Below are 57,671 nucleotides of genomic sequence, written 5' to 3' on the forward strand. Positions count from 1 at the left end.
AGGACGAACGGCGGGTGGCCGGTGCCGACGAGGGAACGGCGCGAGCCGTCAGGAGCGCCACCACGGCGGCGATCTCCTCCGGCGTCGCCTCACCGCGGATCAGCTGCAGCCGAGGCTGACTCGCCCGCCTGTCATCGTCCTGAACCACGTTTTTCTCCTCGGTACCTCGAGTAGCTGGTGCGTCGTACGTATGCCGTCCGTGGGCCCGCGGCCCGGGAGATCTCCGCCGCGGGCGGATTCCCCTTCCGGCGAGCCGGCGACGGCAGATCCCGCCTATAGCGGGATGTTGCCGTGCTTCTTCGGTGGCAGGGATTCACGCTTGGTACGCAGCAGACGCAGTGCTCGAATGAGCTCGCGCCGCGTTTCCGACGGGCTGATGACCGCGTCGAGATAGCCCCGTTCCGCCGCGATGTAAGGGGTCGCGAAGTGATCGGTGTAGTCTTGGATCAGCTCGGCCCGACGAGTCTCCGGTGACTCGGACCTGGCTAGATCCCGTCGATAGATGATGTTGACGGCACCCCGGGCGCCCATCACCGCGATCTCGGCGGTTGGCCAGGCAAGGTTGATGTCCGCCCGCAGGTGCTTGGACCCCATGACGTCGTAGGCACCGCCGTAGGCCTTCCGAGTGATCACCGTCACTTTCGGTACGGTGGCCTCTGCGTAGGCGTAGATCAGCTTGGCGCCACGGCGAATGATGCCGTTCCACTCCTGGGAGGTGCCGGGAAGGAAGCCGGGGACGTCGACCAGAGTCAGCACCGGGATGTTGAATGCGTCGCAGGTCCGGACGAACCGGGCGGCCTTCTCGCTGGCGTCGATGTCGAGGGTGCCGGCGAACTGCATCGGCTGGTTGGCGACCACCCCGATAGAACGTCCATCCACCCGGCCGAATCCGACGATCATGTTCTGGGCGAACTGAGCGTGGACCTCGAGAAAGTCACCCTCGTCGAGGACCCGCTCGATGATCTGGTGCATGTCGTACGGAGTGTTCGGGGAGTCGGGGATGAACGTGTCGAGATCCGGGTCGATCTCGGCGTCCAGATCGTCCACGGCGTCGTAGCTCGGGGCGTCGTCGAGATTGTTCGACGGAAGGAACGACAGCAGCGCACGGGCGAGTTCGAGGCACTCCGTCTCGTCGGCCGACTGGAAGTGCGCGACACCGCTGCGGGAGTTGTGGGTGTGTGCGCCACCCAGTTCCTCCATGCCCACGTCCTCGCCGGTGACCTCCTTGATCACGTCGGGGCCGGTGATGAACATGTGGCTGGTCTGGTCGACCATCAGGGTAAAGTCGGTGATCGCCGGAGAGTACACGGCGCCACCGGCGCATGGCCCCATGATCAGTGAGAGCTGTGGGACGACGCCGGAGGCCATCACGTTGCGGTAGAAGATTTCGCCGTACAGACCGAGGGAGACGACACCCTCCTGGATACGCGCTCCGCCGGAGTCGTTGATGCCCACGACGGGGCAGCCCGTCTTCAACGCAAGATCCATGATTTTGACGATCTTCTCACCGAAGACCTCACCCAGGCTGCCACCGAAAACGGTGAAGTCCTGGCTGAACACGCAGACCTGCCGGCCGTCGACAGTCCCGTACCCGGTCACCACGCCGTCGCCGTACGGCCGGTTGGCCTGGACGCCGAAGTCGTGCGCGCGATGGCGGGCGAAGGCGTCGGTCTCGACGAACGACCCGGGGTCGAGGAAGGCCTCGACCCGTTCGCGGGCTGTCATCTTGCCCTTGGCATGCTGCGCGTCGACCGCTCGCTGGGACCCGGCGTGGACGGCATCATCGTTCACGCGCCGCAGGTGGGCGAGTCGGCCTGCGGTGGTGTGCGGGTCGGGAGCGGAATCCTCTGCGGACGCGGGAAGAGCCATAACCGGCAGCGTACGACCCCCGTGGGTCCACGCGTGTGATTGATGTGCAGCGGATCTCACCGGATAGGCGAGATTCGTGGGCCTCCGGCGAGTTGACCGTATCCCGGATCAGCTCGCCGATCGTCCGCCGATCGTCCGCCGATCGTCCGCCGATCGTCCGAGTCGCCGACGGGTGACCGGACGGTCTGGCAGGGTGGACCGGTGCCACCCTCGAAGGAGCCCGCACCCGCGGGACCCTCTCCCGAGCAGCCCGCGTCCGGCAAGCTCCCGTCCGGCAAGCCCTCGCCGGCGTCCCCTCGGGCCCGCCCTGCCGGAGAGGGGCGATTCTCGTCCGTCGGAACACGTGAACCGCTGGACGCCGCACGCCTCGCGGCCCGTGCCGCCGCGGTCGGTCTCGACCTGACGGTGGTAGAGGAGACCGACTCGACCAACGCCGCGCTGGCGCGCATCGCCCGGGGCGAAGACACCGCCCGGGGCGAAGACACCGCCCGCGGCCGGGGACGGGTTCTCGTCGCCGAACGGCAGACGGCGGGTCGTGGTCGGCTCGACCGATCATGGGAGTCTCGCCCTGGTGCCGGGTTGACGGTCTCGCTGCTGCTGCAACCCCGGCTACCGATGTCACTGTTCGGCTGGCTGCCCATGGTGGTCGGAACCTCGCTTCTGGCGACGCTACGCGAGGTGGCGGCGGTTCCCGCAGTCCTGAAATGGCCCAATGACGTTCTCGTTGACGATGCGAAGCTCGCCGGCATCCTGGTCGAGGTCGTCCAGGTCCCACTATCGTCACCCTCGGTGATTATCGGTTTTGGGTTGAATGTCATGGCGGAGCGTGACGAGCTCCCGGAGCGGTCGACAAGCCTGCTGCTCAGCGGCGCGCTTCCGGCGGCTCTGGACCGGACCGAGCTGCTCGGGGTGGTACTCGCGGATCTCGTCGGGGCGATCACTGGCTGGGAGGCCGACCCGCAAGCGGCTCGCGCGGAGTACCTACGGGTGTGCGCGACGATCGGCAGGCGGGTGCGCGTCGAGCTGCCGGACGGTTCGGCGGTGCTCGGGACCGCCACCGACGTTGACCCCGACGGCCGGCTCGTCGTCAACGGGCGACCCTACAGCGCCGCCGACATCGTTCACCTGCGGTGACGAGGGACCCGGCAGTGATCTGTCCGCCCGAGATGCGACGATCGTTGCCGTGGCGTTTCCCGACGATATCCTCACCCAGGACGAAGAGGTTGTCCTTCATGTGCACCCGCACTGGGTCAGCCTGGTAGTCCCGGCGTTCTGGACGGTTGCCGCCCTCCTTTTCGCCGTGCTGGGGGTTTTCTTCGCACCCGGAGGGGTGTTGCAGAAGCCCATCCAGTATCTCGTGCTTCTGGTCGCCTTCGGTGCGATCGGTTACCTGAGTGTGATGCCATGGTTACGTCGGATGACGACCCATTACGTCGTGACGAACCATCGACTGGTGATCCGCGAAGGGGTCGTCACGCGGGTCGGGCGTGACGTCCCGCTCGCCTGGTTGGTTGGCGCGACGGTGCAGCAGAACGTCATCGACCGGCTTCTGGGCTCGGGTGAGCTGATCATTGAGGCGGTGGGGCAGCGGGGCCGGGTCAGCCTGTCGTGTATGCCGCACGCCGAGCGGGTGCAGGAAACCCTCGCCGATCTCTCCGCGCCCTACCAGTCACGGGGCTATCCGGGGGCCTGACGCCGGGACGGCCGGAGGCGGTAAGCACGGCAGATCCGTCACACCGGATCGAACTCCCGCCACCATGCGAGCAATTTGTCGGCCTGCGGATCCTCCGTGGCGAAGCCGAGACGCTCGTCGTCAACCGTCCAGAACACCGAGAACCGGCCGGGTCTTGCATCGCACAGGAAGGTGCCACGGCGTCGGGAGCCGCGTGCCCAGCGTTCGATGCCGGTCTGTCCCTGATAACAGTCGCCGACGTCGGCGAGGGCTGCGGACCGGCGGGCGATGTCGCGGGTCAGGGCCGAGGCGTCCCGGTAACGCAGGACGAGGATTCGAGCGGGGGCTGGAGCGTCGGTCGCCACCCCGGGGACGCAGCTGAGGGCCGCCTCCACGCCATCGGGTACCGCCTGTCCCTCGCTGGGCGGCGCACTCGTGCACTCGTCGACCGCGAACGGCTTGAGCGAGGACCGCAGCCGGGCCTCGGCGGCGTCGAGCGTCGGGCCCGGCGACGGTCCGACGCCGGGCCCTCCGGAGGCCACGGTGCCTGCGGTGCCCGTCGTGCCGGACGCCGACGGGTGGCGACCGGCGGGGCTGTCGCTCGGATCGTGGGTCACGGCGAGTCCGATGGTGATGCCACTCGCGATCAGAGCCGCGATGATCAGGACGATCGCGGTGAGGGGTCCACGACGCCACCACGAGCCGGTTCCACCGGATGGATCCTCGTCACCGTCGGCCGGATTCCGCGGGAATCCGTCTTCGGAACCGTTCACAGGTATCCGGCCTCCCGAGGAAGGTCAGCTCAATGGCGGAGTGGATCGAACGACTTCCACCATCTGTTGAGGTTACCCGGATCTTGATCATCCGCGGAGAACGCGATTCGATAGTCGTCGTAGGTCCAGAACTCGTAGAAACGCTTCGCGAAGAAGTAGCACAGCCGGGTGCCACCGGTCGACTCGGCCGGCGAGCTCCACTGCTCCGAGCTCTGCTGGCCATCGTCGCAGTTCCCCTCGTCATAGTAGTACGTTTCACGGGCGCCGATCTGCCGGTCCATGGCGGACTGACTCGGGAAGTGGAAGGCGGTGACCTCGATGCCGCTGGAATCCTTGCAGACGAGGGCGGCGTCGGCGTAGGCGCTGTCACGGTGTGCGGGGACGGCGCATCCCGTCATGACGACCGGGTTCAGTAGTGAGCGGAGGATCTCCTGTGGATTGCCGGCCGGCTGTCCACCGCTCCCCGACGCTTCGATGGTCGATGTTCTGGCGACGGATTGTCCGCTCGTCGTGTCGGCGCCGTCCCCGCCGGTGAAGACGACGACTCCGAGCAGGATCACCAGGGTCAGGAGGAGACCGCCGCCCGCGAACAGCAGGCGTCGATCCACGCTGACCTCGTGCCGGGAGGCCGTGCCGCGCTTGGCCATGGGGGCCAGGGGGGCCACGGCGCGCTCGGTGAGCCCGGGTCCGGCCGCGCCGGCGGGGATTCCCGTCGGGTGGACGGGCGGCTCCGGCGGAAGTCCCGGCAACAGCCCCGGTAACGACGAGGGCCGTCTGGAATCCGCAGGCGCGCCGAGCCGCACGGCGGTGGCCGTGTCGACCGAGGGGGCGGACGTGCCGAGGAGATTGACGGGCGCCGACGCTGGAAAGCCGCCGGTCGGGACAGGCGTCCCGCCCGTCAACGGGTGGTCGGCGGGTGATACGGGAAGCGGAGATGCGCCGGATGTGACCGGAGTTCCGCTCACCGAAGGGAATCCGTTCGGCGGGTTGACACCGATTGTCGCTCCGGGAGTTGGCGCCGGATAACCGATGGGCGGTGCGGACGGCTCGGCCTGCGCGTCAACGCCGTTCGTGGACCTGCCCCGGGCCTCGAAGGCTCCGAGGAAGGCCGTGTCACCGTTCGTGCCGAGCCCGGTGCCGGTTTCGGCCGCGAGGGTTCCGGGCTGGTTCGCGAGGGTTCCGGGCTGGTTAGGGTCGCCGCCCTGGATGCCGGGCCGTCCGGTGGGCGGGGTCAGGCGATAGGTGAGGTCGCCGTCGTCCGGCCACGGTGACGATGGGGTGTGGTGTGGGGACATCGACACTCCGGAGGACGTCTGAGGTCCCGAAGGCAGGGGGGGGCCGAAGGCCACCGGGGAGTCAGAGCTGCCGGATCTGGTTGGCGAGCCGTAGTAGAGCGGACCGGGCGGGCCGGCCATGCCTGTGGGTGGCCCGGGGGGGCCCGGGGGGCCGGGAGGTCCCTGCGTCCCCGACCGAGCCGGCAGGCCAGGCGGTCCCTGCCCGCCCGGACCAGGCTGGTCCGCCCGGGCGGACCAGGCGGGGGGGCCGGTGGGCGGGGCGGAGCCGGGCGGGGCGAGAGATTCGGGTGGCCCGGGGGGAGCGGGAGGCCATGACGGAGTGGAGGGCGCGGGCGGCCCCGGCAGGCCACCCGGACCGGGCAGTCCCCCGAAGCGGGGGGGAACCGTGGGAACCGCGGGAACCGGCGGGCCCGGTGGCAGAACCGGGCCTTGCGGTATGGAACCCGGCGGCGGTCCCGAGCCCAGGGCCGACGGCGGTGGGACCGGATTCGTGTATGGCGGAGGCGACAAGGCATGCCCCGGCTCCACCCCTGGTCCCCGGTGCAGTGGATACAGGATGGTCCGGTCAGGCCCGTCCGGGTCTGCATCGGGGCCGCTCCCTGGCCGCGGCAAGTCCGGCGGTGGCTCGGACACCTGCGACGCTTCGTTGTCGCCTTGGCCGGGGCTGGGCACGGTTCCTCCCGAGATGGGTGACAGGTGCGACCCCAGCGTAGGCCCCTCACCACCCGGATATGGGCGATGTCAGGCTACTGCGTCACAAATACTGCTCTATCACCACCCGCCCGGCCGAAGGCAAGCAGGCAAGATCGAATTCACAGCAAACGGCGCCCCGCCGTGTGGACGTGGCCGCGTCCCGGCGGCGTCCACCGCGACGTCAGGCCTTGGGCACCGGATCGAAATTACTCCACCATTCGTACAGGGCCGCCCCGTCGGGGCCGGTCGCCATGAAGGAGACCAACGTGGAGTTGTAGGACCAGAAGATGAAATGATCACCGTCACGTACGTTGCAGACGGCCGTGCCCTGGGTCGCACCCTCGTGGAAGTTCCAGGTAAAGACCTCGTCGCCGCCCTGCTCGCATTTGCCTCCGGTGGTGGTGACCAGGGACTTGCGCACCTCGACGTCGCTGTTCAGATCACTGGTGGTCGCGTAGGAGTAGGCGGCTACCACCTTCCCATCATCCGAGTTGCAGAACAACGACGCCTTGATGTGGCCGCCCTCGGCTTCGCTGTTGGGCTCGCAGTCCATCATCACGGACGAGTCGAGCTTGGCCAGCAGGGCGTGCTGCGCCGAGGTGAACTGCGCCGAGGGACTCACACTCGGACTCACACTCGGACTCGGACTCGGACTTGGCGAGGGCGATGACGATGGGCTTGTCGAGGTCGGCGAGGCGCTGGGGCTTTCGGACGCGGCCACCGTGCCCGGGTTGTCGGAACCTCCGGAGAGGAGCGCAACCGAAACAACGATCAGGAGGAGTGTCGCCGCCACCGCGGCAGCGATGATGGTGTTACGCCGACGTTGAGAGCCGCCGGGCCGGGGGGGCGCCCCCGGCGGCGGATAGCCTCCGTAACCGTCCGCCGCGGGGTAGCCCTGCTGCTGATAGCCCTGTTGGTAACCCGGCTGATAGTTCTGCTGATATGCCTGTTGCGGATAACTCTCCGTGGGATAGCCGCCGACGGGATAATCCTGGCCGTAGCCCTCGCCGGGTGGGTAGCCCCCACTGGGTGGGTGGACCGCCGTCGGGGGGTACTGATCGGTGCCGCGGTACGGATTCTGTGCGTACTGGTGCTGGGGGTGCTGGTGCTGGTGCTGGTGCTGGGGGTGCTGGTGCTGGGGGTGCTGGTGCTGGGGGTGCTGGTGCTGTGCGTACGGATTCTGTGCGTACTGGTGCTGGGGGTTCTGGTGCTGGGAGTACTGTGCCGTGGGCGGGTAGCCGCCGGGCTGGTTGACGCCGGGTGCGCTGTCGCCGATCAGGTGGGTCTCGTCTTCGTCGCCGAACGGTGCCGAGCCCGCGGAGTACGGCGAGGCGGAATAGGAACCACCAGCGTTGCCGTCAACCCCTTGGGTCTGGGCGTCCGGGTCCTGGGGGCCTGGGCCCGGTGACTGCATGACGTCCTCCTGCGCTGCGCGAAGAGCGGCCCCTGCCCGCACTCGTGATCTTGCTGATCCCGCCGTGGTGCCGGGCGGTTCTCGCAACCGTCCATCTGTGTTAGAGCGGGACGGATCGCCCCGTTCGGCCCAGGTCGGGCTCGATGCTCGATGTTAGGAGCTTTGTGTTCGGAGGGGGATCCCGGGTCGTCTTGGAGACAAGGTGTCGGATCAGGCCGCGTAACGGATCACGATGTCGTCGACGATCATCTCCAGGAACGTCTGATCGACCGGGTCTCCGGTCAGCAGCACCCGTTGGAGGATGACGGCGGTTCCGAGTTCTATGAGTACCGTGCGGTCGACGTCCGGGCGGACCTCGCCGCGGGCGATCCCGCGTTCGATGATGGCTTCCGAGCTCGCCTGGCGTTGCATCCAGAGGCCGCGGCGCAGGGCGTCGCGCAGACCGGGATTGCGCGGCATCTCCGAGATCAGTTCCGCGAGGATCCGTCCCCGATCGCCGCGGATCGCGTCATGGAACGAGGTCAGGAACTCAAGGATGTCCAGGCGGAGGGAGCCGTTGTCGGGTGCCGGCATCCGCTGCTCGGTGAAGGCGTTGACCGCGTCCATCACCAGGGCGAGCTTTGACGGCCAGCGCCGGTAGATGGTGGCCTTGCCGGCTCGCGCCCGGGTGGCCACCCGGTCCATCGTCACACCGTCGTATCCGACCTCGGCCAGAAGGTCCAGGGTGGCGGTGCGGATCGCCTGGTCCCGGCTCTCGTCGCGAGGTCGGCCGCCGGGGTGCGACGACGCGAGCGAGAACGGGGTCACGACACACCCTCCAGGTTGCTGCGGACTGGACGGCGCTCCACGCGGCGTTCCCGGTAGCCGATGTGTCTCGCTGGATGGAGGGCTGTGGGCGCGCGGCGCCAGCCTGGCCCGCCGAGCGTAGCCCACCGGCGAAGGTTCGGGAACCGTTCGGTATCGGAACTGGGTTGTTCCCGACTTGTCCGCCGGGGACGGTGAGAGGGCGGAACGTCCTGTTCCGCTGTCGTGCCGTGTCGGCGGGCGTGTTGGGCGTCCGGGGTGGCGGCGATGCGCGGTGCGCCTGAAACGGCCGGTCCGGTGCCGGAGCAGGTGGCGGAATGCGCGCCGGGCCGGGGTGTCGGGCCGGTGGCCGCTGGTGCGGTCAGATCCGGCCCGCATGCTCCGGGATGTGCCGACGACCGTCCTGACGGGCTCCGCAGCTCGTGGCGGCCTTGGGGTGGTCCGGGTGGAGGAAGACCCACTTCTTGTAGGCCCAGAACCGGAATACGGTGCCCAGCCCGGTGCCGATGATGTTACCGAACAGGTTGAACGCAAGTACGCCCTTGAGATCGAGTACATAGCGTGCGAACCCGAGGCAGCCGAGCGCGATCAGCAACCCGACCGTATTCAGGATCACGAAGAGTGTGTACTCGCGACGTAGACCGGTTCGGGCGCGATGGTTGAACGACCATTGCCGGTTCCCGATGTAGGAAAAGGTGGCGGCGACCACCGTGGAGACGGTCTTCGCGCTGAGCGGACCCATTCCGAGAAGCGTGTGGCACAGGTTGGAGACGAGAAAGTCGATGGCGTAACACGCACCGCCGACCAGCCCGAACTTGCCCATCTCGTGGACGAGTACCTGCACCGGTGAGCGGGTCTGTCGGTGTCTCACCACGGGCGACCCCGATCGATATTTACCACCCAGAGAGAGTACCGGCTGCTCCCGGCCGCCCACCGTGCCACCCCCGTCGACGGTGGCGTGGTGGACATCCGCGGCGAGGCCGGCTCACCGGACATGATGCCGGACGTAGCGGTGAACGCGCCGGCGCGTGGTGGAGTCACCGGGTAGCTGTTCCCATCTCTACGCTAGGTGATGCCACCAATCCGGTGCGGCAGGCAACGTGAGTGGCACAACTTCGGCAAAAACTCGGGAACGTTGGCGAAGCTGGGCCCATGGACGGTATCCTGGCAGTTGGAGAGTGGGGACCATTGATCGGAAGGACGCATCATCATGATCCGCTCGAGTCGTTGGCCGAGCCGTTGATGCCGACGTCAAGGACCGATGACCACGTGGACACCGATGACCACACCGCTGTCGACCCCGTTGCCGATGTCCATGCAGACGATGTCCATGCGGACACCGTGCGCCCCGCGGATACGGTGAGCCCGGTGAGCGGCGCTGCCACGGCGACCGAACTCCTGCTGAGCTACGCTGCAGGTCACCCCGCCCGGCGGCGGGAGGCCGGGCTACCTGCCCTGCCCGGCGCGCGGCCGCGCCTGGGCGTCGCGGTGGTTGCGTGTATGGACGTGCGGATCCAGGTGGAGGCCTTGCTCGGTCTTGTCGAAGGTGACGCCCACATCCTGCGCAACGCCGGTGGTGTCATCACCCCGGATGTGGTCCGCTCGCTCGCCGTGAGCCAGCACGTGCTGGGAACGACGGAGATCATTCTTTTGCATCACACCGGGTGTGGTCTCGAAAGGATCACCGACGACGGGTTCCGGGACCAGTTGGAGTGCAAGACGGGCGTTCGTCCCGAATGGGCCGTGTATTCCTTTCCCGATGTCGAGGAGGACGTGCGCAAGTCCGTCAGGGTGCTGCGTTCGTCGCCGTTCCTGCAGTCCACCACCTCGGTACGCGGGTTCGTCTACCAGGTGGAGACCGGGGCACTGGTCGAGGTTCTGCCGTAGAGCGGTCCACGGCGGCGTGGGGATAGGCCGCATTGTCGGATCGTCGTCGGACCAAGCTTGCTCGGTCCGGTCGGTGGGTCACGCGAGTGGCCGTCCGAGCGCGTGGTAGATCCAGCCGGCATCCCGCCAGACCGCGGGATCCAGGACGTGCCGTCCGTCGATGACGATGGGTCTGCTGACGTGCGGCCGTAGGGCGGCCGGGTCGATCTCGCGGAACTCACTCCATTCCGTCAGGACCAGGACGATCTCCGCGCCTGCCACGGCCCGTATCACCGAGTCGGTGTAGTGCAGGTACGGATAGTGAATGCGGGCGTTCGGGATCGCCGCGGGGTCGTAGACGGACACGTGGCCGCCGGCGCGGTGCAGCGCGGTGGCCACGTCGAGGGCGGGCGAGTCGCGGATGTCATCGGAATTCGGTTTGAAGGCGGCACCGAGGACCGCCACCATCCGGCCCGTCGGCGAGCCCCCCAGCGCCTTGGTGGCCAGCGCCACCGTCCGCGTCCGGGCCCGCGTGTTGACGGCGTCGACCTCGGTGAGGAAGGCCAGCGCGGAGCCGACTCCCAGCTCGTCCGCACGGGCCTGGAAGGCACGGATGTCCTTGGGTAGGCAGCCGCCGCCGAAGCCGATGCCGGCCTGGAGGAACCGGGGCCCGATCCTGGGGTCGTGGGCCAGGGCGGCGGCGAGTTCGGTCACGTCCCCCCCGGTCATGTCGCAGATCTCGGCCATCGCGTTGATGAAGGAGATTTTCGTCGCGAGGAAGGCGTTCGCGGCGACCTTCACGATTTCGGCCGTGACGAAGTCGGTGACGATGACGGGTGTGCCTTCTTTGATCGTTCTGGCGTAGACCGTCCGCAGCCGTGCCTCGGCGGTGCCACCCGGGACGACCCCGAAGACCAGGCGGTCCGGCCGCAGGGTGTCGTCGACGGCGGACCCCTCCCGGAGGAACTCGGGATTCCACGCAAGTTCCGCGCCCGGGGCGCCGGCGGCAAGTCGTCCGGCCAGCCGGGCCGCGGTGCCCGTGGGAACCGTCGACTTGCCCACCACCAGCGTCCCGGGCCGCAGCCCGGCCGCGATCAGACCATTCGTCGCCGCCTCGACGTGGCGCAGGTCCGTCGCGCCGGAATCGGGCCGTTGCGGTGTTCCCACGCAGATGAAATGCACCTCGGCCCGGTCAACCGCCTCGGCGAGCGAACTCGAGAAGGTCAGCCGTCCCGCCTCCAGGTTCTTGCGGAGTAGCCCTTCCAGACCGGGCTCGAAGAAGGGCACCTCACCCGCGGCGAGCCGCTGCGTCCTGGTCGCGTCGATATCGACACCGATGACCTCGAAACCCAGTTCCGCCATGCACACGGCATGTGTCGCGCCCAGATAGCCGGTGCCGATGACGCTGAGGTGAAGAACCGGTGACGTGCTCACGTCTGAGTGACCTCCGCTGCACGTGGTAAAGACGGCCGCCGCGCTGCCCCAATTCTCGTTGGCCGTCGCGCCGTTCGATGGTCACGCCGTCTGTGAGCCGCCCGGATGTCGGGTATGGTCATTCCCCGGCCGCGGCCCGATACGGGGGTCGTACGGGTTTCACCCGAGGCGGGGGAGCGGCAGCGACCGGACCCCCGCGGGCAGTGGGCTGGGCGCGTGCCGCAGGACTGACCGGCCGACGGCGGTGATTTTCTCCGTCTCGATGCGCCGCGGGAGCGCGGCGCTGTCGAGATGCCGGCACAGCACGATCGACGAGCCTGCGACCAGGGGAGCAAGCAGCGAACCGACCAGGCCCTCGGTCGTGGCGAGCGGCGCGGTGAACAGCACCCGGTCCGCGGGTCCCAGGCCCCACGCCCCCGCGATCGCGGTACCCGCGCGCAGCAGCGCGGCCTGCCCAGGCGGCGCTGCCGGGGCGGCGAACCGATCGCCGTGCGGGGGCACCTCCGCGGCGTAGTCGAGAACCCCGGCGACGGGCCTGCGCATCCGACCACCCAGCGGGCGCAGTGACAGGGCCACGATCTCGTCCACCATCAGGCCGAATGCCTCGTCGAGCCGGTCCTCGGCCACGAACAGCGCGTCGAGGGGGGTCGCGACCGGGAGCTCCCCGCCGGCCTTCTCGGCGTCCCCGCCGTCCTGCTCGCCGGCTGCGTCCCGGACGAGGACCGCGTCCATCCCGGCCGACCAGGTGGCGAGCAGGATGACCGAACTGAGCCAGTGCGTCGGCAGGTGGACGCCGACCCGGTCACCGATGCCGAGGCCGAGCGTGTCGACCAGCATGTTCGCGGTCTTCGCCACCCAGTTGTCGAAGGTGGTCGCCGAGAATTCCACGCGTTCGCCGGTCGCGTCGTCGTAGAAGGTGACCAGCGGGCGGGCGGGATCGGTGGCCAGCCGGTGCGCGAGGACGGACGCGATGCCGCGAACCCCCGCCGCGGGTGCGGCGTCGGCGTCCGCGGCCGGGCCAAGCAGCGTCCGTGCGGCGACCAGCCGCGGCACGGAGGCGCTCATGGCGTGCACGAGGGGTCGGAGGGAACGGGACCGACCGGAGCGGCCGCGGTGCCTGTGGTGCCGCCGACGCCGGCCCCGCCGGCCGCCGGGGTCGGCGTCGCGGTGCCGCCGATCGTGGTCGCCCGGGTGTCACCACCGGCGGCGGTCGAGGTCGTCGAGATCCTCGTGCCGACGGTTGCCGCCGCGCCCGGCAGCCCACCGCTGGGCAGGCCGGAGCTGGGCAGGCCGGTGAAGGTGGATCCGAGGACGAGGACGAGGCCGGCCCCGGAGCGGCCGGCGTCCGCGACGATCCGGCTGCCGGGGATCGTCGCCGCCAGGGTGCGTGCCGCAGCCTCCTGGCCCGGGGGATGGCGTACCTCGGTCAGAGTCTGGCGGGTCGATGTCGCGGCGGTCATCGGCCCAGTGAAGCCGCGTGCCCGCAGTCCGTCGACCGTGCCGGTGGCGAGTCCGGCACGTCCCGAGGCGTTGCGGACGGCGGCGATCGAGACCTGGGCGGGGTCGAGAGTTCGCTGTGCGGGAGGCTTGGTGCCCGCGGGCAGCAGCGGAGCGAGGACCTGGTCGAGGCCGGCCTGATCGACGATGAGTACGGCCCCGTGCGGGGGAATCGAACCCAGGTCGTCAACCGCGCCATCGGAGCGCAGCGCGATGTGCGTAGGGACTGTCACGAAGTGAATTCTTCCCGGACCCAGCTCGCTGACCCGCTTCGCGAGCTTGAGCATCGCGGTCTGGTCGAGACCCTGGTCGATCCGCAGCGCGCTGCCGACCGCACCGATCAGTGAAGTGATCTTGGCTGGGTTGGTGAGCACTCCGCTGCTGGTCGCTGTCGCCAGCAGCTTGGAGAGGAACTGCTGCTGGCGCAGAATGCGAAGGCGTTCGTCCCCGAGCGCGTAACGGGTCCGGACGAAGGCCAGCGCCTGATCACCGTTGAGACGGTTCTCGCCGAGCCGTCCGCTCCATCCCGACATCGAGTCGTGCAGGTTGCGGGTGCTGCCGTTCGGTAGGGGCGTCACGCACACGCTCACGCCTCCCACCGCGTCGGTCATCGTCTTGAAACCGGCGAGATTGATCGAGATGGTATGGTCGATCTTCAGGCCGGTCAGGGACTCCAGCGTGGTGACGAGACCGGGGACGTCCGCCAGCCCGAGCACCTCGGTGAGCTTCGACCGGCCGTCGTGGGCGGTGGCCTTCTCCCGCGGCACCACCGGGACGAGCATGTCCCGGGGGAAGGACAGTAACGTGGCCGAGCCGTCCTTGCCGAAGTGGGCGATGATGGTGGTGTCGGACCGGACGCCGTCCACCACGCCGTACTCACCCCCGGTGCCCTCCCGGCTGTCGTCGCCGAGCAGCAGGACGTTCTCCTCGCCGTCCGCGCTCGCCGGGCGGGCACCCTCGATGTCCCAGTCGACGCGCGTGACGGCCTTGTCGAACTGTCGGTAGGCGGCCCACCCGATGGTGCTCAGACCGAGAACCAGCACGGACAGCAGAGCGACGGCTCCAACGGACAGCCGTCGCAGCGGGGAGCGGTGGCGACGGGGCCCACGTGGGTCCAACGCGGACGGCAGGGCCGGCGGGCGCATGGTATCGGGGCTCACCTGAGTCGAAAGCCCTCCTCGTTCAGGCGGCCGGGGCGGGAGAACCCCCGCCGGAACGCATGCCGCGGCCGTCGTGGTCGTGATGTGGCAGCCGTGTCCGTCTAACTGGACGTTCCGGACGGCCAAGACGTTGCCATGACAAGCACGGATGTTCGCGGCGGGGTTGATCTCGTCTCCGGCCGTAGTGCGGACGGCGCGGAATGTGATCGGACGGTCGGGTGAACGATCAGTCAGCCGGCGGTGAGTCAGACGGCGAGCGGTTAGTACGTGCACCCCGAGGTGAGATCCGCGGCCGTTGACGGTGAGGCGGGAGGCGGGTCCGCCGTAGCGGACCCGCCGGTCGCCCCGGCGGCTGTGCCGGTACCACCGGTCGATCCGGCGCCCCCGGCCGCTGGACTCGGGTTCACCCCGTTGTAGGACGTGCCCAGGACGAGGGCGATGTGGCCGGCGGGGACGGAGGCGTCCGCGCGCAACCGGCTGCCGGGCACGTCGGCCTGCACGGCATGGGCGGCGGCCTGTTCGCTTGGGCGGTAGCGCACCTGCGTCGTCTCCACCACGCCGGCCTGCCACGTCTGCGGCGGGCCGACCCGGAAACCGGCCTGCCGCAGCGCCCCGGCGGCCTTGGCGGCGAGGCCCCCCACTCCGGCGCCGTTGTAGACGTCGATCAGCACCTGCGCCGGGTCGACCGTCGGAGTCGGTGCCGGGGTAACGGAGGACTCCCGCGTGTCACGGGCCCGCCCGCGCAGCGGAGCGAGGAACTTCTCCAGCGTCTCGGGGTCGTAAAGCTGCACGGAGCCGAACCTCGGCAGCTCCCCCACGGCGTTGCCGCCCTCGGCCGGCGTCGGGGTGTGTACGGGGATCGTCTCGAACCGGATCTGATCGGCGGACATCCCGCGCAGCCGTGTCGCGAGCGCGCGCATGTCGTTCATGCTGGTGCCGTCATCGACGGTGAGCGCCCTGGTCGCGGCCTGGAGCAGGTTCTCCAGCCTGACCGGGTTGGCGAGCACCCCGGTCGTGGTTGCCTGGGTGAAGACGGCGCCGATGAACTGCTGCTGACGGCGGATGCGATCAAAATCGTTGTCGGGTAGGCCGTGGCGTTGGCGGACGAAGGCGAGTGCCTGCTCTCCGTTGAGATAATTCTTGCCTACCGTGCCCCGCCACTGTGACCACGGATCGTACAGATTGGACTTTCCGCCGTTTGGTAGCGGTTTTACGCAGACGGTGACACCGCCGATGGCGTCGGTCATCTCCTTGAAACCGGCCAGATCGACCGAGACGTAGTGGTCGATCTTGATGTCGGTGAGATTCTCGATCGTTCTGATCAGGAGACTGGGACCGCCGAGGGTGATCGCCGAGTTCAGCTTGCCGAGGCCGTGCCCCGGAATGCGCACGAGGGTGTCCCTCGGAAAGGAGACCATCGTCGTGGTCCCGTCCACGTCGAGGTGGGCCAGCATCGTCGTGTCCGACCGTTCGTCGGTCACCGCTCCCTGGCTCTCGTACTCGCCGCCGGTGCCCGCCCTGCTGTCCGATCCGACCAGCAGGAAGTTCCGGGTGCCCTCCGCGGCCTCCGCCGGCCGGTCCCCGCCGAGCCCGAGGCGGATCCGGTTGATCTGGGCGTCAAAATACTCGTAGGCGGTCCAGCCGCCCACCGCGGCAAGGAGTACCACGGCGGCGAGCATCGCTGCGACTACCGTGAGCAGGCGGGACGTCAGAGACCGCTCCCGGCGAGTGTCGTGTTCGTCGTCGCGTGCCTGGTGGTCGTCGCGTGCCTGGTGGTCGTCGCGTGCCTGGTGGTCGTCGCGTGCCTGGTGGTCGTCGCGTGCCTGGTGGTCGTCGCGTGCCTGGTGGTCGTCGCGTGCCTGGTGGTCGTCCCGGGTCGGAGACGGGCCTCGATACGCACGGGCGGTCGGATTCAGACGATTTCGTCGCCGCGGGGGCGGGCCCTGGGACCCCGCGGACAGACGCGGCGGCGCGTCGGTCACCGTGTCCCCCTCCCAGGCGGCCCGAGATGTCTGCTGAGTCTGGAACGATCAGATGCGCGGTAAGGTTTCCCGCCGACTGGCCGCCCCGAACCCTGCGACTACCCAACGTACCCGTATTGGGCGGGGTGTGCCTGTCGCCGGCCCGGTGCGCCTGGAAATACCCGTTGCACATGTGGGTGTTCACGGTGACGGGCGGGCAAAGATGGATCGAGCCGTCATGTGATAGGAATCACATCGGCGGTTACTTTCTGTCAGCTCAAAGCGGCACGATAGGGTTTCGGATCATGAAGGCCCTCGTCCTTGCTGGTGGTTCGGGAACCCGTCTGCGGCCGATCACCCACACCTCGGCCAAACAGCTTGTTCCAGTGGCGAACAAGCCGGTGCTTTTCTACGGCCTGGAGGCCATCCGTGACGCCGGTATCACCGATGTCGGGATCATCGTGGGGGAGACGGCCGGCGAGATCCAGGCGGCGGTAGGTGACGGCTCGGCATTCGGGATCCAGGTCACCTACATCCGCCAGGACGCGCCGCTCGGACTGGCACATGCCGTGCTCATCGCCCGCGACTTCCTCGTCGATGAACCGTTCGTCATGTACCTCGGCGACAACCTGATTATCGGTGGGATCTCCAGCCTGGTCGAGGAATTCCGACGGACCACTCCGGACGCCCTGATCCTGCTGACCAGGGTCGACAACCCCTCCGCCTTCGGTGTCGCCGAGCTCGGTGCGGATCGGCAGATCATTCGACTGGTCGAGAAGCCGCTCGTTCCGCCGAGTGACCTGGCGCTCGTCGGCGTCTACATGTTCGGCACCCCCATCCACGACGCCGTGGGGGCGATCAAACCGTCGGCCCGCGGCGAGCTGGAGATCACCGAGGCGATCCAGTGGCTCGTCGACGGCGGATACGAGGTCGCCTCCCACCTGGTCGAGGGTTACTGGAAGGACACCGGCCGACTCGACGACATGCTCGAGACGAACCGCCATCTCCTCGAGTCGATCGAGCCGGCGATCCGTGGCAGCGTTGACGAGCACAGCACGATCGTTGGCCGTGTGGTGATCGAGGAGGGCGCCTCGCTGGTCCGGTCCACCGTGCGCGGGCCGGCCATCATCGGCCGGGACACCACCCTCGTCGATACCTATGTCGGCCCGTTCACCTCGATCTTTCACTCCTGCGTCATCGAACGGACCGAGATCGAGTACTCGATTGTGCTGGAGCGGGCGACGATCCGTGGGATCGGGCGGATCGAGGACTCGCTGATCGGCCGGGATGTCGAGGTCGTCCCCTCCGCGGCCCTGCCCAGGGCGCATCGGCTCATGCTGGGCGACCACTCCCGCGTCTCGGTGGCTACGACGGGGACCTGAGGCCTGCCCGGAGCGGATGTCCCTTGCGCATCCGTGACGGACTTCGTGGGGCGGGCGTCGGCCGGTGACCGCCCGATCCCGATCCCGATCCCGGACCCGATCCCGGACCCGTGATCGCGGCCTCCCGCGTGCCCCTGGCTCCGCCCGCCCGCACCGCGACGGCGAGGCAGAGAACGACGAGCACCGCCGACAGCGCGAAGACCGTGATCGTGACGCCGATCGGGAACGGCGCCCAGCGGCCGGCCCCCGCGACGATCTCGGGAACGCGGGCCGGGGTGAAGGACACCTGGCGCGGCAACCAGTAGTACGAACAGACCGCCAGCAGCCCCAGACCCTGCATCAGCAGCGCGCCGACCAGCGTGACGGCGGGTGCCAGTCGCTCCCGGCCGCGCAGCGCCGCGCGCAGGCCCAGAGCGAACACCACCCCCAGACCGACCAGCCCCAGGTAGAGATACCGGCCCTGGACGGCGATGCCGCGGGTGTACTGCTGGTACTCCGCCCAGCTGCGCTGCCCGACCATCAGATAGGCGAAGGCGACCGGGAGCAGCAGTACCGCCGGCCCGGCGGTACTCGCCAGCCGGTCCGGCCGCGCGGCGCGGCGGGGTCCGGCGGCCAGCGCGGCCGCGCACAGTCCGACAACCGCCCCGGTCGCCACGACGATGGCGACCGGGGAGAGCTGGGGCGGCTCGAACAGGCCAAGCCCGCCCCAGAAGCGGCTGATCATAGTCCGGAAGAAGTACCAGAACCAGGTGAGGAAGGAGTCCGGAAGCAGCAGTGGTTCCCGCCGCGGCGGGTTCGTCGCCCACCCGTTCGGCTGGACGGAGTCGTACAGGACGTAGTTCCTGATCCACCACCAACCTCCCAGGGCGAGCCCGAGGCCGACCGCCAGCGTGGCCGGCGTCCATGGCAGGGAGCCGATCGCGCGACGCGACGCGAAAAGCCGGCCGGCCGGATACGCGGACCGTTCCGGTGCCTGCCGCCCCGCACGCCGCAGGCGCCACCAGCCGACCAGATAGGCGGCGACGATCATGGCCGGCAGGGCCAGCGCGAACGCCTTGGTCAGCAGGGCGATTCCCAACCAGATCCCGGCCCGGGCGGCGGTGCGGCGACGCATGTCGCCGCGCAGCACACCCACGAGAGTGACGGTCAGCCCGCCGGTGGCGAGCATCAGGAGGCCGTCATTGTTGAAGGTGGCACCGACCCTGGTGAACCCGGGCACGGCGAGTGGCAGGGTCGCCGCGGCGAGGGCCGATGGTTGATCCAGTCCGAAGCGGCGTGCCGCCAGCCATGCCAGCAGGGGCAGCGGCGCGACCACCAGGATGTTCAACAGACGCAGGACGAAGACCTGCTGGTCATAGGCCCAGTGCTTGGAGCCCGGCAGGGCGTCGAGCAGCCTGGCGCCGACCACGTAGATCAACGGTGGATGCTGCACCATCTGGTTGGAGAGACGGCCGTCGCCGACGGGGGCAACCCCGCCGAGGGCGTCGAACGACTGGCGCTGGCCGCGTGGCGTCGGATCGATCTCGGCGAAGGACGGGGAGCCCCGCCGTTTCCCACCGGCCTGGAACATGTCCTGGAAGCGGCCGCGGTCGAAGTCGTCAGAGGTCGCGGCTACACCCGTCGAGATGATCTTTTTGCCTGGTGCGGGCCAGCCGACTCCGTGCTGCAGGCCGTAGACCATGTCCACGTGCTGAGCCTCGTCGTATCCCGTCCAGGTCGGATACACGAACGCGTAGCTGAGCAGCAGGCCGAGGTGAACCGCCGTGATGAGGAGCAATAACACCGGCACGCGCCGCGGACCGGGCATCGACACCGCCTCGGCGGCTGGCCTCGTCCCTGCCGGCCTCGTCCCTGCCGGCCTCGTCCCTGCCGGCCTCGTCCCTGCCGGCCTCGTCCCTGCCGGCCTGGTCTCCGCCGCGGGATCGGGCGTGGAACCGGTGGTGTAGATGCAGTCGATGATCGACGGCTCTGGGGCATCCATGGTTGACGCCAGCGTAGACGACCGATGTGAGAGGTTGGACGAGCTCGGCGTGGGGTAACCGTTGCCTGTCTGTCGCACTCTTCTCGACACGGGCTGATCCTGGGCGGATCCTGAACCGGGCGGGTCACGGTGTCTGCGACACTCGGAAGGTGCGTTTTCTCGTGACCGGTGCCGCCGGTCAGCTCGGGGCCGACCTCTGCCGGCTGCTCGAGGCCCGAGCCGCGGAACCGGGCTCCCCGGTGTCCGGCTGGGCCGGTCTGACTCGGGCGGAATTCGACATCACCGATCCGGCCCGGGTGCGCGCCGTCCTGCGCGACCAGGCGCGTCCTGCGAAGATCCAGGGTGGGCTGGTCGTCTTCAACACGGCGGCCTGGACAAACGTCGACGCGGCGGAGTCGGACGAGGCCGGCGCCTATGCGGTCAACGCCACGGGGCCGGCGCACCTCGCCGCGGCCTGCGCCGAGGTCGGCGCGACCCTGATCCATATTTCGACTGACTACGTCTTCGACGGGCGGGCCGCCAAGCCCTACGAGGTCAACGATCCTACCGGTCCCGTCTCGGCGTACGGCCGGACGAAACTGGCCGGGGAGGAGGCTGTCCGAGCCCTGCTGCCCGATGCCTCGTATGTGGTGCGCACCGCATGGGTCTATGGCCGGACCGGCAGCAACTTCGTGAAGACGATCTCACGCCTGGCCCGTGAGCGGGACACGCTGTCCGTTGTGGACGATCAGGTGGGCTCGCCGACCTGGTCGGCCGATCTCGCGTCGGGGCTGCTCGAACTCGCTTCCTCGACGGCACCGACCGGCGTCTACCACTGCACGAACGCCGGCGAGACCACGTGGTTCGGCTTCGCCCGCGAGATTGTCGCCGCTCTGGGCCAGGACCCGGCCAAGGTGACGCCGACGACGACGGAGGCATTTCCCCGTCCGGCCCGGCGCCCGGCCTACGCGGTGCTCTCCGGGCGGTCATGGGTGGACGCGGGACTCACTCCTCCGCGGGCCTGGGACGCCGCGCTGTCCGCGGCCTTCGCCGCGGCGGGCGACGCGCTGCGCGGCTGATCGTTCTGCCGGGTACCGATCTTTCTGTCGATCGTTGCGCGACCGGCCAGCGTCGACCCACCGCACCCCGGCCGTGGGCGGGGGCGCGCCTGACTCTCGCCTGATGTCCGGTCCCCGCCCGGCCCCGTCTTCCCGATCTACCTGGCCCGATCTACCTGGCCCTTCGGCGACGGTTCCCGGTGGGCGCCGATCGTGTTGACTGTCACAGTAGAATTTTGCACGATGAGAATAAGTGCGCGTGCTGCAAAGTTATCGAGAAAGAGGATATCGAGGGAGCGGATCGAGATCGGGGAAGCGGTGACGGGGAAGGATCCGACGGCGGCACCCGCGGCGACCGTCCCGGGTCGGGCTGGCGAGCCCGGGAGGTCGTCCGGGCCGGGGCTGCGGGAGCGCAAGAAGCGGCAGACCCGCCGGGCCCTGCGGGCCGCGGCCATCCGGCTTGTCGCGGAGCGTGGTCTGGAGAACGTTTCGGTCGACGAGATCGCCGCCGCGGCCGAGGTTTCCACCCGGACGTTCTTCAACTACTTCCCGACGAAGGACGACGCGATCGCCGGCATCGATCCCGAGGACATCACCGAGATCAGCACGGCGCTGGCGGAGCGTCCTCCCGAGGAGGAGCCGCTGGCGGCGTTGCGGGCGGTCATGCTGGACCGGGCCGCCCTCGTCGCACCCGATCAGGTCGAGCTGTGGCGCGTCCGGCTTGCGATCATCCGTGCCCATCCTCATCTGACCATGGCCTACGCGGCCAGTTGGAGTTCCTACGAACGTGCTCTCGCCGAGGCGATCGGCCGGCGTTGCGGGCTCGATCCCGATCGTGACCCCTACCCCGTCGTGCTGGTCGCGACGACGTTGGCCGTCGTGCGGACCCTGACCGTGCGGTGGCAGGAGTCCCCGGATGACGCTTCGTTGCCCGACACTCTCGGCCGCGCCTTCGACATCCTGGCCCGCGGCCTGGCTCCGCCCGGCCCCTCCGGCCCCTCCGGCCCCTCCGGCACCTTGGGCACCTTGGGCGGGTCCGGCGCCCCACCCGAGTCCGGCGGGTCGGACGGATTCGACGTGGTGGGCACCCCGAACGCGCCGATCATGTCGTCCCACCGGGAGCACCGGGAGCACCGGGAGCACCGGGAGCACCGGGAACGAGAACAACGAGGACAGCGACCCGAATGAGATCGACCGAGCACGTCGACGTCAGCGACGACCATGAAGGGAGCCGGTCATGACGCAGGCTCGATCAGCGGAGTCCGCCGAGCCCGTCGACTCCGTGGACTCCGTGGACTCCGCCAGAACCGGCGCCGGCACGTCTCCGGCGCCCCGCGGCGGCGCCGTGATCCCCTCGCCGGTCTCCGACCAGCGCCGGCTCTGGCTGATCATGGGAGCGCTGCTCCTCGGAATCCTGCTGGCCTCGCTGGATCAGACGATCGTGTCGACGGCACTGCCGACGATCGTCGGGGATCTCGGCGGCGCCACCCATCTCTCCTGGGTGGTGACTGCCTACCTGCTGGCCTCCACGGTGTCCACACCGGTCTGGGGCAAGCTCGGTGATCTGTACGGCCGCAAGATCCTGTTCCAGGTGGCGATCGTCATCTTCCTGGTGGGCTCGATGATCGCCGGTGCCAGTACGTCGATGGGGCAGCTGATCGCCTTCCGTGCCATCCAAGGGCTCGGCGGCGGCGGGTTGATCATCAGTGCGATGACGATCATCAGTGATCTCGTTCCGCCGCGCGATCGAGGCCGTTACCAGGGGCTGTTCGGCGCGACGTTCGGTGTGTCGTCGGTGGTCGGTCCGCTGCTCGGCGGCCTGTTCGTCGACCATCTCTCCTGGCGCTGGGTCTTCTACGTGAACCTGCCGGTGGGCGCGGTCGCCCTGGTGGTGACGGCGTTGGCGCTCCCGGCGACGAGGAACCGCATCAGGCACGTCATCGACTACCTCGGCACCGTGCTCCTGGCCATGGCAACGACCAGCCTCGTGTTGCTGACCAGCCTGGGCGGCACCACCTACGCCTGGGGATCACCGGAGATCATCGGGATGGGCGTCGCGGGAGTCGTGCTCCTCGTCGGGTTCGTGTTCGTCGAACGAGTGGCGGTCGAACCCGTGCTGCCGCTGACGCTGTTCCGGGTCCGGGTGTTCTCGGTGGCCGGCGCGGTCGGCTTCGTCGTCGGCTTCGCGATGTTCGGCGCGATCGTCTTCCTGCCGCTGTTCCTCCAGGTGGTGAAGGGAGTCGACCCGACGGACTCCGGCCTGCAGATGCTGCCGGTGATGGGTGGGCTGCTGCTCAGCTCGATCATCTCCGGCCGGCTCATCAGCCGGTGGGGCCGTTACAAGATCTTCCCGGTCGTCGGTACCGCGATGATGTCGATCGGCCTGTTCCTGCTGTCGTTCATCAGTCCCGACATCTCCACGCTGCAGCTCACGTTGTCCATGTTCGTCCTCGGGGTCGGGATCGGCGCGGTCCTGCAGGTCCTGGTCATGGCCGTGCAGAATGCCGTCGACTACCGGCAGATGGGCGTGGCCACCTCGGGTGCGACCTTCTTCCGGTCCATCGGCGGGTCGTTCGGTACCGCCGTGTTCGGCGCGATCTTCGCGAACCAGCTCAGGGGTAACCTCGCCGAGCGGTTTGCGGGCATCCCGTTGCCATCCGGTCTGTCCGCCTCCGGTTCCAACCTCAGCCCCCAGGTGCTCCACAGGCTGCCCCCGACGATCCGGGACGGATTCGTCCAGGCGTTCTCGGACGCGATGCAGACCGTCTTCCTGGTGGCGGTGCCGATCGGTCTGTGCGCCTTCGCGCTGGCCTGGTTGCTGCCCGAGATCCGCCTGGGAAACACCGTCGGTGGCGCGCGGCCCGCGGCGCCGGGCTCGGCGAAGGCGGATGAGACCGCGGAGGTCCTCAAGTAGCCGCGATTTCGACCGCGCGTCGGCGTCTGCGCGGGACGCCCCGTCGGCACGCGGTCTTTCTGCTGCTGGTCGCCGCCGGGATCGCCGCTCGGGTCCTGGTGATCGTCACCTACCCGCCCGCGCTGATGTACCTCGGGGATTCGGCGGCCTACCTCGACCAGGCGTGGCGGGACATTTGGCCGGGCGACTGGCGGCCGTCGGGCTACCCGATGTTCCTGCGGATCCTCGACGGCCAGGCCCACCTGACGCGGGTCGTCGTCGTCCAGCACCTGCTCACGCTGGGCGCGGCGGTGGCGCTCTATGCGGTGGCGCTGCGGGTCGTCCGCCGGCCGTGGCTCGCCGCCCTCGCCGCCACCCCCGCGCTGCTCTCCCCGTGGGTGCTGGACCTCGGCCAGTTCGTCCTCGCCGACAGCCTGTTCGGGGTGCTCGTCTCGGTCGGCGTGGCGTTGCTCGCGTTACCGGGACGCCCTCGGCCCGTTGCCTGCGCCGCCGCCGGCCTGCTGCTCGGCGCAGGCCTGTGCGTGCGGACAGTGGGCTACGGCCCGCTGGCGGTCGGCCTGGTCGTCCTGCTCGGCACCGTGGTGGCCGACCGGCGGCGCGCGACTTCCCGGGCCGGGTCGGTTGCCGCTCCTCGGGCGGCCCGACCCGTCCTCGCCTTCGTGCTGGCCGCCGCCGCGCCGATCCTGGCCTACTCCGGGTGGAGCGCCTCGGCGGGAGGGGGCTTCGCCGTCTCCGCGCACTCCGGGTTCTTCCTGTACGGGCGGGTGGCGCCGTTCGCGGATTGTTCCGCGCTGTCACGAGCGGACCTGCGCACCCTGTGCGACCCACGGCCGGTCGACGAGCGTGGTTCGCCGGTTCGCTACCTGTGGCCGGCCGGCTCCCCTCTGCGTCAGGGGCACCGGCACATCCCACCGGGGCGGGAGGACCTCGCGGCCGAGTTCGCGGACGAGGTCGTGCGTCACCAGCCGTGGATGCTGGTGACGACGTCGGCCCGGTACCTCGTCGGCTATCTCTCCCCGGTCCGGCATGAGACGACGAAGACCTCGCGGGCGGACACCTGGGAACTGCCGTCCGGCGTGACCAACGTGCTGACCCCGGACGATCCGCATGCCGACGACGGCTATTTCGTCGCGACCGAGGTGCACAACCCCACGGCGGGCTGGCTGGCCGGCTACTCTCGCCTGGCCTACGCTCCGATGCCGCTTGTCGGCCTGGGTCTGCTGGCGGGTCTCGCGGCAGTACTGCTCGAGGCCGTTCGCCGGGTACGCAGGAGTGGGGTGACGGCGGCGTGGCCGGGGCTCGGGCGGCTGTTCTGGCTGGCCGCCGGGGCCGGCCTGTCGACCCTCGTGCTGTCCGCGCTGACCTCCGGATTCGACTACCGCTACCTCGCCGCGGTCATCGGGCCGATCGGATCGGCCGCGGTCCTGGGCGCGGCCGGCTTAGTTGCCGCGCTCCAAAGCCGGACCGCCGGACAGCGCCGACCGCCGGATAACAGCCCGCCGGACAGCTGACGCCAAGCGGACGATACCGTCGTATCCGCCAAACGATCGTCGCTGATGTTCGATGGGCTGACCGGCGTTGCGGCGTGGTAGTCGGGGCGACACTACCCGGCCGAGGCGGAGAGGGTTGCCGACGTGCCTGGCGGGGATGCGTGGCAGGCGGTCGAGACCTCCATGCGGGTGCCTGGGACCGGTGCGGCGCCGGAGGCTTGGCGGGTGGCGGATCCGGGGCGGCGCTGGCTTGTGATCGGGGTGGTCGCGGCCGGCATGGTTTTCTCCGCGCTCGGCGTGCTCGTCGCCGCGGTCGTGCCTCCCTTCACCTCGGCCGACGAGGCACAGCACACCGCCTACGCGTTCGACGTCGCCGACGGCTCGTTGCCCGTGCTCGACTCGCCCGTGCACTCCCGCATCCCGAGCATGCCGGGACTGCCCGCCGACTGCGTGGTGCCGCCGCCGCAGGCGCGGGCCGCGGTGGCCTCCCACGTCGATCGGCTCTGTGGGGTGCGCCTCGGCCGACCACTGGCGAACGTCGACCTCACCTACACCGCGAACCATCCACCACTGTTCTACGCGGTCGAGGCCGTCCCGCTCCGGACGGGCGTCGCGCTGGATCATCCGCTGGCCGGTTTCCGGGCCGCCCGCCTTCTCAACGTGGCGTTTGGGATTACCGCGGTGATCGCGACTGCGGCGCTGGTCCGCGGTGTGCTGCCGGGGCGGCCCGGTGTCGCGGTCGGCGCGGCGGCGATTGTCGGCGTGGTCGGCATGTTCGTCCTCATCTCCGGCCAGGTCTACAACGACACCCTGGCGGTGGCGACCATCACCGGCCTGCTCGCGGTGACCGTTGCGATCATCCGCCGGGGACCGGGGCCGCGGACCTTGGCGGCACTGGCGGTGCTCGGCCCGGCGGCGGCGGCGAGCCGGGCCAGCGGCGCGCTGGCCGTCGCGGTGGTCGTCCCGGCTCTCGCTGTCGCCGTCTCGATGTGGACGTCCGGTGGCGCGCTGCGGCGAGCCGGGCGTGGCCTGACGGCCGCGGTCGTGCTCGTCGCGCTGACCTTCGCCGCGACCGGCTGGTTCTACCTGCGTAACGTGCGCCGGTACGGCGATCCCACCGCCTCGGGCCGGGTCGCCGAGATGTTCCCGATCCGCGATGGGCGGACGTCGGCCTGGCAGGTGTCACGCGACAGCGACTTCTGGTGGCACATCTACCGCGGGTTCTTCGGACGTTCCGTCCTGCTGACCGGTCACGCCCGGACGATCGCCGTCGGGGTCGCGGTCGTGACCGGTGCGGGTCTGGTCGCGGCGGGGATTCGGGTCCTGGGCGCCCGGCTGCGGACCGTTGCGCGGCCGGGCACTCGGATCGCGGATACCACCGATACCCGGCCGGCGGACGACGGGGCGGACGACGGGCATCCCGAGGCGGATCCACCGGGAGGTCGGCTGGCCGGCAGCGTCGTCATCGGCCTTCTGCTCACCCTGCACTGCCTGCTCGTCGTCGCCACCCTGGTGGGCTACGTCGCCGTCGGAGGCGCGCCGTTCACCCGGTACCTGCTGCCGATACTGCCGATCCTCGCCCTTGTCGTCGCGGCCTGCTGCGGATCGCTGCCGCTGGGCCGTCGCGGCCTGCCGACGGTCGCGGTCGTCGCCGCGCTGGCGGCGCTCACCGTGGTCATGCTCATCCGTGACCTGGCATTCAAGCGGCCCGCGCTCGCCCCGCTGGCGAACCTGGACCGGCTGCGGACCGCCTGGGACCAGACGGCCCCGGGCCCGCCCGACCTCGGGCTGTCGTGCCTGGCGGGATGGGCCGTTCTCGGCGGTGTCCTGCTCGTCGTCGCGTTATGGAAGCTCGCTGACCCGGCGGTAGACGGCCGCGGTGAGCTGCGCGGTGCGCCGCCAGGTGAACGTGCGGGCGTGCGCCCGGCCGGCGTCGGTGTCGCCGGGGGAGTCGAGCAGCTCCAGGATCGCTTCGGCGAGGTCGTCGGCGAACGAGTCGCGGTCGGTCTGCCGAACGAGCCGCACCGGACTGGTGGAGCGGGTGATGGTCAGCCCGGGGGCCTGGCCAGGGGTCTGCTCAGGGGACCGGCAGGCGGGGGCGGCGACGTCGACGAGAGCGGCGGTGACCTCCCGCACGGTCGGGATGTCGGCGGCGACCACCGGAGTCCCGGCGGCGAGCGCCTCCAGGGGGGGTAGCCCGAAGCCCTCGTACCGGGACGGGAAGCACAGCACGCTCGCTCCGGCGACGGTCATCCGCAGTGCCTCGCTGTCGAGATAACCGGCGACGACGACGGCGTCGGACGGCAGGTTCGCCAGGTCCAGTGCCGGTCCCCACCCCGGAGGCCCGACGAGCACCAACGGCGGAGCGTCGATTTTCGCCGCGTGCAGCCGGCGGACCGCCTCCAGCAGCGCCGGGAGGTTCTTGCGGGGCTCCACCGAACCGACGAACAGCAGGTACCGCTCGGGCAGGCCACGGGCCCTGCGCCAGGCGAGGCTCGGCTTCGCCGTGGTGAACCAGGCGTCGTCGACGCCGAGCGGCGTCGGGGTCACCAGCGCGGGGTCGAGCCGGTAGGCCGTCACCACCTCGTCGGCCACCGCGCGGCTGGGCGTCAGCACGGCGGACGCCCGGCGCAGGCCGCGGGGGACCAGATCGCTGTAGCGGGCGGACGCCGCCGTCACCGTGTCCGGGGTACGCAGGTAGGACAGGTCATGGATGGTCAGCACACCGCGGGCCCGGCGCAGCGGTGGAAGGACGAAGTTCGTCGCGTGCACGACGTCGGCGGGGCCGGTGAGCCACTCGACGGGCGGGTACTCCGAGCGGGCCCAGGCATCCTGCAACAGCCGGGCCGGTGCCCGCCGGGCCGCCGTTCGCACCCCGGCCGGCAGCGCGCCCGGCAGCTCGTCCAGCCCGCGCCAGGTGAACGCCGTCGCCGCGAGTTCCCACCCGGCCCCGGCTTCCCGCCCGGGCTCGGTGGCGAGCCGGGCGAGCCCGGTCAGCAGATGCTCGGTGTAGCGGCCGACCCCGGTGCGTTGCCCGAGCAACGGCGTGCCGTCCAGCACGACCCTCATGCCGGAATCATCCCCTCCTTTCCGGGAGTGCCACGCCCCGCCGGTTCACCGCTCGTACAACCCGTGCCGGATGGCGATCTCCCGCCATTGCCGCGCGAACGCCGCATCGGAGAAGGTCTGGGCGCGTTCGATCGCCGCGGCGGCGAGCCGACCGCGTAGACCGTCCTCGGCGGCGAGCCGGCGAGTGAAGGAGGCAACCTGCTCCGGGCCGGTCCATCGGTAGCCGTCGATTCCGTGCCGGACGATCTCTCGCTGGCCGGCCCGGTCGATGACGACGGGAACGCAGCCCCCGGCCATCGCCTCGACGGTGGTCATCCCGAAGTGCTCCGCCGTCCAGGGACGCCGGTCATCGTCCTCGCCGTACCCGGTGGCCGACCAGAACACCGAGCTGGTCGAGAGCAGCCGTTCGACCTCGGCGCGCGGGGCATTGGGATGGATCTCCACCGGCAGCCCCGCGCCGGCCGCCCGGACCTGTTCCAGGTAGGGCAGTTGAGAGTCCTCACAGCCGCCGACGACGTGCATCGTCCAGTCGGGCAGGTTGCCCGCACGGTACAGGTCGCCGAACCACTGCACCATCTCCAGCTGTCGCTTGGCGTGGCCGAGGCCGGGGGCGAAGAACCGGCCGACGGTGACGACGGCCTTCTCCCGCCGCGGCGCCGGATGCAACCGTTCCACCTGGATGGGGGGGAACAGCAGGTCGGCGTCGCGCTTCCACAACCGGCGGATCCAGCCGCGGGTGAACCGCGAGTTGGCCATGACCACGTCGTAGCCGTCGAGGTAGCCGAGGTCGGCCGGGTCCCGCAGCAGCCAGGGGAAACGCAGCGGGAGCCGGGCGATCGGCCCCTCGCCACCATCGGTGACCCGGGGGCGGCTCACCGCCACGCCGAGTTCGCGCACGTCCGCCGCGCCTGGCGAGAACGCGTCACTGACCAGGGTGAGCTCGGTACCGTTCGCCGACGGCGGCAGCGATACCTCGAACGGGGTGAAGTCGGTGCCGATCCGCAGCTTGGCCAGCACGCCGCCGTCGGCGTCGAGGAGGCGCAACGCCGTACCGACGGGCGCGCCGGGCCGGCCGATATCGGCGCGCAGGGTGCGCCGCTTGCCCGGGCTGACGGCGAGGATGCCCGCCCCGTTCGTCCAGGTCCACTGCCGGCGGCGGCCGCCCTCCGGCGGGTACCAGCCCTGGCCGAAGCTCACCGCTGGGCGAACCCCGCGCAGCAGCGGCCCGGCCGTGCGGACCGCGGCCTTGCGCCAGGCCGCCATGTCGTGGTCGAACGGCGTCGGGAAGAAGCACAGGTACGCCGAGTGGCGGGCCTTCGGCATGATCCGGCTCATGTACGAACCGTTTACGAACAGGTCGTAGCGTCTGGAGAGGACGGCGATGGCCTCCTCGCCCCGGTCCGGCAACCGCACGTACCGGCAGTCGGCGAGATCCAGCCCGAGATGCTCGCCGAGCGCCGCGAGGTCGACCTCGGAGTGCCCGAGGAGATCGACCACGGCGCCCTCGGCGGCCAGTACCTGGGCGATCATGCCGTTGTGGCGTTCCCCGCCGCCCATGGAGTGCCAGAACCGGTTGTAGACCGCCGCCCGCACCCCGTCGGCCGGTTGGTCGTTCTCGGCCGGTTGGCCGGCTCTCGCGGGATCGTTCATCGGGACACCAGCCAGCTCTGCAGGCTCGCCCGCCGTTGCGCGGCGCTGCGCCCGATCTCGCGCCGGGCCCGCAGCATGTCGGGCAGCAGCCGCAGGTAGGAGCCATACACCCGCAGCCGCAGCAGGGTCGGTCGGATCGCGGGCTGGCTGCGCGCGCGCCAGGCCTGGCGCAGCGTGCGCACCGCGATCGAGACGGTGGTCAGCGGGTAGCGGATCACGGCGGCCAGCGCCATCGGCGCGGTCGCGTCCTTGGTGAGCATCAGCAGCCGGTTGCGGTCGGTGTGGAAGACGAACAGCGGTGACCATTCGACGCTCGACGCCGAGTGGATGTGACGCAGCACCGCCCCCGGGACGTAGCGGATGCCGTACCCGCGGGCCCGGATCCGCCAGGACAGGTCGGTGTCCTCGTAGTAGAGGAAGAACGCGTCGTCGAACCAGCCGAGCTCGTGGCCGAGCGACGAACGGATCGCCATCCCGTTCCCGCAGGCGGTGAACACGTCCTCCGGCTGGTCGAACTGGCCGACGTCGACCTGCTGGTAACCACGGTCGGCACCGTAACCGTCGGTCAGGACGATGCCGCCGACGTTGTTGATGACGTCCACCCGCGGCGCCTCACCGCCGACGGTCAGCGACACCGTCGTCGACTCGGGGCCCACCGCGAGGTCCGCTCGCCCTCCGGCCGACGTGCCGGTCGGGCCGTCCCAGCTCAGGGTGACCTGTTTGCGCGATTCCGCCGCCCAGGTGAACCCGAGGGTGACCGGGCCGCCGTCGGGGATCGGCACGCACAGTTCGCCGTCCCCTCGGGTCCAGAAGTACGGCGAGCCGCTCGGTCCCTCGGCACCATAGGTGAGGTTCTCCCAGAGCACCTCGCGCAACGCCTCGCGCCCGTCCACCGTCACTGAGGACACCCGCACCCCCAGCTCGCGGGAGTCGTGCGGACCCGGGACGAAGGTAGGCGTGTGCAGCCTGATCCGCAGGAACCGGGGGAGGAAGACGACCTTGCCGGTGGTGGCGCCGAGATGCCGGCCGCCGGGCTCGTCGAACGGCGCCAGCAGCGCCGCGAGCCAGGTGGGCTCGGGGATCGCGTCGTTGTTCACCAGGACCGCGAACGGCGTCGTGACCTGGCGCAGCGCCAGGTTGTTGCCGCCGGCGAAACCGAGGTTGCATTCCGCGGGCACCACGCGTACCCAGGGGTAGCGCTCGGCGAGCAGCTCCCGCGAGCCGTCGGACGAGGCGTTGTCGACCACCCAGGTCTGGTAGGCGAAATCCGCCTCCTGCTTGGCGATGCCGTCCAGGCAGGCCGGGAGGAGATGCGCGCCGTTCCAGTTGACGATCACGATGGTCGCCAGCGGCTCGACGGTCTTCGACTCGACGGCCGATCCCGCCTCCGGCCGGGTCGGGCGTTCCTCGCTCATCCGCGCAACCTCGCATCGTAGTCGACCTTGAGCAGTCCGTCCGCCTGCGCACCACCGACGCCGAACAGCTCCTCGAACCGGCGGGTGGTGACCGGGACGCCGGTGGCGGCGTCCGAGACGTGCACCTTCACCGCGAAGGCGCCGAGCAGCTCGGGCAGGCGTGGTACCGAGAAGTCGACGATGTGGCGGCCTGGCCCGATGGCGAGCCCGCCGAGTGGCGTCTCCATCATCCAGATCGGCACCTCGTTCTGGCCGACGATGTAGGTGTGCAGGTACACGTGCTCGGGGGCACCCTCGGTGACGTCGAACTCGACGCTGACGGTGAGGGACTCGCCGGGGCCGTACTGCACGGTGGGCGGCCCGCCCGGCTCGTGGCTGAAGGTGACCGACTCCGGCCTGACCGTGGCGTACTGGTAGGAGACCGGTTCCCCCGCGGGCAGGCTGCCCAGCTTCTGCCGCAGCAGTTTGGTACCCACGGCCGGCGGGCCGTCGAAGAACAGCGACCCGGACTCCAAGACCAGGATGCGATCGCACATGTTCTCGATGAGGTCGAGGGAGTGCGTCACGAACAGGATCGTGCGGCCCTGGGCCCGGAATTCGGCGATCTTGGCCAGGCACTTGCGCTGGAACGCCTCGTCCCCGACGGCCAGGACCTCGTCGACGAGCAGCACGTCCGGGTCGACGTGCACGGCGACGGCGAAGCCGAGGCGGACGTACTGGCCCGACGAGTAGTGCTTGACGTCATCGTCGATCTTGTGGCGCAGCTCGGAGAAGTCGACGATGGAGTCGAAGAGCTGATCGATCTCCCGTTTGGACAGTCCGAGCAGGGACGCGTTGAGGTAGACGTTGTCCCGGCCGGAGAGCTCGCCGTTGAACCCGGCACCGAGTTCGAGCAGCGAGGCGATCCGACCGTGTACCGAGACCCGTCCGTCTGTCGGGCGCAGGATCCCGGCGAGCACCTTGAGCAGCGTCGACTTGCCCGAGCCGTTCGCACCGGCGAGACCGACCGTCTGGCCTCGTCCGATCGTCACGTCGATGTCGCGCAGTGCCCAGAAGTCGTCCCCGGCGGGGCCGCCCCGACGGACGAACCGTTCCTTCAGACTGGTCGCCCGGTTGTGGTACGAGACGAATTTCTTGCTCACTCCGGCGGCCTCGATCACCACGGGCGCCTCGCGCGCCGGGTCGGGTGACGCGGCGGCCTCCCTGCCCTCGGGCGGGGCGGCGGGGCTCGGCGGGTACGCGGACGAGTATCGGGCCACTACTGCTACTCCTTGCTGGCCGCCTGCGGACGTCCCATCATGATCGCACCGCGGTCGGCGTGCTGGCTCCCGGGGCCTTCGGCGGGCGACGAGGACAGGGCCGGTCCGCCACGGGCCGACTACAGATCCTCGGCGAAGTCCGCCTGCAGGGCGCGGAACACGTGCAGCCCCAGCCACAGCAGGGCGAGGGAGATCACCCCGGCGACGGCGAGATGTTCCAGGTAGAACGTGTAACCGGGGTTCGCCAGGATGGGGGCGGAGCCCGTCGAGTTACCCGGGGGTGGATCGTAGATCGCCCGCTGGAACGTGATGACCACGACGGCCATCGGGTTGAGCAGATACACCCAGGTCAGGTCGGCCAACCTGTTCTGGATGAGGCCGAAGGCGTACACCATGGGATTCAGCCAGAACCAGGCGAGCAGCGCCACGTCGAGCAGATGGGCGGTGTCGCGGTAACGCACGTTGAGCGCGCTGACCAGCAGGGACAGTGCCACGGTGAAGGTGAGGGCGACGGCTCCGGCCGGGACGAGCAGCAGCAGCTCGGGGCCGAGCAGGCTGTAGCCGAGCGCGAGGATCACCACGAACAGGACCAGCAGTTGCAGCAGGAAGTGCACCGCGGCGAAGCCGACCGCCGACAGGGGGAGCACGGCGAGGGGAAAGCGGACCTTCTTGACGAGGTTCGCGTTCGCCACGACGCTGCCGCAGGACGCGGACACGCTGCCCGAGAAGGCGTTCCAGACGAGCAGCCCGGACATCAGGTAAATACCGAAGCGGGGGATTCCTGATTTCAGCACGATCTGGAACACGAAGGTATACACGACGAGAAGGAGCATCGGGTTCGCCAGTGACCAGGCGAATCCCAGCGTCGACCCCTTGTACTTGACCTTGAGATCCTTGCGGATGAGATTGCGCAGCAGTTCCCAGCGCACCCTCGTCTGGGCCCGGCTGCGACGGGCCAGCCGGCTCACGTCCAGCGCGTGATGGTGCTCCGGCCCGGGCGGCCCTGGCGGACCGGTCTGCGGCTCCGGGGCGGACGGAGCCACCGGCGGCAGCGCGGCGTCAGCCAGATGTGACACGGCCCGCCCTCCCCGTCTCCCGAACGCGCGGGTACCGCTCGCCGCCATGGCGCGACTGGAGCTGCACCTGTCCGCTCCTCCTCGACACTTCGGCTCGACACTTCGGCTCGACACTTCGGCTCGACACTTCGGGGACCTGAACACTACCGAGACCGAGGCGCCCCTGGTTCGTCCCACGTCCAAGCGGGTTCCGCGACTCGACCGGCCGTCTTTTCCGGCTACCGAGAGTATCGCCCTGCTTGCGGAAGAATAGTCAATGGTGTCCAGGGTCGAACTGGCCCGCTTCTCGTCAGAATCGGACGGTACCGTGCCATCGCCGGGCGGGCGACGCCACCCACTCCGGTGGCCGACGGCCAGAGCACGGTTCATAGTATTGATCCGTCCATCTGGCTTCGGCCGGCCGAGGCCGCGGGGGAGAATCCCGACGCACGCCGGCCGTCGTGGCTGACCCGGCGGAGGCGGTCGTAACCGGCCGCATGGAGCGGTCGTAACCGGCCGCACGGAGAGGACGGTCGTGTTCACCGACGTCCGGCTACGCGAAGTGTGGTCGCACCTGGAGTCGGGCGGGGCACAGGCCCTGACTCTGGATGTCTTCGACACCCTCCTGTGGCGCATGGTGCCAGAGCCCGCCCATGCCTTCGTGCTGTTGGGCCGGCGGCTCGCGGACGCGGGCCACCTGCCCGCCAGCGTCTCCCCGGGCGAGTTTGCCCGGCTGCGGGTCCACGCCGAGCAGCTGGCCCGCCTGCACGCCGAGGCCACCCGCGGTACCCATGAGGTGCGGCTGGACGAGATCTGGCAGCTGCTGCTGCCTGCGCTACCCGGTGCCCCCGGCGTCCAGGACCTCCTGGACGCAGAGGTCGCGGTCGAACGCGAGCTCTGCCGCGCCGACCTCGCCGTGGTGGAGCTCGCCGAGCTCGCCATGACGAAGCTCGGCCTGCCGGTCTACCTGCTGTCCGACACGTACTTCTCGGCCGGCCAGCTCGAACGGCTGCTGAACCGGCCGGAGCTGGCCGGCGTGCCCTTCACCCACATCTTCACCTCCTCCGACGCAGGGACGTCGAAGAGTGACGGGCTGTTCCAGCACATGCTCGCAGCGTCGAACCTGCGGCCGTCCCGGGTCGTGCACCTTGGCGACCACCCCGTCGCCGACGTCGAGGGCGCCCGCGAGCACGGGCTTGTCGCCATCCATTACCCGAAGTACTCCGGGGCGCTGGAGCAGACCCTTGAGCTCGAGGGTCTGCGTAAGGCGCCGAGCGACGACCTCCCGATCGACCCGGTAGACGGCGACTACGGGATGACCGCGTTGCGAGCCCGGTCACTGCACCGTGCCGACGCCCTCGCGGTCCCCGCGGGGCTGCGCCGGTACTGGGAGGCCGGCGCGACGGTCTTCGGGCCGGTCTTCACCGGTTTCGCGGAGTGGGCTGTGGAACGGGCCCGTGACTTCGGCGCCGACCACATCCACTGCCTGATGCGGGAGGGCGACTTCCTTTCCCGCCTGCTCGTCGGTCCCGGCGAGGATGTCGGGGTCACCATTTCGACGCTGTGGGCGTCGCGGCAGGTGTGCGCGCTGGCCAACGTCTTCGAGGGCAACCCCGAGGAGCTCAGGAGCTTCCTGGTCCGTCGGCACGCGCCGAGTGTGGGGCAGTTGCTGCGCCAGCTCGGGGTCCGGCTGGAGAACGTCGCCGGCATCTCGGCGCTGGCCGACCGCCGCCTCGACGTGCCCGGCCTGCTCGACGACACCCTCGAGGCGCTCTGTTCCGATGAGCGGATCCGCAGCGAGATCGTGCTGACCGCGTCCCGCCTGCGTGAGCGTTACGTGCGCTACCTCGACAGCCAGCTACCCGAGAGCGGCCGGGTCGTCTTCCTCGACCTGGGCTGGGGCGGGACGATCCAGGCGCTGCTCACCCGGCTGCTCGCCTCCACCGGCCGCGGGCTGGACATCCTCGGCCTGTACCTGGCTACGAACCAGGCGGCGATGACGCACCGGTTGGCCGGTCTGGAGCTGGAGGGATATGTTGCGACAAGCGGTCAGCCCGAGACCCTGGCGAACCAGCTCATGCGTAGCCCCGAGGTACTCGAGCAGCTTTGCATGCCCGACGTCGGGTCACTGGTCTCCTTCGACGAGATGGGTAATCCGGTGCTCAGCATCGACCGGACCTCGCGGACGCAGGTCGCCCAGCGAGCCGCCGTCCAGGACGGCGTCCTGGCCTTCCAGCGGGAATGGCTGCGTTACCGGCGCTCGGAGACCCCGATGCCGTCGCTGGCCTGCGCCGGGGCGCGCCAGGCGGGGCTGCGGACGCTGACCCGCTTCGTCGCCCGGCCGACCGCGGTGGAGGCCGCGGCCTTCGGTGCCTGGGCGCACGACGACAACTTCGGCTCCGACGCCACCGAGGGCCTGCTGCCGCCGGAGCTGGTCCGCCGGATGCCGTATCTCACCCCGGCCGACATCGACCGGATCTCCATGCGCGAGCTTTACTGGCCCGCCGGGGTGGCCGGGGTCGCGAACCGGCCGCTGGCCGTGATCAGCGGGCTGGCCGCCGCCGCGGGCATCCCGCCGGAGGAGGTCTCGCCCGAGGCCGCGGCGGGGCCCGTGGAGGTCTACATCGACACGGGCGGGGACTTCGTCAACGGTCCGAAGGAGACGGCGGTCACCCGGTCGGCCCGCGACGGCCTGTCGATCGTCCGGCTCAGCCTGGAGGCGGTCGGGGTACGCCGGATCCGCATCGACCCGGCGGGTCGGCGCGGTCTGCTCCGCCTGGACTGGCTGACGCTGTCCTTTCATATCAACAACACCCCAGAGCCGGACAAGATAACCATCACCTCGCTGGACGATCCCGCCCAGCAGCTCGCCCTCCTCGGCTGCCGGCTGCTCCAGCCGAACCTGGTAGAGATCACCGGGGACGACCCACAGTTCGTCTACACGATCGACCTCGCCACACAGCCGCAGCTCGCCGGGGTCTACGCCCTCGACGTCGAGCTGGCGTTCGGCTGGATGGGCATCCGGGGTGATCCGCTGGCCCTGCCCGCGGCGGAGCCCGCCCGCGACGGTCTGCCGCTGCGGGCGGCCCGCAAGATCCGGCGCGAGCTCGGGGGATCGCGGTGACGGACCACCCGGACTCAGAGCGCAGCGAGGTTCGGGACAGTTTCGCCGAGCTCGCCGCCGTCGCCGCCGGGATGGACGCCGGAACGGACCTCGAGGCCCGACCAGGCACCGGACCGGGCACCGGACCAGGCACGGCGCCCACCTGGCAGGGCGATCACGCCGTCGAGGTCGGGGACGCCGCCGAACCCACGCTGGCGCCCCTGCTCCTGCACTCCCTGTCCGATCTGCGCGAGATCTGGGTGCCGCTGCTGGAGACGTCCGGGGCGCGCAGCATCGCGGAGATCGGTTCCGAGAGCGGGGTCACCACCTCGCTCCTCGTCGACCTGCTGCGCCGTGGCGGTGGCGGGCGGTTAGTGGTCATCGATCCCGAGCCCGGGGTGTCGCCGGCCTCCGGCGGGGGCCTCGATGTGCACGTGATCCGGGGGCACAGCCCGCAGGCGCTCGACGGCCACGCGCCGACCGACGCCTACCTCATCGACGGGGACCACAACTACGCCACCGTGCACGGCGAGCTCACCGAGATCGACCGAGCGGTCACCTTGTTCGGCCGGTCCTACTTTCCCCTGGTGATCCTGCACGACGTCGGCTGGCCGGCAGGCCGGCGCGACCAGTATTACAACCCCGACCGCATTCCCGAGGGCGCCCGGCAGCCGCACTCGTGGGACGTCGGTGTCGAGATCGACAACAGGGAGACGGTTCCCGGGGGATTTCGGGGCATGGGAGCCTTCGCCTGGGCGCTGACCGAGGGCGGTCCGCGTAACGGGGTGCGCACGGCCGTCGAGGACTTCGTCGCAGACCACCCTGACCTGCGTTTCTTCACCGTGGCACCGATCTTCGGGTTGGGCGTGGTGATCGACCGGCGGGCTCCCTGGGCGCGTCGCGTCGCCGACCTGCTCATTCCGTGGGTGTCCAACCGGCTACTTTCCCGCCTGGAGCGCAACCGCATCGACCTCTACCTGCACGTCCTGCGGTTGCAGGACACCGCGGCGGCGGTCGCCCGGGCGCGGCAGCGGGAGTGGGCGCGCCTGGACGACGAGCGCAGCCGGCTCGCGGCCATCGAGCTCGAGCACCTGCACCGTATCGCCCAGCTTGAGCAGGAGGTCGCCGAGCTCCGCCGGCGCGAGCAGGAACGCGAGGAGCGGTGGGCCCAGAGCCACTGGGCGGCCGCGGACGTCGACGAGCCCAAGCTGATGCAGGTCGCGCGGATCGCGAACTCGGTGCTGCGGTCCCGGCTGAGCACCACCGGACAGGACCGCCTGGCGAGGGTACAGACGCGGATCGCCGATGCCGGCGCGGGTCGCGGCGCCCTGCCCGCGCTGCGCCGTCGCTCGGCCACCCCGGTGCCACCCCCGCCGGCAGCGGCGCCGCCGGGCATGCGGCGACCGCCCTCGGAGCGGACCTCGGATGGTCAGCAGACCGGTTGGTAGGGCACGTCTGAGATGTGGCGCTGCCATTCGGCATCGGTGATCTGCTTCGACGGGTCGGCGCACGCGGCGGCGATCAGGTCGGCGTCACCGATCCGGCTGATGCGCACGGTGTAGTCGTCGCTTGCCGTGGCGATGCTGTGGCTGTCCGGTGTCCACGCCAGGGCCTGCACCCAGTCCCCGTGCCCGGTGATGGTGCCGATCGCCGGCGGCCGGCCCGGTTCGGTGACATCCCACAGGTGCACCGTGGTGTCCCAGCCCGCGGTGGCCAGGGTCCTGCCGTCCGGGCTGAACGCCACGTCGAACACCCATTTCTCGTCGGCCGGGAAGGAAGCGGTGGCCGCCGGCCGAGACGGATTGGTGATGTCCCAGATTCGGGCCGTACCGTCATAGGCGCCCGTGGCGAGGCGCCGGCCGTCCGGGCTGAAGGCGACCGCCCACACGTAGTCGGTGTGCGCGGTGATGGCCGCGAGCGGTCGCGGCCGGCGCGGATCGGTGACGTCCCACAGCCGGGCCGTCCGGTCGGCGCTGGCGGTCGCCAACAGGTGACCATTCGGGCTGAACGCGACCTCGTTCACCCAACTGGTGTGGCGGTCGAGCACGGACAGTTGACTGGGGCGGCGCGGATCGGTGACGTCCCACAGCCGGGCCGTGTTGTCATAGCCCGAGGTGGCGAGGACCTTCCCGTCCGGGCTGAACGCGGCGTCGAGTACCCAGCCGTTGTGTCCGAGGATGACGGAGAGTTCGACGGGGTGGCGCGGATCGCCGAGGTCCCACAGGATCACCGACCGGTCGTAGCTGACCGTGGCGAGCAGCCGTCCGTCCGGGCTGAACGCCGCGTCGAGCGTCCACGAGGTGTGCCTGGCCAGGGTGGCGAGCTTCACCGGATGGGAACGCGCGGAGATGTCCCACAGCTGGACGAGGTTGTCGGCACCGGTCGAGGCCAGCAGGCGCCCGTCCCGGCTGATGTCCACACCGAGCGCCGACTGCGTGTGCCCGTCGAGCACCGTCGCCGTCGCGGCGGCGAAGGAGGTGCGCAGGGCGGCGCGGGCCTCCCGCACCGGGCTGATGCGGTAGGCCGCCAGGGACAGCCGGGCGGCCAGGTTCGCATCGGAGTTGCGGACGGCCTCGGCGGCCAGAGCGACGCGAGCGGCCGTCTCCTCCCGGCTCGGCCGCCGGTCACTGCCGGTGGTGAGCGCGAATGGTATGAGGGCCGCGATGAGCAGGACCGCGAGGAGCGGGGCGGCCAGCAGCGCGACGCGGCGCCAGTTCCACCGGCCGCGGTCCCGTGCCGACAGGTCGACGGGCGGCCCGGCGCCGACCGACCCGCTTGAGGCAGACCCGCCCGGGGCAGACATCTGTCCGGGCGCGCAGCGGTCCGGGTCGGTCCGCTGCGGGGGCGCGGGCATCGACACCCCGGCACGGATGACGCGGGTCACCTCCGGGTCGGGATGCGTGGTCGGACCCATTCCGACCAGACGCAGGAACAGCTCCTGGGCACTCGGCCGGGTGGCCGGGTCCTTGCGCATGGCCTCTTCGACGATCGGCCGCAGGGCTGGAGCGAGACCGTCGAGCAGTGGTTCGCGGTGTACGACGCGGTAGAGCTGCACCGGCGTCGGCCCGTCCCCGAAGGGGAAGGAACCGGTGCCCGCATAGGTCACCAGGCCACCCCACGCGAAGACGTCCGCCGCCGCCGTCACCGGCTCGCCGTTGGCCTGCTCCGGGGCCATGAACGCCGGTGTACCGATCCGCTGGATCTCCTGGCTGAGCATCGTCGGGGCGTCCAGCGCCCGGGCGATGCCGAAGTCGATGACGCGGGGACCCAAGGCTGAGAGCAGCACGTTGGACGGTTTGAGATCACGGTGTACGAGGCCGGCGCCGTGGATGGCGGTCAGCGCCGCGGCCACGCTGACCGCGACGCGCTCCAGGTCGGCCGACCGCAGCGGGCCGTCCGCGGCCACCGTCTGGGCGAGGGTGAGGCCGTCGATGTACTCGGTGACGAGGTAGGGCCGCCCGTCCGGCGGATCGACGACGCCGAGTACCTCGGCGGTGCAGAAGCGGGCGACCCGGCGCGCGATGTCGGCCTCCCGGCGGAACCGGGCCCGGAACTCGGGCACCCGGGCCAGGTCGGGCCGAATGACCTTGACCGCGACGAGCCGGCCGGCGTGCTCGGCGACGTCCGGCCTGCCCCGCCCGAGGAAGACGGTCCCCATCCCGCCCTCACCGAGGCGTCCCAGCAGCGTGAACTGGCCCAGTTCGGTCGGGTCACCGCTGTCGAGGGGCTCGATGGACGGCCCCGTCAGACCGCTGCCGCCCACCGGGCCGAAGCCCGGCGCCGAGGACGTCCCCCGTCCCGACCGAGCGGCGGGTCCGGAGGGCGTCTCGGGTCCCACGGGGTTCGCTTCGGAGGCGGGGTCGGGTCGAGCGGGCGATGCGGACGGGGGCGCCACCGTCCCCGCGTTGCCCGTCTCCCGCTTGCGGCGCAAGACCCCTCCCGAACCGAGATGGTTGACATCGCGGATCCTATGCGCCTCGGAATCACCATCCGAGGCCCCCGAGCCCCGATGCGCAGCGCCGCCGTGGCCGGTTGCGCCTTGTCCGAGGCCCAGGATTCAGTGTTACTCTCCGTGAGAGAACGCGCACGATGGTCGGATGGTTTCCGGTTCCTTGTCGGCGATGCCGGATCAGGGGGAGCGCGGATGCCCCGCGGCGGAGGGGCCCTGGCCGGTGGGCTCCGGACTCGTGCCGGCCGCCGGGCCCGAGCCGGTGACCGCCTTCGAGCCGGTGGTGGCATCCGGCGCGCCGGCGGTCCGCGGCCGTTTCGGCGGCAGGTGCGACGGATACGGCGCGAGGGGTGGAGCCGGCCGCTGTCCCGTCGATGGCGACCGTCCCCTGGACGAGGACGGAGGCTGAGCGGGGGCCCCGCCGGCGGAGCGGGTGGCCGGACCGCCGGTGACAAGGACCCCGATGCAGCAGGCCAGGGCTGCCACGGCGAGGACGCACACCGCGCCGGCAAGCCACGTCAGGGCGCCCTGCGGCCATGGGGCCCACGCCACCATCGCGTCCCACGCGTCGCTGAGGTCGCCGCCCGTGGGTCGCCAGAAGTGCGGAAACACCATCGAGATCGCCCAGGCCTGCAGGGTGGTCGCGCCGGCCAGGAAGAGCAGCGGCATGATCCGGGAGAGATAACGGCCGGTCGCCGCCGCACCCATCCCGACCCCGATCGCCAGCGACGCCAGGCCCGCGTACAGGTAGCGGCCGGAGATCCCGCTGACGTGGAAGTACCTGTCGAAGTTCTTCGCGGACTGCAGGGTCATCAGGCCGAACAGCGCCCAGGTGGGCCAGAGCAGGAACAGCAGGTCCACCCGGATGCGTCCGGTCCGGGCCCGGATGAGGGCGAGGGCGAAGAAGACGATGACGACGGCGGTGCCCGTGCGCACCGGGACCGTCGTCAGGTTGACCTCGAACCATCCGAAGGATCCCCACCAGCGCAGGATCGTCCCGTTGATCAGCAGCTCGGTGTAGGCACCCCAGTCGTCGCCCAGATACTGGCCGAGCGGGAATCCCGGCGTCTCCGGTTGGAAGGTGCCGTAGCGGACGATGTTGACGATCCACCACCAGCCGCCGAGCGCGATCGCCAGCGCGCCGCCAAGCAGCAGCTGGCGCCAGGGCACGCGAAGCGCGGAGGCGGGTGGTCCCGCGGGTCCGGCCTCGGCGAGCAGGAAGGGCTCCGTCCCGGTGGGGTGAGGGCCCGTTGTGCGGGGGCCGGTTGTGCGGGGGCCGGCGGGGTAAGGGGTGGCCGGGTAAGGGGCGATGGCGGCTGGTCCGGTTACTGCCACGGCGACCGCTGGTCCCCGCGCCCACGCAGCCCGGGCGTCGCGTCGGGCCCGGCCCCAGGCGACGAGGTAGGCCAGCGCCGCCATGGGAACCAGCGTGATCGCCAGTGACTTCGTCATCAGGGCGAGGCCGACGAAGACCCCCGTCCAGGTCGCGGTGCGCAGGGAGGTGTCCCCGCGCAGCACGTAGACGATCGAGACCGTGGCCAGGCCGCTGGTCAGAACCAGCAGGTTGTCGTTGTTGACGCTGGATCCGATGTGGGTGAGCTGGGGGATCCCGAGCGGTACCAGGGCGGCACAGATCCCCGCCACCCGGCTGCCACCGCTGAGCCGGTTCGCCCCGGCCCAGGCGAGCAACGGCAACGGCGCGACCATTGCCACGCTGATCAGGCGCAGGATCCCGATGATCTCGTCCCAGCGCAGGTGGTCGCCACCGCCGGGGACGGCCTTGAGAATCATGGCGTCAACCCAGTAGTACAGCGGGGGATGCTGCACGAGCTGCTGGATGCTACCCTCCGGCGCCGGCGTCCGGTCCAACTCCTCCCAGCTGGGACGATCGTGGCGGGGGACGGCGTCGGCCGCGGTGAACGGGCCGGCGGACAGGTCGCGGGGCCGCTCCTCGGATCCGTAGGGGGCAGCCATGATCGCCCCCACGCCGCCCTGCGTCACGATCGCATGGCCCGGATGCGGCCAGCCCTTGCCCTCGACGAGCCGCATCACAGCGTCCACGTGGTTTGGTTCGTCGGGCGCATGGTATTGCGGCATCATCACCGACCAGCCGGCCAGCAGCGCGGTGAAGAGCAGGGTGATCACCCAGATGGCCGCGGGGATGGTGCGGAGAATCCCCCACGGCCGGAAGCGCGTCCCCATCGGGAACACGTCTCCGCCGGCCTCGGCGTCGGCGCGGGCCGTTGCGGTCGAATCCACAGAGTCACCCACGAGTGGCAGAGTCCCATCGGACGAAGGTGGAGTCATGCTACGGACCCCCGATTCCCCGTCGACATCATGGGTGCCCTTCTCCCGTCAGCCCTGGTCGCGCACGGTGGTGAGGGTGCTCCCGGGCGGGTGTCCAGACCGTTGTCGCGGTGTTCCCGGACCGTCAGTGTTCCCGGACCATCAACGTCGCAGCCCGCAACCATCATCCTGACCGCCCGAGGGCCGGTTCACCGTCATTGAATCGGGAGGTCGATACGGATGTCCTCGGCTATCCGGCTGCGAAGTCCGCCGGATAGCAGGACCTGTCGGATAGCAGGATCTGTCGGATTTCGGCGAGGCGAAGATTCCGGTTTAGGCGTGGCCGCGGAGGTGTCCGCGTGGCACGCGGACAGCCGAGGCCGCCTTTGACGTCCGACTGCCCCCGACGTCCGGCTTCCCACCCTGGCGTCCGAGGTCCGAGGTCCGAGGTCCGGCGTCCGGAGCGCGTGATCCGGACGCCGGATCAGCGCCAGGAGTCGATGTGGCCGACGATCTTCGCGGGGGATCCGGCGGCGACGGCTTTGGGCGGCACGTCCCGGGTCACCACCGAGCCCGCGGCGACGACGGCGCTCTCGCCGATCGTCACGCCCTTGAGCACGATGGCCCCCGCGCCGATCCAGGCCCGGTCCTCCAGCACGATCGGTCCGCTCATCGGCTGCTCCACGCCGTCGACGACCATCGGGTGAAAGTCGTTGTCGAGTAGCTGGGTGTCCCACGAGACGTTGCAGCAGGCGCCGATCGAGACGCGTTCGCGCACGAGGATCTTGGCGAACCCGTTGATGTTCGCCCCGGGGCCGAGTTCCAGCACGCCCGAGTCGACGACGATCCGCACGCCCCGCTGCAGCGACACGACACCTTCGCAGCGCAGGCGGCCCTCGGGATGCACCCGGATGATCGAGGTATCGCGTCGGGTCGACAGCCCGAACGCGCCGAGCCCCACCCGCAGCGCCGCGCCCTCGGCGAACTCGATGCGCTCCCGGCCTTCGATCACGGTGGGGGAACCGGTCCAGATCGGTTGCCTGTATGCGAGCGGGTAACGCAGCCCGGCCACGAACGAGCGGGCCGAGGTCTCCTGCGCCGCCCGCAGCGAACGAACGTGCCGCACATACTCCCGCAGATCACTTTTGAACGCACCCACGGAGCAACAGTAGGCGCTGCCCAGGTGGCCGGACCGCCCGGCTGTCGGCTCGCCGGGTCGGGCGTGCCACCCTAGAGTCGTGCGCGAGCCCTCGACGGAGCGTGCACCACCGCCACGGACCGGCGATCGGAGCGGGAACGACGACGTCGGACCGCCAGGACGCCGGCCCGGGACGCCGCTGGGCCGGAACGACGACCGGGAGCCACACCGACGTGAGTGTCAGCGCCATCCACCGACCTGAACATCCGCAGGCCGGCACCCCAGTGCAGGCGGCTTCCGGGGACGGCGTCGCCGCCGTCGGTCCGGACGCCCCCTACGTGACCATCGTGCTGCCCTGCTACAACGAGCAGGACCATGTGCTGCTCGAACTCGAGCGCATCACCGCCGCGATGGACGCGAGCGGTTACTCCTACGAGGTCCTGGCGATCGACGACAAGTCGACCGACAACACGCTCGCGGTGCTGCGCGAGGTGGCCCCGCGGTTTCCGCGCATGCGGGTGATGCCGTTCCGCCGCAACGGTGGTTCCGGCACGGCCCGCCGGATCGGGACCCAGGAGGCCCGCGGCAAGATCGTCGTCTGGACCGACGCGGACATGACGTACCCGAACGAGCGCATCCCGGAGTTCGTCCGTTACCTGGACGACAACCTCGACGTCGACCAGGTCGTCGGGGCGCGCCGCACCGAGGAGGGCACTCACAAGTGGGCCCGGGTGCCGGCGAAATGGTTCATCCGGATGATCGCCCAGCGGCTGTCCGGCATGAAGATTCCCGACCTCAACTCCGGGCTTCGCGCCTTCCGCCGGGACGTCTCCCTGCCCTATCTGCGGCTGCTGCCCCCCGGTTTCTCCTGCGTCACCACGATCACGATGTCCTTCCTGTCGAACCAGCATCCGGTGGATTACATCCCGATCGATTACGCAAAACGGTCCGGAACGTCGAAGTTCCATCCCTTCCGGGACGCGCGGCGTTACATCCTTCAGGTGCTGCGGATGGTGATGTACTTCGATCCGATCAAGGTTCTCATGCCGGTCGCCCTGTGGATCATGGGCTTGGGTTTCGTCAAGCTGATCGTGGACCTGATCCGCTACGACTTCCATGTGGCGACGTCAACGCTGCTGGCGATTCTGGTCGGCTTCCAGATCGTCGTGCTGGCGTTGATCGGCGATCTGGTGGCCCGCTCGCGCAGCGACACCTGACCGGCGTGCGCATCGCGATCGTCGGTCCGACCCATCCCTACAAGGGGGGGATCGCGCAGCACACCACCGAGCTCGCGCACCGGCTGTCGGCGCGGGGCCACGAGGTGGCGGTCGAGTCCTGGTCGGCGCAGTACCCCGCGCGGCTCTATCCCGGCGTGCAGCGCGTCACCGAGCCCGAGATGGAGCCGTTCGAGGTCACCCGCTACCCGTTGTCGTGGCGCCGGCCGGACGGATGGATCCGGCTCGGCAGGCGCCTGCGGCGGCAGGCCGACGCGGTGATCCTGGTCGTCGTCACTCCCGTGCAGGCCCCGGCGTACCTGGGCGTCCTCGGCGCACTGCGGGCCCGGGGGCCGCGCGGCCGGGGCACGGCTTCCGGGCGAGCGGGTTCCGGGGGTGCGGACCCCGGGGGTGCGGGTCCCACGGTCGTCGCGCTCTGCCACAACGTCCTGCCACACGAGCGCCGGGCCGTGGACGAACCGCTGACCAGTGCGGTGCTGCGCCGGTCGTCGGCTGTTCTCGTCCACACGCCGGCCCAGGCGGAGCTCGCCGCGCGCCTCACCCCTGCTCCGGTCCTGGTGGCCGAGATGGCCACGCACCTGTGGTCCTCGGCTCTGTCGTCCTCGCCGCCCGGGCCGGTGGCCGGCCGCGGTGGGCCATCCGCCGACGTCACCCGGCGCAACCTGCTGTTCTTCGGGCTGGTGCGGCCGTACAAGGGACTGGACGTCCTGCTGCGGGCGTTGGCCCGCGGGCCGGCGGACGTCCGTCTCACCGTCGCCGGCGAGTTCTGGGGCGGGACGGGGGAGATCGCCCGGCTGGTCGAGGAGCTCGGCCTGGCCACCCGGGTGGACCTGCGGTCGGGCTATGTCGACGCGGCGGAGGTGCCCGCGCTGTTCGCTGGTGCCGACGCCCTGGTGCTTCCCTACCGGGCCGGAACGGCGTCGCAGAACGTCGGTCTCGCGCACCTGCACGGCGTGCCGGTCGTGGCGACCACGGTGGGAACGCTCGCCACCACGGTCCGCGATGGGGTGGACGGTCTACTCGTGCCGCCCGACGACGCGGAGGCGCTGGCGGTGGCGCTGCGGCGGCTCTACGAGCCCGGCGTGCTCGCCGGTTTGCGCTCGAAGGTCATACCGCCGGACGTTGACGGGGCGTGGGAGCGTTACCTTGATGTGACGTTGGGCGCGCTTGGGCGCACATGAGCCGTGGCGCATACGCGAGTCACGGCCCATCCATGGGTCACGGCCCATCCATGGGTCACGGCCCACGGGTGAATCGTGGACTCGGAAGGCGGAGTGGAATGAGCAAGGCGGACCGGATCGGCGGGGCTGACTGGACGGGCGGGGCCGACCTGTGAGCCCGGTGCGGGACGACGCCCTCGCCTTCGTGGGCCATCAGGTACATGTCATGCGCCGCCGGGAGGTCGGCACCCTGCTGTCGTGGGCGGGAGAACTGGCCGGGCGCACCCTGCTCGATGTGGCCGGCGGTGACGGCTACTGGGCCGGCCAGGCCGTCCGTCGCGGGGCTCGGGCGGTGTGCCTCGACCTCGCCCGGCACAAGCTGCAGTTCGGTCGCCGGCTGCGCGGGCATCCCGGGCTCGTCGAGGGGGACGCCTTGGCGCTGCCGTTCGCCGCGGCCACGTTCGACGTCGTCATGTCGGTCTGCGCCATCGAGCACTTCGACGATGGTCCGGCCGCGCTTGCCGAGATGGCGCGGGTGCTGCGTCCGGGTGGCGACCTGGTGATGTCCGCCGACGCCCTCACCCGGGCGGCGTCCTGGCCGGACCTGTTCGACCGGCACCGCGAGCGCTACCACGTCAGGCACACCTATTCCGGCGACCATCTCGCCAAGCTGCTCGATGATGTCGGGCTTGAGGTCATCCGGCAGACGTACATGTTCCGCAGCGAACGCGCCGAGCGGCTCTACCTGACTTTGTCCGCCAAGGGCGGCAGGACGGGATGGAACGCCGCGGCCGTGCTCTCGCCGGCCGTCGCCCTGTCGGACCGGCGGGCTCCCGACACCGCGGGCAGCGTCGTACTCACCCACGCCCGCAGACGGGAGGGCTGAACGATGGCGCCCGCCGGCCGGTCGGCAGGCCCGGGCCCCGGCCGTGAACCGCGCCGGCAGCCGGAGCACGACCCGCGGACGGGCCCGCCGGCGCCCCCCACCTCCCTGCGCAACCAGCGCATCCTCGCCGCCGTCCTGACAGTGCTGCTGTTCGGGCTGATCGTGGCCGGGACGGGTGCCGGGTTCGCGCTCTTCGGCCATCGGGGCTGGGGATACCTGGTCGGCGGGATCTCCTGCGTCGTGATGGTACTCGCGGCTCTGCGCGCCCGCGGCCGCTGACCCGCTGACCCGCCGGCCCCGGCTGTCCGGGGACCGGGCCGGCTGTCCGGGGACGGAGGAGGCAGGGGCAGACTGTGACCCGTGCGTGTGGGTTTCCTTGTCGAGCAGCTGCTCGCGCCGGTTCCCGGCGGGACCGGGCGCTACTCCGCCGAACTCGCGGCGGCGCTCGCCCGCACCGCCGCTCCCGAGGATCGGGTGACCGGGTGGTGTGCCGGGCGCCGAGAGGTCGGTCCGGCCGTGCTGCCCGGCGTCCTCGGTCCGTTCCGGCTCGGTCTGCCTCGCCGCGCACTCGCCGTGGCCTGGGCGCGTGGCGTGGGTCCGGCTCCGACGGGGGTAGACGTCATTCACGCTCCGACCCTGCTGGTGCCACCCGCGGGTGGCACCCGGGGGTTCGTGACCGGTTCGGTGGCGGACGCCCTGCGCGGCCTCGACGACCGGACCGGGTCCCGGCGCGGGCAACGGTCCGGTGGCTCCCGGCGTTCTCCTGGTTATCGGCGTTCTCCTGGTTATCGGTGCTCCCCTGGTTATGTGGACTCATATCCACCTTCCGGACTTTCCGGCGCGCCGCCCCGTCCGTCGCTGGCTTCCTGGGCCTCCGGAACCGTCGCGCCGGCCCTGGGCGATGCCCTGGACCGGCGCCGGCCGCGCCCGAAGCTCGTCGTGACGATCCACGACGCCGTTCCCTGGACGCATCCCGAGACCCTGACCCCGCACGGGGTCCGGTGGCACCGGCTGATGGGCGAACGGGCCGCACGCCACGCCGACGCGATCGTCGTGCCGACGCTCGCGGTGGCGGCCGAGATCGCCCGGCATCTGCCGATCCCCGAAGATCGCCTGCACGCGATCGGGGAGGGAGTCGCCGACGCGGTGGTCCGGGTTCCGCCCGATGCCGACGCCCGCGCCGCGCGGATGGGGCTACCCCCTCCGGGGCGTTATCTACTCACCCTCGCCACGCTCGAACCCCGTAAGGGCCTCGACACCGCGCTCGCGGCGCTGCGACGACCGGACGATCCGGGCCTGCCGTTGGTCCACGTCGGCGCGACCGGTTGGGGTGGGCTGGACGTGCGCGCGGCGGCGGCCAGGCACGGTCTGGGCGCGGACCGGGTGCGCACCCTTGGGCGGCTCAGTGACGAGGATCTCGCCGTGGTCCTGTCCCGTGCGGGCGTATTGCTCGCGCCGAGCCGGTCGGAGGGCTTCGGGCTGCCGGTCGTCGAGGCGATGGCGCACGGTGTGCCGGTCATCGTCTCGGATGCCCCCGCGCTGGTCGAGGTCGGCGGGGACGCCGCCGTGGTGGTCGGGGTGGACGACCCGGCCGCGCTGGGCGCCGCGGTGGCGAAGGTCATGGGCGATCCGGACCTGCGGGGGCGGCTGTCGGAGTCTGGACGTCTCCGTGCCCGGTCATTTACCTGGAAAGGGGCAGCACTGGCGACGTGGGCGCTCTACCGTCGAGTCAGCGGTTCCCCCGCCGTGTCCGTCGCCGACGACGGGCGGGCGTAGTGTTGCCCCCGTTGAGAAGCAAGCGGTCACCGTGAAGCAAGCGACCACCCCGTCGCGGGTGGCGCGTCAGGGAGGGAGCGCCGTGGGACCCCGGGTGCTCGTCGACGCCACTTCGGTCCCGGCCGACCGTGGTGGCGTAGGGCGTTATGTCGACGGGTTGGTCGCGGCGCTGGGCGCGACCGGCGCGGACATGGCGCTCGTCTGCCAACGGTCGGATGAGGAACGCTACAGCCGGATGGCCCCACACGCCACCGTTCTGTCCGGGCCGGCGGCCATCGCCCACCGGCCCGCGCGGTTGGCCTGGGAACAGACCGGGCTGCCACTGGTCGCCGAACAGGTGAATGCCGATGTCATCCATTCACCGCACTACACGATGCCGTTGCGGGCGCACCAGCCCGTGTGCGTGACGATTCACGATGTCACCTTCTTCACCGAGCCCGACATGCACACCGCGGTGAAGGGCACGTTCTTCCGGTCCGCGATGCGCACCGCGGTGCGCCGGGCGGCCCGGATCATCGTCCCCTCGAAGGCCACCCGGGACGAGTTGGTGCGGGTGCTCGACGGGGAGTCGACGACCACCGACGTCGCCTACCACGGCGTCGACACGTCGACCTTCCATCCGCCGACCGAGGAGGACAAGCGGCGGGTGCGCCGCCGGCTCGGGCTCGGCGACTCGCGCTACGTCGCGTTCCTCGGGATGCTGGAGCCGCGCAAGAACGTGCCGAACCTCATCCGGGGCTGGGCCGAGGCGGTGCACTGGCGGGACGAGCCGCCCGCGCTCGTCCTGGCCGGCGGCTCCGGCTGGGACGACGACGTCGATGCCGCCGTCGCCTCGGTGCCGAGCCACCTGCGGGTGATCCGGCCGGGTTATCTGCGCTTCTCCGACCTGCCGGGCTATCTGGGAGGTTCGTCACTGGTGGCGTATCCCTCGCACGGTGAGGGCTTCGGGCTGCCGGTGCTGGAGGCGATGGCCTGCGGCGCCCCGGTTCTCACCACGCCGCGTCTGTCGCTGCCGGAAGTCGGCGGCGACGCCGTCGCCTACACTCAGCCGGACGCCGGCTCGATCGCCCGGGAGATGGGCGCCCTGCTCGATGACGCCGAGCGGCGCAGGCAACTCGGTGAGGCCGGTCTCGCCCGGGCCCGGGAGTTCACCTGGGCGGCCAGCGCCGAGGCGCATCTCGCGAGCTACGCGCGGGCGGTCGCCGAGCACTGAGGCGCCCGTCGGCCCGGCCCCGGGGCAAGGACCGCCGCAAAGGGCGCGCTACGGTCTCCTCGGTGCACAAGGTGCCGTGCGTCGTCACGGGAATGTGTCGGGCGACCGGTGGTGGGCGAGAACGGGCGGGCGAGACATGGGTGTGGATCCGGAGATCCGGGTCGTCGTCGTGACCTTCCGGTCCGGGGAGGTGATCGGAGCCTTCCTCGACTCGCTGGCGAAGGCGACCACGCGGCCCTACGAGGTCGTCGTGGTGGACAACTCGCCGCACCTCGACGAGGGCACGGCGGCGGCCGCCGAGCGGGCCGAGGTGCGCTTGGTGCGCCCGGGTCGCAACCTCGGCTACGGCACCGCGGTCAACCGTGGTGCCGCCGGAGCCCGCGGGCCCTGGCTGGTGATCTCCAATGCCGACATCTCCTTCGCGCCCGGTGCGGTCGACGAACTGCTTGCCGCGGCCGACCGCTGGCCGGGGGGCGGGGCCTTCGGCCCGGGGATCATCAATCCGGACGGGGCGCTCTACCCCTCGGCCCGGGACCTGCCCTCGCTCGGCCGCGGGGTGGGGCACGCCTTGTTCGGCTGGTGTTGGCCGACGAACCCGTGGACGGCCTCCTATCGGCGGGAGCGGGGTCTCCCCCAGGAGATGACCGCCGGCTGGTTGTCCGGTTCCTGCCAGCTGCTGCGCCGGGAGGCGTTCGAGGCGGTCGGCGGGTTCGACGAGTCCTACTTCATGTTCATGGAGGATGTCGACCTCGGCCGCCGCATCGGCGAGGCGTCCTGGCAGTCGGTGTACGTGCCGTCCGCGGTGGTCGAGCATCTCGGCGGACACTCGACGAAGCGGTCGTCACGGCGGATGGTGCTGGCTCATCACCGCAGCATGTTCCGCTACCTGTCCTGGCAGTACCCCGGCAACGCGCGCGCGCCGCTGCGGCTGCTGCTCGGGGTCGGTCTCGTGGTTCGGCTGCTGCTCGCGCTGATCTTCGCCCGGGACAGCGCGGGGGCGAAGGCGACCCGTTCTGCGGATCTGCTTCCCCGGGGTGGTGCCGCGCGGGGCGCCTGAGCGGACCGCGGCCGGCCGATGGCCGGCAGGCGAGTTGCTGGTAGTCATGGATGTCCTGGATGTCCGAGATATTTGGAATATCCGGGCGGCTTGGTGAACCCCGGTCCGACACAACGTGTCGAAACCATGGCATGCCGTTCGTCGTATGGTCCTGACCCCGATCCGTTTTCAGCGTCCACCGCGTGTTCTGCGACACTGACGCCCCATGGACGCAGTGATGCTTGTCGGCGGTCAGGGGACCCGCCTGCGACCGCTCACGATGTCGGCGCCGAAGCCGATGTTGCCGGTCGCGGGGGTGCCGGTCACCGCGCACATGCTGGCTCGCGCGCGAGACGCGGGAATCGACCGGGTGGTGCTCGCCACCTCGTACCGGGCGGAGGTCTTCGAGGAGTACTTCGGGGACGGCTCGGCGCACGGACTCCAGCTGGAGTACGTCACCGAGACCGAGCCGATGGGCACGGGCGGTGCGATCCGCAACGTGGCCGAGCGGCTCCACGGGGGACCGGGCGATCCGGTCGTGATCTTCAACGGTGACATCCTCGCCGGTCTGGACATCCAGGCCCTCGTCGCGCGGCACACGGGGACCGGCGCGGCGGTCACCCTGCATCTGACCCGGGTGGTGGACCCGCGTGCCTTCGGGGTCGTGCCCGTCGACGACGATGGTCGCGTCACCGCCTTCCTGGAGAAGACCCCGGACCCGCCCACCAATCTGATCAACGCCGGGTGCTACGTGTTCCGGCGGTCCGTCATCGACACGATCCCGACGGGACGACCGGTCTCGGTCGAGCGGGAGACCTTCCCGGGACTGCTGGCCGCCGGCACGGCGGTCATGGGTTACCCGGATGACACCTACTGGCTCGACCTCGGAACTCCCGCGGCGTTCGTGCAGGGCAGTCGCGACCTGGTGACCGGCCGGATGGCGTCGCCGGCGCTGCCGGGGCCGGTCGGGGACTGCCTGGTGCTGCCCGGTGCCGTCGTGGCCGCCGACGCCAAGATCGGTGGCGGGGCGACCGTCGGGGCCGGCGCGTGGGTCGGCGCGGGTGCCGCGATCGACGGTGCGGTGCTGTTCGACGGTGCGGTTGTCGAGGCCGGGGCGGTCGTGCGGGACAGCGTGATCGGTCGGGACGCGGTGATCGGCTCCGGTGTCGCGCTCGACGGGGTGGTCATCGGCGACGGGGTACGGATCGAGCGAGGCAACGAACTACGGTCCGGGGCGCGCGTGTTCCCCGGAGTCGTCCTCTCGGCGGGCGCTGTGCGATTCAGCTCGGACCGCACCTGAGCGCAGCCGACCGGTTGCGGGTGGCGGCGGACCACTGGTAGCGCCGCCGCGTTTCCTCACGACGCGGCGGCTGCGGTCCGTCCGTGCGGAGATCTCGCGGACATCCACGGACGGGGAACAAAAACCGTCCGCTGAATGCGGCGATTCCGCGCCGTGGCCGAGGACAATCGCACTCATGAGGTTCAGCGTGGAACGCGACGCGTTCGCCGACGCGACCGGCTGGGCCGCTCGGCATCTGCCCAACCGGCCGGGCCCGGCCCGGAACGTCCTGACCGGCATCCTGCTCGCCGCGGGCCATGGCTCCCCGGCGTCTCCCGGTTCCGCGGCGGTTCCCCTGCCGTCGGGCTCCGCGGCGTCTCCCGGTTCCGCGGCGGTTCCCCTGCCGTCGGGCTCCGCGGCGTCTCCCGGTTCCGCGGCGCCCCTGGGGGCGGCCACGGCCTCGGTCCTGACGATCTGCGCGTACGACACGGAGGTGGCGGTGCGGGCTCCGGTCGCGGCCTCGGTGGACGAACCGGGGCGGGTGCTGGTGCCCGGCCGGCTCCTCACGGACATCGTGCGCAGCCTGCCCGCGACGACGGTCGACGTCGTGGTCGACGGTGACCGGCTGGTCCTGCGCTGCGGCAGCGTCCGTTTCACCGTGCCGCTGATGGACCCGGGTGAGTACCCGCAGCTCCCTAGCTTTCCCGGACCGATCGGCGAGGTGGACACGCTTGGGTTCGCGTCCGCGGTCGGTCAGGTCGCCCCGGCGGCAGGCCGGGACGAGACCATGCCCGTGCTCACCGCGGTCCGGATGGAGATCTCCGGGCGTGGGCTGGCCCTCGTCGCCACCGACCGGTACCGGCTCGCGGTACGCGGCATACCCTGGCAGCCGACAGTCGACGATCCGTGGGCGCTCGCGCACGTGCCTGCCAAGGTTCTCGCCGAGGTGGCCCGCACGCCGACGTCGGCCTCCCGCATCGTGATTGGTCTGGACCTCGACGATCCGTCCGGCGCCCGGCTCGGCCTCGCCGCCGGCGGCCGGCAGACCATCGTCCGGCTCATCGAAGGGACGTTTCCCAACTACCGCAAGCTCCTGCCCGAGGCGGCCGCGCTCGTCGTCACCGCGCAGACCGCGGCGCTCGCCGCGGCGGTCCGTCGGGTGGCCGTCGTCGCCACCCGCACCGGGCCGCTGCGGTTCACTTTCACCCACAACCAGGTCGTCGCCGAGGCCGGGGACGGTGGTGGCGCACAGGCCAGCGAGACGATTCCGGTCGAGTACGCAGGTCCCGAGCTCTCGGTGCTGTTCAATCCGTCCTACCTGCTGGACGGGCTCGGTGCCGTCGAGGACGATCAGGCGACGATCGGGTTCGTTGACGACGATCCGGTCGAGGCCGCCGCGAAACCCGCGGTGCTCACCGGCAAGGACAGCGGCCGCGGCGCTGTCGACGAGGGCGCCTACCGCTACCTACTGATGCCGATCCGCCACGGCGGGGGCTGAGCCGAGGGCCAGGACCGTTCCTCCTGATCGTCTGGTTCGGCGGTCCAGGGTATGGATCCGGGGTGATGAGCCGGCCCGGCCGCGGCCCTGACGAGGACCGGACAGCCTTGTACCCGGATAGCCGGAGACAGGCCACAGATACGCCGAAGAAACACCGTGGGAAATTCGTCCCGCGGCCTCCGCGCGACCCCGCTCGGGTTACCGATGCGGAGAGAACCCGACATCTCCCGTTCGGGATCCGGCCCCTCCTGTTTCCCCGGTTCTTACCTCTGGTGCACTGACGATGTCCGGTGGAGGCTCTAACCTGATCTGGCTCCACGGTAAGAACTCGTTGTTACTTTTCTGGTTCCTCGGGAGGCCTGCCGTGTCCGTTCTCGCCGGTGTCCGGCGTTCACGTCTCGTGTTGACCGCGTTTGCCGTCGGTCTGATCGTCGCCGTGCTCGTATCCTGGAATATCGCGCCCGCGCGGGCGGCGGCGCTGCCCAGCCCTGACCATGTCGTCGTGGTGGTGTTCGAGAACCATTCCTACTCGCAGATCATCGGTAGTTCCAGCGCCCCTTACATCAACAATACACTGAAAAGTGGTGGCGCCAACCTCACCGCGTCGTACGGCCTGACCCACCCGAGCCAGCCCAACTATCTCGCCCTCTTCTCCGGAGGTACCCAGGGCATCACCAACGACAACTGCTACACGCCGGGGTTCAGTAGCGCCGCCAATCTCGGCTCCGAGCTGATCGCCGCCGGTCGCACCTGGGGAAGCTACAACGAGGGCCTGCCCGCCGAGGGCTCGACGGTGTGCACCAACAGCAGCACCAAGTATGCGCGCAAGCACAATCCATGGTTCGCCTTCAGTAACGTGCCGCTGAACACCGCCCACACCTTCGCCCAGTTCCCGAGCAACTACTCCACGCTGCCCAAGGTCTCGTTCGTCATCCCGAACCTGTGCAACGACATGCACGACTGCTCGGTCTCCACCGGTGACACGTGGCTGAAGAGCAATCTCAGCGCCTACGCGACCTGGGCCCAGACCCACAACAGTCTGCTCATCGTGACCTTCGACGAGGACAACGGCTCCAGCGGCAATCACATCACCACGGTGCTCTACGGAGCGCACGTCACCCCCGGAAGCAGCTCGTCGACGACCTACAACCACTACAACGTGCTACGTACCCTGGAGGACCTGAGTGGACTGACCACCCACGCGGGTAACGCCGGAAGCGCATCGGACATCACCGGTATCTGGAGCTAGCACCGGTATCTGGAGCTAGCCGGGCGGGCCGTGCCCGGGACGGTGCTCGTCCTGGGCGGCCCGCCTCGTCACCGACATCTCCGCCCCGGCCGAGAGGGTTAGGGTGCCGGGGCCGGGGTGGTGGGCGACAGTGACATGGTGCCCGCGCCGGGGATCGGGGAGGCGGCCGCGCCCGGATCCACCAGGGGGCCGTCCGCCGTCACGTTCAGGGTGCCGCCCGCCGCGCCGGACTCCGGCGCGGTCGGTGAGTCCCAGGTGGCCCCGGCGGCGTCCGGGTTCGCATGCTTGGTGACGAAATCCTTGATTACGTCCGCGGAGACCGTCGAGCAGCGCTGGGTGCGGTCCCAGGCGGTCAGGACGAAGTGCTTGTTGTCGACGAAGGTGCTCCGGGGCCAGGGCACACCGATGAACCGCGGCCCGGCGTCCGCCGCGAGCTTGCGCAGCTTGTCGACCTGATCCGTCGGCAGGCTCTTGTCGTACCAGCCGATCACGAAGCCGTGTTCGAGGTTGTGTACGGCCCGTTCCACCGAGATGCCCGAGTTCGGGTTGTAGAAGGGAATGCCGTCGGGCAGGGGGTCGGGGTTGTGGTTACCCGAGGATGGCGGTGACGCCTCGTACGTGACCGCCGTGCTGACGTGCGTCGAGCCGCGGAACGGGTCGTTCGCCGTGCCGGTGCACCCGGCCGCGGTGGCGGCCGCCGAGGCCGGCGCGACGTAGCCGACCTTGCGGGCCTCGTTCTTCGATCTGCTGTCCGCGACGCTGTAGATGATGATGCCGACGAGGAGCGCGACGGCGACGAGCCCCGACGTCCCGTAGATGAGCAGCGCGCGGCGGCGTTCCCTGCGCTTCTGTTCACGGCGCAACTGCTCGAGCCGGGTGTTGCGTTCGACGCTCTTCTTACCCACGGCAACTGATCCTACGAAGTGTTGAACCACGTCGTCCGGGCAGGATGGATCCGACCCGCCGAACACCACCGGACACGCCCTGTTCCGCCACGCCGCACCGTGACCGTGGCGTCCCGGATCATCCCGGAGCCGGGCCACCCGGAAGAGGTCGGCCACGAGGTCAGCGGTGGAGGACGAACGCCGCGGTATCGCGGTCCGGTCGGGCGGGTGCGGGCGCGGCGGCGTGCCCGACCCCGACCGCGCCCATCGGTGTCCAATCGGCCGGCAGGTCGAGCACCCGGGTGACCACCTCCGGGCAGAACAGCGTCGACGACACCCAGCACGACCCCAGACCCTCCGTGGCCAGGGCGACGAGCAGGTTCTGCACCCCGGCCCCGACGGAGACGGTGAACATCCGCTCCTCGGCGGCGGCGCGGCGGGCGTCCGGATAGGGATGCGCGCCGTCGAGGACCATGATCGGAACGATCAGCAGCGGGGCACGCCGCAGCACCTCGCCGCGCCGAAGCCGACGCTCGACGGCCGCCTCGTCGAACCCGTCGCGTCGTAGATCGTCCGCCCAGGCTTCGGCCATCGCGTCGAGCAGCGCGGCGTGCCGCTCGGTCACGATCACGAAACGCCATGGTGTGGTGTGGTGCGGGGCCGGGGCGGTGAGTGCGGCCGCGATCGCCCGGTCGACCGCGGCCGGGTCGACCGGGGCGTCGGAGAAGTCCCGCACGGTGCGCCGGTCGCGCAGCGCCGCCCGGCGCGCCTCGAGGGTGCCGAGGCGGAACATGTCCTCACCAGCGGGACGCAGCAGTGCCCGCCCGCCGGCGCCGTCGTCGGGCAGCCGGCCGTAGCCGCGGACGACTGCCACCGGTGTGGCGCCCAGCTTGCCCTTGACGAGGTCGGCGGCCGCGGCGAGCTCGTCGGCCTCGGCCACCTCGGTCATCCCCAGCTCGTTGCCGTAGCCGTCGAGGTCGCCGACGTGGCTGCGCAGCGCCGCCATGCCGGCCACCCCGACGGCCATGTCGGTCAGGCCGCGCCGCCACGGCCGTCCGGCGGTATCGGTGACGATGACGGCGACATCCACGCCGAGCACGGTGGCCAGGCCCGACCGCAGCCGCCTGGCGCTGGCGTCCGGATCCACCGGGAGCAGGGCGAGGGAGTCCTTGGCGATGTTCGACGCGTCGACCCCCGCGCTGGCGAGGACGAAACCGTGGTGCGTCTCGACGATCCGGGTCGGGCCGCGCCGGGCGACCTCGCGTACCGATTCACTGTCGATCATGGCC

43 protein-coding genes (2 of these 43 only partly in view) are annotated in these 57,671 nt (G+C 70.5%); 21 read left to right on the forward strand and 22 right to left on the reverse strand.

Annotated elements, in window-relative coordinates; translation table 11 throughout:
* Together FRANCCI3_RS24020 and FRANCCI3_RS03525 are read right to left on the reverse strand one after the other, a co-directional pair.
* Window positions 1–148, reverse strand: partial view of an acyl-CoA carboxylase subunit epsilon gene (locus FRANCCI3_RS24020; RefSeq protein ID WP_011435152.1) — the 5' portion only. The gene continues 104 nt to the left of window position 1, outside the view; only the first 148 of its 252 coding nucleotides appear in the window; the start codon lies at window positions 146–148; its stop codon lies beyond the left edge, outside the window.
* Between the two features lie 125 nt (window positions 149–273).
* Window positions 274–1,869, reverse strand: coding sequence for an acyl-CoA carboxylase subunit beta (locus FRANCCI3_RS03525; RefSeq protein ID WP_011435153.1), 1,596 nt, complete (start codon window positions 1,867–1,869; stop codon window positions 274–276).
* 201 nt (window positions 1,870–2,070) lie between these two features.
* Here FRANCCI3_RS03525 and FRANCCI3_RS03530 point away from each other — a divergent pair, with 201 nt between their 5' ends.
* Complete coding sequence (locus FRANCCI3_RS03530; RefSeq protein WP_011435154.1) at window positions 2,071–3,003, forward strand: biotin--[acetyl-CoA-carboxylase] ligase; 933 nt, start codon at window positions 2,071–2,073, stop codon at window positions 3,001–3,003.
* A 49-nt stretch (window positions 3,004–3,052) separates the two neighbouring features.
* Window positions 3,053–3,562: a PH domain-containing protein gene (locus tag FRANCCI3_RS03535; RefSeq protein WP_011435155.1), complete on the forward strand. Its 510-nt coding sequence runs from the start codon at window positions 3,053–3,055 to the stop codon at window positions 3,560–3,562.
* A 38-nt stretch (window positions 3,563–3,600) separates the two neighbouring features.
* On the opposite strand, the gene FRANCCI3_RS03540 is transcribed toward FRANCCI3_RS03535, so the two are convergent.
* From FRANCCI3_RS03540 to FRANCCI3_RS27725, 3 genes are all read right to left on the reverse strand, one after another.
* Entirely contained in the window at window positions 3,601–4,314 is a 714-nt protein-coding gene (locus FRANCCI3_RS03540; protein ID WP_011435156.1) for a hypothetical protein, read from the reverse strand.
* A gap of 29 nt (window positions 4,315–4,343) precedes the next feature.
* Window positions 4,344–5,609 (reverse strand): hypothetical protein, encoded by a 1,266-nt coding sequence (locus FRANCCI3_RS23125; protein WP_023839887.1) that lies wholly within the window; start codon window positions 5,607–5,609, stop codon window positions 4,344–4,346.
* An 874-nt stretch (window positions 5,610–6,483) separates the two neighbouring features.
* A complete protein-coding gene (locus tag FRANCCI3_RS27725; RefSeq protein WP_051868615.1) occupies window positions 6,484–6,924 on the reverse strand; it encodes a hypothetical protein in 441 nt (146 codons plus the stop codon).
* A gap of 327 nt (window positions 6,925–7,251) precedes the next feature.
* Here FRANCCI3_RS27725 and FRANCCI3_RS27735 point away from each other — a divergent pair, with 327 nt between their 5' ends.
* Window positions 7,252–7,710, forward strand: coding sequence for a hypothetical protein (locus FRANCCI3_RS27735; protein WP_148214901.1), 459 nt, complete (start codon window positions 7,252–7,254; stop codon window positions 7,708–7,710).
* A 216-nt stretch (window positions 7,711–7,926) separates the two neighbouring features.
* Here FRANCCI3_RS27735 and FRANCCI3_RS03555 read toward each other — a convergent pair whose 3' ends face one another.
* Both FRANCCI3_RS03555 and FRANCCI3_RS03560 read right to left on the reverse strand, forming a co-directional pair.
* Window positions 7,927–8,523: a TetR/AcrR family transcriptional regulator gene (locus tag FRANCCI3_RS03555; protein WP_023839889.1), complete on the reverse strand. Its 597-nt coding sequence runs from the start codon at window positions 8,521–8,523 to the stop codon at window positions 7,927–7,929.
* A gap of 358 nt (window positions 8,524–8,881) precedes the next feature.
* On the reverse strand, window positions 8,882–9,391 hold the full coding sequence (locus FRANCCI3_RS03560) for a GtrA family protein (protein ID WP_235462821.1): 510 nt from the start codon (window positions 9,389–9,391) through the stop codon (window positions 8,882–8,884).
* 398 nt (window positions 9,392–9,789) lie between these two features.
* Between FRANCCI3_RS03560 and FRANCCI3_RS03565 the strand changes: the two genes are divergently transcribed.
* The gene (locus FRANCCI3_RS03565) at window positions 9,790–10,407 is read left to right on the forward strand and encodes a beta-class carbonic anhydrase (protein ID WP_011435161.1); all 618 of its coding nucleotides are present in this window, start codon (window positions 9,790–9,792) and stop codon (window positions 10,405–10,407) included.
* A gap of 78 nt (window positions 10,408–10,485) precedes the next feature.
* Here the strand turns inward: FRANCCI3_RS03565 and FRANCCI3_RS03570 are convergent, their stop codons facing one another.
* The 4 genes from FRANCCI3_RS03570 to FRANCCI3_RS03585 all read right to left on the reverse strand — a co-directional run bounded on the left by FRANCCI3_RS03570 (window position 10,486) and on the right by FRANCCI3_RS03585 (window position 16,459).
* On the reverse strand, window positions 10,486–11,820 hold the full coding sequence (locus tag FRANCCI3_RS03570) for a UDP-glucose dehydrogenase family protein (RefSeq protein ID WP_011435162.1): 1,335 nt from the start codon (window positions 11,818–11,820) through the stop codon (window positions 10,486–10,488).
* Between the two features lie 159 nt (window positions 11,821–11,979).
* Window positions 11,980–12,885: a TIGR03089 family protein gene (locus tag FRANCCI3_RS03575; protein WP_011435163.1), complete on the reverse strand. Its 906-nt coding sequence runs from the start codon at window positions 12,883–12,885 to the stop codon at window positions 11,980–11,982.
* The gene (locus FRANCCI3_RS03580) at window positions 12,882–14,462 is read right to left on the reverse strand and encodes an LCP family protein (RefSeq protein ID WP_011435164.1); all 1,581 of its coding nucleotides are present in this window, start codon (window positions 14,460–14,462) and stop codon (window positions 12,882–12,884) included. The genes FRANCCI3_RS03575 and FRANCCI3_RS03580 overlap by 4 nt, the downstream gene beginning before the upstream one ends.
* 275 nt (window positions 14,463–14,737) lie before the next feature.
* A complete protein-coding gene (locus tag FRANCCI3_RS03585) occupies window positions 14,738–16,459 on the reverse strand; it encodes an LCP family protein (RefSeq protein WP_011435165.1) in 1,722 nt (573 codons plus the stop codon).
* Between the two features lie 284 nt (window positions 16,460–16,743).
* Here FRANCCI3_RS03585 and FRANCCI3_RS03590 point away from each other — a divergent pair, with 284 nt between their 5' ends.
* Window positions 16,744–17,820 carry a glucose-1-phosphate thymidylyltransferase gene (locus FRANCCI3_RS03590; RefSeq protein WP_011435166.1) on the forward strand — a complete coding sequence of 359 codons (1,077 nt, stop codon included), beginning with the start codon at window positions 16,744–16,746 and terminating at the stop codon, window positions 17,818–17,820.
* Here FRANCCI3_RS03590 and FRANCCI3_RS03595 read toward each other — a convergent pair.
* Window positions 17,804–19,627 carry a phospholipid carrier-dependent glycosyltransferase gene (locus FRANCCI3_RS03595; protein WP_011435167.1) on the reverse strand — a complete coding sequence of 608 codons (1,824 nt, stop codon included), beginning with the start codon at window positions 19,625–19,627 and terminating at the stop codon, window positions 17,804–17,806. The two genes, FRANCCI3_RS03590 and FRANCCI3_RS03595, sit on opposite strands and share 17 nt — an antisense overlap.
* 323 nt (window positions 19,628–19,950) lie before the next feature.
* Here FRANCCI3_RS03595 and rfbD point away from each other — a divergent pair, with 323 nt between their 5' ends.
* The 4 genes from rfbD (at window position 19,951) to FRANCCI3_RS03615 (ending at window position 25,263) form a co-directional block, all read left to right on the forward strand.
* Window positions 19,951–20,859 (forward strand): dTDP-4-dehydrorhamnose reductase, encoded by a 909-nt coding sequence (gene rfbD, locus FRANCCI3_RS03600; protein WP_232234961.1) that lies wholly within the window; start codon window positions 19,951–19,953, stop codon window positions 20,857–20,859.
* A 297-nt stretch (window positions 20,860–21,156) separates the two neighbouring features.
* Window positions 21,157–22,026 carry a TetR family transcriptional regulator gene (locus tag FRANCCI3_RS03605; RefSeq protein ID WP_011435169.1) on the forward strand — a complete coding sequence of 290 codons (870 nt, stop codon included), beginning with the start codon at window positions 21,157–21,159 and terminating at the stop codon, window positions 22,024–22,026.
* A 49-nt stretch (window positions 22,027–22,075) separates the two neighbouring features.
* On the forward strand, window positions 22,076–23,752 hold the full coding sequence (locus tag FRANCCI3_RS03610; protein WP_011435170.1) for an MDR family MFS transporter: 1,677 nt from the start codon (window positions 22,076–22,078) through the stop codon (window positions 23,750–23,752).
* A gap of 98 nt (window positions 23,753–23,850) precedes the next feature.
* Entirely contained in the window at window positions 23,851–25,263 is a 1,413-nt protein-coding gene (locus tag FRANCCI3_RS03615) for a hypothetical protein (protein WP_011435171.1), read from the forward strand.
* Between the two features lie 1,821 nt (window positions 25,264–27,084).
* On the opposite strand, the gene FRANCCI3_RS24030 is transcribed toward FRANCCI3_RS03615, so the two are convergent.
* The 5 genes from FRANCCI3_RS24030 to FRANCCI3_RS03640 form a co-directional block, all read right to left on the reverse strand.
* A complete protein-coding gene (locus FRANCCI3_RS24030; RefSeq protein WP_011435173.1) occupies window positions 27,085–28,311 on the reverse strand; it encodes a glycosyltransferase family 4 protein in 1,227 nt (408 codons plus the stop codon).
* Window positions 28,312–28,356: 45 nt separating this feature from the next.
* The gene (locus FRANCCI3_RS03625; protein WP_011435174.1) at window positions 28,357–29,961 is read right to left on the reverse strand and encodes a glycosyltransferase; all 1,605 of its coding nucleotides are present in this window, start codon (window positions 29,959–29,961) and stop codon (window positions 28,357–28,359) included.
* The gene (locus FRANCCI3_RS03630) at window positions 29,958–31,376 is read right to left on the reverse strand and encodes a glycosyltransferase family 2 protein (protein WP_011435175.1); all 1,419 of its coding nucleotides are present in this window, start codon (window positions 31,374–31,376) and stop codon (window positions 29,958–29,960) included. Before FRANCCI3_RS03630 ends, FRANCCI3_RS03625 begins: the two co-directional genes overlap by 4 nt.
* The gene (locus tag FRANCCI3_RS03635; RefSeq protein ID WP_011435176.1) at window positions 31,373–32,635 is read right to left on the reverse strand and encodes an ABC transporter ATP-binding protein; all 1,263 of its coding nucleotides are present in this window, start codon (window positions 32,633–32,635) and stop codon (window positions 31,373–31,375) included. The genes FRANCCI3_RS03630 and FRANCCI3_RS03635 overlap by 4 nt, the downstream gene beginning before the upstream one ends.
* A gap of 119 nt (window positions 32,636–32,754) precedes the next feature.
* Entirely contained in the window at window positions 32,755–33,711 is a 957-nt protein-coding gene (locus tag FRANCCI3_RS03640; RefSeq protein ID WP_011435177.1) for an ABC transporter permease, read from the reverse strand.
* A 514-nt stretch (window positions 33,712–34,225) separates the two neighbouring features.
* Here FRANCCI3_RS03640 and FRANCCI3_RS03645 point away from each other — a divergent pair.
* Window positions 34,226–36,814 (forward strand): HAD family hydrolase, encoded by a 2,589-nt coding sequence (locus FRANCCI3_RS03645; RefSeq protein WP_011435178.1) that lies wholly within the window; start codon window positions 34,226–34,228, stop codon window positions 36,812–36,814.
* Window positions 36,811–38,241: a class I SAM-dependent methyltransferase gene (locus FRANCCI3_RS03650; protein ID WP_011435179.1), complete on the forward strand. Its 1,431-nt coding sequence runs from the start codon at window positions 36,811–36,813 to the stop codon at window positions 38,239–38,241. The genes FRANCCI3_RS03645 and FRANCCI3_RS03650 overlap by 4 nt, the downstream gene beginning before the upstream one ends.
* Here the strand turns inward: FRANCCI3_RS03650 and FRANCCI3_RS03655 are convergent.
* From FRANCCI3_RS03655 to FRANCCI3_RS03665, 3 genes are all read right to left on the reverse strand, one after another.
* Entirely contained in the window at window positions 38,223–40,556 is a 2,334-nt protein-coding gene (locus tag FRANCCI3_RS03655; RefSeq protein ID WP_255353839.1) for a WD40 repeat domain-containing serine/threonine protein kinase, read from the reverse strand. The two genes, FRANCCI3_RS03650 and FRANCCI3_RS03655, sit on opposite strands and share 19 nt — an antisense overlap.
* Window positions 40,557–40,922: 366 nt before the next feature.
* Complete coding sequence (locus tag FRANCCI3_RS03660; RefSeq protein WP_235462814.1) at window positions 40,923–43,001, reverse strand: DUF2142 domain-containing protein; 2,079 nt, start codon at window positions 42,999–43,001, stop codon at window positions 40,923–40,925.
* Between the two features lie 511 nt (window positions 43,002–43,512).
* The gene (locus FRANCCI3_RS03665) at window positions 43,513–44,187 is read right to left on the reverse strand and encodes an acyltransferase (RefSeq protein ID WP_011435182.1); all 675 of its coding nucleotides are present in this window, start codon (window positions 44,185–44,187) and stop codon (window positions 43,513–43,515) included.
* Between the two features lie 212 nt (window positions 44,188–44,399).
* On the opposite strand from FRANCCI3_RS03665, the gene FRANCCI3_RS03670 reads away from it, so the two are divergent.
* The 10 genes from FRANCCI3_RS03670 to FRANCCI3_RS03715 all read left to right on the forward strand — a co-directional run bounded on the left by FRANCCI3_RS03670 (window position 44,400) and on the right by FRANCCI3_RS03715 (window position 55,498).
* Window positions 44,400–45,383, forward strand: a complete 984-nt coding sequence (locus FRANCCI3_RS03670; protein ID WP_023839898.1) for a glycosyltransferase family 2 protein — start codon at window positions 44,400–44,402, stop codon at window positions 45,381–45,383.
* A 5-nt stretch (window positions 45,384–45,388) separates the two neighbouring features.
* A complete protein-coding gene (locus FRANCCI3_RS03675) occupies window positions 45,389–46,582 on the forward strand; it encodes a glycosyltransferase family 4 protein (protein WP_011435184.1) in 1,194 nt (397 codons plus the stop codon).
* 151 nt (window positions 46,583–46,733) lie between these two features.
* Window positions 46,734–47,447, forward strand: coding sequence for a class I SAM-dependent methyltransferase (locus FRANCCI3_RS03680; protein ID WP_011435185.1), 714 nt, complete (start codon window positions 46,734–46,736; stop codon window positions 47,445–47,447).
* A 3-nt stretch (window positions 47,448–47,450) separates the two neighbouring features.
* Entirely contained in the window at window positions 47,451–47,726 is a 276-nt protein-coding gene (locus FRANCCI3_RS03685) for a hypothetical protein (RefSeq protein WP_011435186.1), read from the forward strand.
* Window positions 47,727–47,807: 81 nt separating this feature from the next.
* On the forward strand, window positions 47,808–49,223 hold the full coding sequence (locus FRANCCI3_RS03690; RefSeq protein WP_011435187.1) for a glycosyltransferase family 4 protein: 1,416 nt from the start codon (window positions 47,808–47,810) through the stop codon (window positions 49,221–49,223).
* A gap of 82 nt (window positions 49,224–49,305) precedes the next feature.
* The gene (locus tag FRANCCI3_RS03695; RefSeq protein WP_011435188.1) at window positions 49,306–50,436 is read left to right on the forward strand and encodes a glycosyltransferase family 4 protein; all 1,131 of its coding nucleotides are present in this window, start codon (window positions 49,306–49,308) and stop codon (window positions 50,434–50,436) included.
* Window positions 50,437–50,572: 136 nt separating this feature from the next.
* The gene (locus FRANCCI3_RS03700) at window positions 50,573–51,493 is read left to right on the forward strand and encodes a glycosyltransferase family 2 protein (protein ID WP_023839899.1); all 921 of its coding nucleotides are present in this window, start codon (window positions 50,573–50,575) and stop codon (window positions 51,491–51,493) included.
* 205 nt (window positions 51,494–51,698) lie between these two features.
* Window positions 51,699–52,772 carry a sugar phosphate nucleotidyltransferase gene (locus tag FRANCCI3_RS03705; protein WP_011435190.1) on the forward strand — a complete coding sequence of 358 codons (1,074 nt, stop codon included), beginning with the start codon at window positions 51,699–51,701 and terminating at the stop codon, window positions 52,770–52,772.
* 175 nt (window positions 52,773–52,947) lie between these two features.
* A complete protein-coding gene (gene dnaN / locus FRANCCI3_RS03710) occupies window positions 52,948–54,249 on the forward strand; it encodes a DNA polymerase III subunit beta (RefSeq protein ID WP_011435191.1) in 1,302 nt (433 codons plus the stop codon).
* A gap of 364 nt (window positions 54,250–54,613) precedes the next feature.
* Window positions 54,614–55,498 carry an alkaline phosphatase family protein gene (locus FRANCCI3_RS03715; RefSeq protein ID WP_023839902.1) on the forward strand — a complete coding sequence of 295 codons (885 nt, stop codon included), beginning with the start codon at window positions 54,614–54,616 and terminating at the stop codon, window positions 55,496–55,498.
* 98 nt (window positions 55,499–55,596) lie between these two features.
* Here the strand turns inward: FRANCCI3_RS03715 and FRANCCI3_RS03720 are convergent, their stop codons facing one another.
* Window positions 55,597–56,403: a DUF3105 domain-containing protein gene (locus FRANCCI3_RS03720; protein ID WP_023839903.1), complete on the reverse strand. Its 807-nt coding sequence runs from the start codon at window positions 56,401–56,403 to the stop codon at window positions 55,597–55,599.
* A 160-nt stretch (window positions 56,404–56,563) separates the two neighbouring features.
* Window positions 56,564–57,671, reverse strand: the 3' portion of a protein-coding gene (locus FRANCCI3_RS03725) for a coenzyme F420-0:L-glutamate ligase (RefSeq protein ID WP_011435194.1). The gene runs 221 nt beyond the window's last position; only the last 1,108 of its 1,329 coding nucleotides appear in the window; its start codon lies off the right edge, out of view; the stop codon is at window positions 56,564–56,566.

Origin of the sequence: Frankia casuarinae, from assembly GCF_000013345.1 — a bacterium.
GTDB lineage: Bacteria > Actinomycetota > Actinomycetes > Frankiales > Frankiaceae > Frankia > Frankia casuarinae.

What these genes read in the sequence shown, in the direction of transcription:
- FRANCCI3_RS03525 (WP_011435153.1), bottom strand. Translation starts at nt 1,869, where the DNA reads ATGGCTCTTCCCGCGTCCGCAGAGGATTCCGCTCCCGACCCGCACACC.
- FRANCCI3_RS03630 (WP_011435175.1), bottom strand. Translation starts at nt 31,376, where the DNA reads ATGAGCGAGGAACGCCCGACCCGGCCGGAGGCGGGATCGGCCGTCGAG.
- FRANCCI3_RS03625 (WP_011435174.1), bottom strand. Translation starts at nt 29,961, where the DNA reads ATGAACGATCCCGCGAGAGCCGGCCAACCGGCCGAGAACGACCAACCG.
- dnaN (WP_011435191.1), top strand. Translation starts at nt 52,948, where the DNA reads ATGAGGTTCAGCGTGGAACGCGACGCGTTCGCCGACGCGACCGGCTGG.
- FRANCCI3_RS03595 (WP_011435167.1), bottom strand. Translation starts at nt 19,627, where the DNA reads ATGCCCGGTCCGCGGCGCGTGCCGGTGTTATTGCTCCTCATCACGGCG.
- FRANCCI3_RS03590 (WP_011435166.1), top strand. Translation starts at nt 16,744, where the DNA reads ATGAAGGCCCTCGTCCTTGCTGGTGGTTCGGGAACCCGTCTGCGGCCG.
- FRANCCI3_RS23125 (WP_023839887.1), bottom strand. Translation starts at nt 5,609, where the DNA reads ATGTCCCCACACCACACCCCATCGTCACCGTGGCCGGACGACGGCGAC.
- FRANCCI3_RS03575 (WP_011435163.1), bottom strand. Translation starts at nt 12,885, where the DNA reads ATGAGCGCCTCCGTGCCGCGGCTGGTCGCCGCACGGACGCTGCTTGGC.
- FRANCCI3_RS03705 (WP_011435190.1), top strand. Translation starts at nt 51,699, where the DNA reads ATGGACGCAGTGATGCTTGTCGGCGGTCAGGGGACCCGCCTGCGACCG.
- FRANCCI3_RS03700 (WP_023839899.1), top strand. Translation starts at nt 50,573, where the DNA reads ATGGGTGTGGATCCGGAGATCCGGGTCGTCGTCGTGACCTTCCGGTCC.
- FRANCCI3_RS03610 (WP_011435170.1), top strand. Translation starts at nt 22,076, where the DNA reads ATGACGCAGGCTCGATCAGCGGAGTCCGCCGAGCCCGTCGACTCCGTG.
- FRANCCI3_RS24030 (WP_011435173.1), bottom strand. Translation starts at nt 28,311, where the DNA reads ATGAGGGTCGTGCTGGACGGCACGCCGTTGCTCGGGCAACGCACCGGG.
- FRANCCI3_RS03685 (WP_011435186.1), top strand. Translation starts at nt 47,451, where the DNA reads ATGGCGCCCGCCGGCCGGTCGGCAGGCCCGGGCCCCGGCCGTGAACCG.
- FRANCCI3_RS03580 (WP_011435164.1), bottom strand. Translation starts at nt 14,462, where the DNA reads ATGCGCCCGCCGGCCCTGCCGTCCGCGTTGGACCCACGTGGGCCCCGT.